The sequence below is a fragment of the Photobacterium sp. DNB22_13_2 genome (genome assembly GCF_052873915.1).
This window is the reverse complement of sequence record NZ_JBNNXU010000012.1, coordinates 113,835-169,535: the sequence shown is the minus strand read 5'-3', so window position 1 is coordinate 169,535 and position 55,701 is coordinate 113,835. Positions and strand designations below refer to the sequence as shown.

At 44.3% G+C, this 55,701-nt stretch carries 43 protein-coding genes; 24 read left to right on the top strand and 19 right to left on the bottom strand.

The window, feature by feature from the left end; all coding sequences use genetic code 11:
• Positions 1-78 precede the first annotated feature (78 nt).
• From ACVA58_RS17805 to ACVA58_RS17795, 3 genes are all read left to right on the top strand, one after another.
• Positions 79-519: an SPASM domain-containing protein gene (locus ACVA58_RS17805; RefSeq protein WP_446511721.1), complete on the top strand. Its 441-nt coding sequence runs from the start codon at positions 79-81 to the stop codon at positions 517-519.
• A 4-nt stretch (positions 520-523) separates the two neighbouring features.
• A complete protein-coding gene (locus ACVA58_RS17800) occupies positions 524-1,375 on the top strand; it encodes a LysR family transcriptional regulator (RefSeq protein WP_446511712.1) in 852 nt (283 codons plus the stop codon).
• A 232-nt stretch (positions 1,376-1,607) separates the two neighbouring features.
• Positions 1,608-3,959, top strand: a complete 2,352-nt coding sequence (locus ACVA58_RS17795) for an arylsulfatase (protein WP_446511711.1) — start codon at positions 1,608-1,610, stop codon at positions 3,957-3,959.
• Positions 3,960-4,221: 262 nt separating this feature from the next.
• Here ACVA58_RS17795 and ACVA58_RS17790 read toward each other — a convergent pair whose 3' ends face one another.
• From ACVA58_RS17790 to ACVA58_RS17775, 4 genes are all read right to left on the bottom strand, one after another.
• Entirely contained in the window at positions 4,222-4,839 is a 618-nt protein-coding gene (locus tag ACVA58_RS17790) for a DsbA family protein (RefSeq protein ID WP_446511710.1), read from the bottom strand.
• Between the two features lie 187 nt (positions 4,840-5,026).
• A complete protein-coding gene (gene gcvP / locus ACVA58_RS17785; RefSeq protein WP_446511709.1) occupies positions 5,027-7,906 on the bottom strand; it encodes an aminomethyl-transferring glycine dehydrogenase in 2,880 nt (959 codons plus the stop codon).
• Positions 7,907-8,032: 126 nt separating this feature from the next.
• On the bottom strand, positions 8,033-8,413 hold the full coding sequence (gene gcvH / locus ACVA58_RS17780) for a glycine cleavage system protein GcvH (protein WP_446511708.1): 381 nt from the start codon (positions 8,411-8,413) through the stop codon (positions 8,033-8,035).
• A 111-nt stretch (positions 8,414-8,524) separates the two neighbouring features.
• A complete protein-coding gene (locus ACVA58_RS17775; protein WP_446511707.1) occupies positions 8,525-9,820 on the bottom strand; it encodes a serine hydroxymethyltransferase in 1,296 nt (431 codons plus the stop codon).
• 572 nt (positions 9,821-10,392) lie between these two features.
• Here ACVA58_RS17775 and ACVA58_RS17770 point away from each other — a divergent pair.
• The 3 genes from ACVA58_RS17770 (at position 10,393) to ACVA58_RS17760 (ending at position 12,971) form a co-directional block, all read left to right on the top strand.
• The gene (locus ACVA58_RS17770) at positions 10,393-11,028 is read left to right on the top strand and encodes a helix-turn-helix domain-containing protein (protein ID WP_446511706.1); all 636 of its coding nucleotides are present in this window, start codon (positions 10,393-10,395) and stop codon (positions 11,026-11,028) included.
• 365 nt (positions 11,029-11,393) lie between these two features.
• Positions 11,394-12,512, top strand: a complete 1,119-nt coding sequence (gene gcvT, locus ACVA58_RS17765; RefSeq protein ID WP_446511705.1) for a glycine cleavage system aminomethyltransferase GcvT — start codon at positions 11,394-11,396, stop codon at positions 12,510-12,512.
• A 159-nt stretch (positions 12,513-12,671) separates the two neighbouring features.
• Entirely contained in the window at positions 12,672-12,971 is a 300-nt protein-coding gene (locus tag ACVA58_RS17760) for a hypothetical protein (RefSeq protein WP_446511704.1), read from the top strand.
• Positions 12,972-13,489: 518 nt separating this feature from the next.
• Here ACVA58_RS17760 and pdsS read toward each other — a convergent pair.
• Positions 13,490-15,730: a proteobacterial dedicated sortase system histidine kinase gene (gene pdsS, locus ACVA58_RS17755; protein ID WP_446511703.1), complete on the bottom strand. Its 2,241-nt coding sequence runs from the start codon at positions 15,728-15,730 to the stop codon at positions 13,490-13,492.
• Complete coding sequence (gene pdsR, locus ACVA58_RS17750) at positions 15,730-16,416, bottom strand: proteobacterial dedicated sortase system response regulator (protein WP_446511702.1); 687 nt, start codon at positions 16,414-16,416, stop codon at positions 15,730-15,732. The genes pdsS and pdsR overlap by 1 nt, the downstream gene beginning before the upstream one ends.
• A gap of 270 nt (positions 16,417-16,686) precedes the next feature.
• Here pdsR and pdsO point away from each other — a divergent pair, with 270 nt between their 5' ends.
• On the top strand, positions 16,687-17,454 hold the full coding sequence (pdsO, locus tag ACVA58_RS17745; protein ID WP_446511701.1) for a sortase-associated OmpA-like protein PdsO: 768 nt from the start codon (positions 16,687-16,689) through the stop codon (positions 17,452-17,454).
• Positions 17,455-17,465: 11 nt separating this feature from the next.
• Positions 17,466-17,711, top strand: coding sequence for a hypothetical protein (locus ACVA58_RS17740; protein ID WP_446511700.1), 246 nt, complete (start codon positions 17,466-17,468; stop codon positions 17,709-17,711).
• A 167-nt stretch (positions 17,712-17,878) separates the two neighbouring features.
• Here the strand turns inward: ACVA58_RS17740 and ACVA58_RS17735 are convergent, their stop codons facing one another.
• Positions 17,879-18,814, bottom strand: a complete 936-nt coding sequence (locus tag ACVA58_RS17735) for a chemotaxis protein CheV (RefSeq protein WP_446511699.1) — start codon at positions 18,812-18,814, stop codon at positions 17,879-17,881.
• Between the two features lie 350 nt (positions 18,815-19,164).
• Between ACVA58_RS17735 and fdhF the strand changes: the two genes are divergently transcribed.
• From fdhF to ACVA58_RS17715, 4 genes are all read left to right on the top strand, one after another.
• Entirely contained in the window at positions 19,165-23,319 is a 4,155-nt protein-coding gene (gene fdhF / locus ACVA58_RS17730; protein ID WP_446511698.1) for a formate dehydrogenase subunit alpha, read from the top strand.
• Between the two features lie 457 nt (positions 23,320-23,776).
• Positions 23,777-24,145, top strand: a complete 369-nt coding sequence (locus ACVA58_RS17725) for an NADH:ubiquinone oxidoreductase (protein ID WP_446511697.1) — start codon at positions 23,777-23,779, stop codon at positions 24,143-24,145.
• A 253-nt stretch (positions 24,146-24,398) separates the two neighbouring features.
• Positions 24,399-26,111, top strand: a complete 1,713-nt coding sequence (locus tag ACVA58_RS17720; protein WP_446511696.1) for an SgrR family transcriptional regulator — start codon at positions 24,399-24,401, stop codon at positions 26,109-26,111.
• A gap of 158 nt (positions 26,112-26,269) precedes the next feature.
• A complete protein-coding gene (locus tag ACVA58_RS17715) occupies positions 26,270-26,392 on the top strand; it encodes a hypothetical protein (protein WP_446511695.1) in 123 nt (40 codons plus the stop codon).
• 83 nt (positions 26,393-26,475) lie between these two features.
• On the opposite strand, the gene ACVA58_RS17710 is transcribed toward ACVA58_RS17715, so the two are convergent.
• Positions 26,476-27,690: a serine hydrolase gene (locus tag ACVA58_RS17710; protein ID WP_446511694.1), complete on the bottom strand. Its 1,215-nt coding sequence runs from the start codon at positions 27,688-27,690 to the stop codon at positions 26,476-26,478.
• 163 nt (positions 27,691-27,853) lie between these two features.
• Positions 27,854-28,327 (bottom strand): hypothetical protein, encoded by a 474-nt coding sequence (locus tag ACVA58_RS17705; protein WP_446511693.1) that lies wholly within the window; start codon positions 28,325-28,327, stop codon positions 27,854-27,856.
• 382 nt (positions 28,328-28,709) lie between these two features.
• Between ACVA58_RS17705 and nhaD the strand changes: the two genes are divergently transcribed.
• Complete coding sequence (gene nhaD, locus ACVA58_RS17700; protein WP_446511720.1) at positions 28,710-30,098, top strand: sodium:proton antiporter NhaD; 1,389 nt, start codon at positions 28,710-28,712, stop codon at positions 30,096-30,098.
• A gap of 250 nt (positions 30,099-30,348) precedes the next feature.
• Positions 30,349-31,002 carry a hypothetical protein gene (locus ACVA58_RS17695; RefSeq protein WP_446511692.1) on the top strand — a complete coding sequence of 218 codons (654 nt, stop codon included), beginning with the start codon at positions 30,349-30,351 and terminating at the stop codon, positions 31,000-31,002.
• Positions 31,003-31,077: 75 nt separating this feature from the next.
• Here the strand turns inward: ACVA58_RS17695 and ltaE are convergent, their stop codons facing one another.
• Positions 31,078-32,085 carry a low-specificity L-threonine aldolase gene (gene ltaE, locus ACVA58_RS17690; protein ID WP_446511719.1) on the bottom strand — a complete coding sequence of 336 codons (1,008 nt, stop codon included), beginning with the start codon at positions 32,083-32,085 and terminating at the stop codon, positions 31,078-31,080.
• 314 nt (positions 32,086-32,399) lie between these two features.
• Between ltaE and ACVA58_RS17685 the strand changes: the two genes are divergently transcribed.
• A complete protein-coding gene (locus ACVA58_RS17685; protein WP_446511691.1) occupies positions 32,400-32,702 on the top strand; it encodes a hypothetical protein in 303 nt (100 codons plus the stop codon).
• An 82-nt stretch (positions 32,703-32,784) separates the two neighbouring features.
• On the opposite strand, the gene ACVA58_RS17680 is transcribed toward ACVA58_RS17685, so the two are convergent.
• On the bottom strand, positions 32,785-33,666 hold the full coding sequence (locus tag ACVA58_RS17680) for a LysR family transcriptional regulator (RefSeq protein ID WP_446511690.1): 882 nt from the start codon (positions 33,664-33,666) through the stop codon (positions 32,785-32,787).
• A gap of 125 nt (positions 33,667-33,791) precedes the next feature.
• On the bottom strand, positions 33,792-34,916 hold the full coding sequence (gene nagA, locus ACVA58_RS17675) for an N-acetylglucosamine-6-phosphate deacetylase (protein ID WP_446511689.1): 1,125 nt from the start codon (positions 34,914-34,916) through the stop codon (positions 33,792-33,794).
• Between the two features lie 237 nt (positions 34,917-35,153).
• Between nagA and ACVA58_RS17670 the strand changes: the two genes are divergently transcribed.
• Together ACVA58_RS17670 and ACVA58_RS17665 are read left to right on the top strand one after the other, a co-directional pair.
• A complete protein-coding gene (locus tag ACVA58_RS17670) occupies positions 35,154-36,566 on the top strand; it encodes an MDR family MFS transporter (RefSeq protein ID WP_446511688.1) in 1,413 nt (470 codons plus the stop codon).
• Between the two features lie 140 nt (positions 36,567-36,706).
• On the top strand, positions 36,707-37,468 hold the full coding sequence (locus ACVA58_RS17665) for a DmsC/YnfH family molybdoenzyme membrane anchor subunit (protein ID WP_446511687.1): 762 nt from the start codon (positions 36,707-36,709) through the stop codon (positions 37,466-37,468).
• Positions 37,469-37,543: 75 nt separating this feature from the next.
• Here the strand turns inward: ACVA58_RS17665 and ACVA58_RS17660 are convergent, their stop codons facing one another.
• On the bottom strand, positions 37,544-38,083 hold the full coding sequence (locus ACVA58_RS17660; protein WP_446511686.1) for a hydrolase: 540 nt from the start codon (positions 38,081-38,083) through the stop codon (positions 37,544-37,546).
• A 78-nt stretch (positions 38,084-38,161) separates the two neighbouring features.
• Positions 38,162-39,706, bottom strand: a complete 1,545-nt coding sequence (locus ACVA58_RS17655; RefSeq protein ID WP_446511685.1) for a glutamate synthase-related protein — start codon at positions 39,704-39,706, stop codon at positions 38,162-38,164.
• 228 nt (positions 39,707-39,934) lie between these two features.
• Between ACVA58_RS17655 and ACVA58_RS17650 the strand changes: the two genes are divergently transcribed.
• Positions 39,935-40,624, top strand: coding sequence for a VC0807 family protein (locus ACVA58_RS17650; RefSeq protein ID WP_446511684.1), 690 nt, complete (start codon positions 39,935-39,937; stop codon positions 40,622-40,624).
• Positions 40,625-40,799: 175 nt separating this feature from the next.
• Positions 40,800-41,126 carry a peptidylprolyl isomerase gene (locus ACVA58_RS17645; protein WP_446511683.1) on the top strand — a complete coding sequence of 109 codons (327 nt, stop codon included), beginning with the start codon at positions 40,800-40,802 and terminating at the stop codon, positions 41,124-41,126.
• 568 nt (positions 41,127-41,694) lie between these two features.
• Here the strand turns inward: ACVA58_RS17645 and ACVA58_RS17640 are convergent.
• Positions 41,695-43,017 (bottom strand): winged helix-turn-helix domain-containing protein, encoded by a 1,323-nt coding sequence (locus ACVA58_RS17640; RefSeq protein ID WP_446511682.1) that lies wholly within the window; start codon positions 43,015-43,017, stop codon positions 41,695-41,697.
• A gap of 317 nt (positions 43,018-43,334) precedes the next feature.
• Here ACVA58_RS17640 and ACVA58_RS17635 point away from each other — a divergent pair, with 317 nt between their 5' ends.
• The 3 genes from ACVA58_RS17635 to ACVA58_RS17625 all read left to right on the top strand — a co-directional run bounded on the left by ACVA58_RS17635 (position 43,335) and on the right by ACVA58_RS17625 (position 48,644).
• On the top strand, positions 43,335-44,567 hold the full coding sequence (locus ACVA58_RS17635) for an autotransporter domain-containing protein (RefSeq protein WP_446511681.1): 1,233 nt from the start codon (positions 43,335-43,337) through the stop codon (positions 44,565-44,567).
• A 327-nt stretch (positions 44,568-44,894) separates the two neighbouring features.
• Positions 44,895-48,209: a pullulanase-type alpha-1,6-glucosidase gene (pulA, locus tag ACVA58_RS17630; protein ID WP_446511680.1), complete on the top strand. Its 3,315-nt coding sequence runs from the start codon at positions 44,895-44,897 to the stop codon at positions 48,207-48,209.
• A 165-nt stretch (positions 48,210-48,374) separates the two neighbouring features.
• Positions 48,375-48,644: a hypothetical protein gene (locus ACVA58_RS17625; RefSeq protein ID WP_446511679.1), complete on the top strand. Its 270-nt coding sequence runs from the start codon at positions 48,375-48,377 to the stop codon at positions 48,642-48,644.
• Positions 48,645-48,722: 78 nt separating this feature from the next.
• Here the strand turns inward: ACVA58_RS17625 and ACVA58_RS17620 are convergent, their stop codons facing one another.
• Positions 48,723-49,235: a hypothetical protein gene (locus tag ACVA58_RS17620; RefSeq protein WP_446511678.1), complete on the bottom strand. Its 513-nt coding sequence runs from the start codon at positions 49,233-49,235 to the stop codon at positions 48,723-48,725.
• Between the two features lie 100 nt (positions 49,236-49,335).
• Positions 49,336-50,313, bottom strand: coding sequence for a GlxA family transcriptional regulator (locus tag ACVA58_RS17615; protein WP_446511677.1), 978 nt, complete (start codon positions 50,311-50,313; stop codon positions 49,336-49,338).
• Between the two features lie 154 nt (positions 50,314-50,467).
• Here ACVA58_RS17615 and ACVA58_RS17610 point away from each other — a divergent pair, with 154 nt between their 5' ends.
• Both ACVA58_RS17610 and ACVA58_RS17605 read left to right on the top strand, forming a co-directional pair.
• On the top strand, positions 50,468-52,318 hold the full coding sequence (locus ACVA58_RS17610; RefSeq protein WP_446511676.1) for a beta-ketoacyl synthase: 1,851 nt from the start codon (positions 50,468-50,470) through the stop codon (positions 52,316-52,318).
• A 128-nt stretch (positions 52,319-52,446) separates the two neighbouring features.
• The gene (locus tag ACVA58_RS17605; protein ID WP_446511675.1) at positions 52,447-53,346 is read left to right on the top strand and encodes a PfkB family carbohydrate kinase; all 900 of its coding nucleotides are present in this window, start codon (positions 52,447-52,449) and stop codon (positions 53,344-53,346) included.
• A 99-nt stretch (positions 53,347-53,445) separates the two neighbouring features.
• Here the strand turns inward: ACVA58_RS17605 and ACVA58_RS17600 are convergent, their stop codons facing one another.
• Positions 53,446-54,741, bottom strand: coding sequence for a DEAD/DEAH box helicase (locus ACVA58_RS17600; protein WP_446511674.1), 1,296 nt, complete (start codon positions 54,739-54,741; stop codon positions 53,446-53,448).
• 201 nt (positions 54,742-54,942) lie between these two features.
• Positions 54,943-55,689, bottom strand: coding sequence for a DeoR/GlpR family DNA-binding transcription regulator (locus tag ACVA58_RS17595; RefSeq protein ID WP_446511673.1), 747 nt, complete (start codon positions 55,687-55,689; stop codon positions 54,943-54,945).
• Positions 55,690-55,701: the final 12 nt, after the last annotated feature.

Here is a 55,701-nt window from a genome sequence, read left to right as displayed (position 1 = left end):
AGCCTGACTCCTAATGAGTCAGAACGATTATATTGGGAAAGCTCTAAAGAGGTGGCCAATTATTCTTGACCACTACATATACATGAGAAGACAGTTTCTGAATATAATATAAGCCGAAAAGCTATTGAGTTTGGGTTACAGAAGCAGAGTACACTTTCTCCAGACTGTAAGCGCTGCCAGTATAAATTTGCATGTAACGGTGGGTGTCCGAAGCATCGCTTTGAGCGAAGCCCAAGCGGACACCCAAATCATAACTACTTTTGCCAAGGCTATAAATATTTCTTCCAGCACAGTGCTAAGTATATGAAAGAGATGCGCAGACTTCTGTCTGTTGGCCGCTTTGCTGATGAAATAATGTGGTCATTGGCGTATCAAGAAACCGGAAACACGATAAATGGGGTTTCTCAAATTCACAAACCACGAATGACAAAGAAGAGAGCACCGATTATTGGCCGTAATCAACCATGCCCTTGTAAGAGTGGGGTAAAATATAAGCATTGCTGTGGAGGAAAAAGGTGAGACGATGGATTTTGATTTAAATTTGCTAAAGGTTTTTTTAGAAGTTTATCAATATCATTCTTATACAAAAGCGTCTGAAACGATAGGTATAACACAACCTGCAGTTAGTGCTTCTATAAAGCGATTAGAGCAGGAAATAGGTGAAACCTTATTTTTTAGGGAAGGGCGAAAGATGAAGCCAACCGCAATGGCTATTCGCTTAGCGGGCAGGTTTCGTCTTGGGTTTGATGAAATACAGAATGCGCTGAATGAACGCTTTACTTATTCGGTTTACGTCAATGAAGCGCTAGCTTTGAATCTACCGGAACTGCCATCAATGATGATAGAGCACACCCCGTTGGATCAAGAGATGCTTCTGGCCCAACTCAAGTCTTTGTCTGTTGACTTAGCCGTTGGCATTATGATGGTAAAAGACCACTCAATCATTACTGAGCCGCTATTCAAAGAGTCAACCGTCATTGTATGTCGTCATGATCATCCGAGAGTCTGTGATCAAATCTCTACGGATCAGTTTTATGAGGAGAGCCATGTGGCTTTGGCAACACAGTGGAAAGGAATGGATGGCTTTGAACATATTCGTTTAGATCGCCCTAAAGGCCGGAATATTCAGTGCAAAACACATTCGATTTCCGCCATGCTTCTAGACGTCGCGACCAGTGATAGAGTTGCCGTTGTCCCTCAGCATCTTGCTATGAGCTGGAAAGAACGCCTTAACTTGCAAGTACTTGAAAACCCAATTGAACATAAGCCATTGGAATACAGCTTAGCTTACCATCGACGTTACCAAAAAACTGAAAACCACATGAAAGTAAGAGAAAATATTAGGTTGCATTTAAGCAATGTACACATACTATAAATACGTTTTATCGTTTATATAATAGTCACGCTCTACCTCCTAAACTCCACCTCAATTAACCTTGTCACTGAAAAGCCACATTAGTGTCAAGGTTATATTTCTTTAAGACAAACCACACTTTTCAGCTTTGCTCCTCTTTCTTATTGTTGTTCTTCCGGTGCATTGCCTTATAAAAGGTGTGTTAGGCGAGGAAAAACAATGAGAGTTTATTCATTGTTTCAAAGGTGTCCTCATGAAAAAGTTTAGCGCGATCATGATGTCTTGTTTTGCTGCGAGTTCCGTTGCGCAAGAGGTATTGCCATTTCCATCTCAACCATCGACATCGGTGGCGAACCATACTCTTGCCGAATCCATTCATAACAAGCGTCCTGTAACCAATCACCTGCCGGAAGATGCGCCCAACATCGTTATTGTCATGATTGATGATGTTGGACCAGGTCAAACGTCGACATATGGTGGTCCTATTAGCACCCCTACGCTTGATGAAATTTCAGGAGAAGGTATCTCCTATAATCGTTTTCATTCTACTGCGATGTGCTCACCAACACGTGCTTCATTGCTTACGGGTCGTAATCATCACCGTGTTGGTGCGGGTGTTATTGCAGAATATGCGAACGATTGGGATGGGTACGCTGGTGTTATTCCTAAGAGCAGCGCAACGTTCCCTGAAGTATTAAAAAACTATGGTTATGCAACTTCCGCTTTTGGTAAATGGCACAACACCCATCCATTAGATTCAACCGCAGCTGGACCTTTTGATAATTGGCCGACAGGTTATGGGTTTGAGTATTTTTACGGGTTTGTTGGAGCGGGTGCTTCACAGTATGAACCAACGATGGTCGAAAATACTACATTCGTTGACCCAGAAAAGATTCACCGTGAAGGTTATCATATGAGTGAAGACCTCGCGGACCAAGCGATCAAATGGATGAGACAGCACAAGTCTTTGCAGCCAGACAAACCTTTTTTGATGTATTGGTCTAGTGGCGCAGCGCACGGACCACATCATGTAACAAAAGAGTGGGCCGATAAATACAAAGGCAAATTTGATGCTGGCTGGGATGAGTATCGCAAAGAGGTGTACGAAAAAGCGAAGAAAATGGGGTGGATTCCAGAGAATGCTCAACTAACGCCTCGGCCAGAAAGTATGCCTGCATGGGATGATATTCCTGATGATGAGAAAGGCTTCCAAGCTCGTTTAATGGAAGTATATGCAGGGTTTATTGAACACACAGATGCTCAGGTCGGCCGTTTAGTTGATGAAATCGATGACCTTGGCTACAAAGATAATACTGTATTCTTCTATATTTGGGGCGACAATGGGGCGTCGTCAGAAGGGCAAAATGGCACACTTGCTGAATTACTTGCCCAAAATGCTATTCCAACCACTACTAAGCAACAGATTGAAGCTATGAATAAAGTCGGTTCAATCGATGATCTGGGTGGTCCAAAATTTGAAAACATGGCGCATGCAGCATGGGCTTGGGCGGGAAGTTCCCCGTATAAATCGACGAAACTCGTTGCCGCTCATTTTGGTGGCACTCGCCAACCATTGGCAGTTCGTTGGCCAGCTAAAATTGAACCCGATGCAACACCACGATCCCAGTTCCACCACGTTAATGATATTGCGCCAACTATTTACGACATCTTAGACATTACAGCGCCAAAAGTGGTGAATGGTCATACACAAGATCAAATCGACGGTACGAGTATGGCTTACTCGTTTAACGATGCTGACGCCAAAGGGAAAAAGAAAACGCAGTATTTTGAAATCTTAGGCAGTCGAGGTATTTATCATGATGGCTGGTTTGCAAGTGCATTTGGTCCTCGCGCCCCATGGGTTCAAGGTATGCCAAAAGGTTTCAAAGAGTGGAGTGCTGATAGCGATCAATGGGAACTTTATCATATCGATGAAGATTGGTCGCAAGCGGTAGACTTAGCGGATAAATATCCTGAGAAGCTTGAAGAAATGAAAGCAATCTTTAAGCAAGAAGCTAAAGACAACAAAGCGTTTCCTATTGGCGGGTCGCTATGGTCTACGGCCGCACATAGCCCACAGGATGCACCTGAAAGTAAATATACGCAGTGGACGTACCCTGATGAAATTACACGTATACCTGAAATTGCAGCGCCAAAAGTCGGGAACCGTTCAACTCTCGTAGAGTTCGATGCGACAGTGACGCCTGAAACTAATGGTGTACTTTATGCGGTAGGCGCGTTTTCTGGGGGGATGACTGTCTATGTGAAAGATGGAAAACTCAACTACGAGTACAATCTATTTTTGATGGAGCATACCCATATTCAGTCTGAGAAAGCCTTACCAGAAGGTGATGTGACGATTGAGATTGAATCCAAAGCGACAAAACCAGCGCCGTTTACACCTTTCGAGATCACCATTAAGGTGAATGGTGAAGAGTATGCAACGGGAGTAGTGCCTAAAACCGCGCCTTCTTTCTTCTCGTTTAATGATGGATTTGATATTGGGTCAGATTTAGGTTCACCAGTTTCTCAGGCTTACTATGAGCAAATGCCTTTTAAGTTTGACGGTAAGATAAAAGAAGTTCGTGTTAAGTACTTAAACTAACGTTTTCAAGCCACCTTTCACGCCTGATAGGTGGCTTTTTTGTCAACAGTATTTAATTTATAACGTCTACACCTTCAGGTAATAACATCTTATAACGGACGATACCAACGGCTTATTGCGCAATACGACTGGCAGTACCAAACTACCCAATCCAATGATGGGGGAGGGTAATGCTTGAGTTCGATTAGGTGATGTACAGTTAGAGCAAGACTGTCAAGGAGCCTCTGATAGATCAATCATTAATGTGCCAGCTACTTCTTTTTTAGGCAGTACTCCTGATCTGGACAATGGTTGTTTGTGCATCTTGATAATCAATTGGCAATTGGATAATTCTTCCTGCTCTTTCAATAAACAGAGATGGAAAACTATTGCCACCAATGGAGCGGGCAAAGGCTATTTCATCTAATAAACGTTGGTGGGTTTGTTCAGAAAGAAACTCATCTTTGAATTGTTCCATATCTAAGCCCATACCTTGTGCTAAGTTAAGCAGAACGTCGTTATCACTGGGGTTTTGGGCATTTAGGTAGTACGCCTTTTGAATTGCATTTAACATTGCTAGCTCAGCGCCTTGAGAGCGGGCTGCGATAATTGCTCTGCAGGCGGGATAAGTTGAGCGGCGAGGTGTATTGTTAACCCAGAAGTCATAATTGAAGTTGGTTCCAAGGTAGTCTTCGATTTTCTTCCAGTAAGCCATAATCTGTTGTTGCATGATATCGGGCATAGGTTCATCACAATCGGGGGCAAGGCCGCCAACGACATATGTGATTTCTACTTGATCAGGTATGGCTTGGGTAATTTGATCCCAGGTAGGTTTGTATCCCCAGCACCAAGAGCACATTGGGTCGTAAACGTAATATAGCTTTGCCTTTGATGAGGTCATGTTCCGTCATTCCTTTGTTGGATGTGTCCAGTGCTCCAATTCCACCACACGATGTATTTTAAGGTGGCGATTTCTTCAGAACGGTATCTTCAGCGAATAGCAAAAAAATGGACAAACCGAAGCTTGTCCATTTTTAATAGGTTAGTCCAAATCTATATTTGGTTACTATACACCTTTTGTCTTCACTCTAGTCTTCAATATAGCTCTCGATGCTTGGGCAAGAACAAACTAGATTACGGTCACCGAACACGTTATCAACGCGGTTTACTGTTGGCCAGTATTTCGCATCTTTAGCTTGTGCTGATGGGAAGCAAGCCAGTTCGCGGTCGTAGTTGCGATTCCACTCAGTGTCCATGATATCGGCTTGAGTGTGCGGTGCGTTAACCAATGGGTTGTCTTTTAGATCCCACTCGCCATCTTGTACACGAGCGATTTCATGACGGATTGCAATCATCGCATCACAGAAGCGGTCTAGCTCGGCAATGTCTTCAGATTCCGTTGGCTCAATCATTAGCGTGCCTGCAACAGGGAACGACATGGTTGGCGCGTGGAAACCGTAGTCCATTAGACGCTTGGCAACATCTTCTTCAGAAATACCAGATGCTTCTTTGATTGGACGAATATCGATAATACATTCGTGTGCAATACGGCCATGAGTACCACGGTATAGAACTGGGTAATGCGGACGAAGACGTTCCATCACGTAGTTAGCATTCAGGATAGCCAGCTTAGTCGATTCTGTCAGTCCTGCTTCACCCATCATCGCGATGTATGCGTATGAGATTGGCAAGATAGACGCTGAACCAAGATCTGCTGCAGATACAGCGTACTGAGGCTGATCTGCTTCTGTGTTTTCAACATGACCCGGTAGGAATGGGGCAAGGTGCGATTTAACACCGATAGGACCCATACCCGGACCGCCACCACCGTGTGGAATACAGAAGGTCTTGTGTAGGTTCAAGTGAGAAACGTCAGAGCCGATGAAACCTGGGCTTGTTAGACCAACCTGGGCGTTCATGTTTGCACCGTCTAGGTACACTTGACCGCCAGCCTCATGAACAAGCTCACACACTTCTTGTACGGCTTCTTCATAAACACCGTGGGTAGACGGGTAGGTGATCATGATACACGACAGGTTATCACGGTGTTTTTCGATCTTCGCTTTCAAATCGTCAACATCGATGTTGCCTTGCTCATCACAGCCAACAACCACAACCTTCATCGATACCATGGCAGCAGATGCTGGGTTAGTACCGTGGGCTGAGCTTGGGATCAAACAAACATTACGGTGTGCGTCGCCATTGGCTTCATGGTAACGCTGGATAGCGATAAGGCCAGCATATTCACCTTGAGCACCAGAGTTAGGCTGTAGCGAGAACGCATCGTAGCCGGTGATTTCACATAGCATCTTCGATAGGTTATCAGCCAGCTCCGCGTACCCTTTTGCTTGGTTAGCTGGTGCAAATGGGTGCAGCTGACCAAATTCAGGCCAAGTGACCGGGATCATCTCTGCTGCTGCGTTTAGTTTCATGGTACAGCTGCCCAACGGGATCATGCCGTGGGTCAGTGAATAATCTTTGTTTTCCAGCTTCTTCATGTAACGCATCATAAGCGTTTCACTGTGATACTGGTTAAATACTGGGTGAGACAGGTACTGGCTGCTACGACGGCAACTTTCTGGGATAGCCGCAAATTCGTCACTGGCGATGTCTGCAGTGAACATGGATGCTTTCAGGTTGTCACCGCTGAAGATTGCCAATAGGTCTTCGATGTCAGCCACTTTTGTGGTTTCGTCGATACTGATACCTAGCTGAGCATCATACTTACGTAGGTTGATGCCTGCATCTAGCGCTTTGATATAAAACTCAGTGGTTTTCTTGCCAGTATTAAGGGTTAGGGTATCGAAGAAGCTGTCGTTTGCTAGCTCAATCCCTGAATTGCGAAGACCAGCAGCAAGGATTGCCGTTAGGTGATGTACACGGCGGCCGATTTTACGTAAACCTTCTGGGCCATGGTATAGCGCATAGAATGCAGCCATGTTGGCAAGTAGTGCCTGAGCGGTACAAATGTTTGACGTCGCTTTTTCGCGGCGGATGTGCTGCTCACGGGTTTGCATCGCCATACGCAGTGCTTGGTTGTCACGGGAGTCTTTAGACACACCAATAACACGTCCTGGCATTGTACGCTTATGTTTGTCTTTCGTTGCCATGAAGCCAGCATGTGGGCCACCAAAGCCCATCGGTACGCCAAAGCGTTGTGCTGAACCAATCACGACATCTGCACCCATTTCACCCGGTGCTTTTAGCAGGGTAAGTGCTAGTAGATCAGAAGCCACAGCCACCAATGTCTTTTTAGCGTGTGCTGCTTCGATAATGTCAGTCAGATCTTGAATATTACCGGTTGTTCCTGGGTATTGAACCAAGGCACCGAATACGTCGTGCTTATCTAGATCTTGAATATCACCGCGGATGATCTCAATACCGATATAACCAGCACGAGTGAGGACAACATCAACGGTTTGTGAGTGCAAGTCGTTAGAAACGAAGAACGCCTTACTCTTGTTCTTGCTAGCGCGCTGACACAAAGTCATCGCTTCAGCTGCTGCGGTTGCTTCATCCAATAGGGAAGCGTTGGCTAGCTCCATACTGGTCAGGTCCATGATCATCTGCTGGTAGTTAAGCAGTGATTCAAGACGACCTTGGGAAATTTCCGGTTGGTAAGGCGTATAAGCGGTGTACCAACCTGGGTTTTCAAGTATGTTGCGTAGAATAACGTTCGGAGTAAAGGTGTTGTAGTAACCCTGACCGATATAGCTGCGGTTGATGATGTTCTTGCTGGCAATAGCTTTCAGAGAGGCCAGCATATCCGCTTCGCTTTGCGGCAGGTCGAGCTGCATAGGCTCTGGTAGGCGAATTGCTGCCGGAACCGTTTCATCGATTAGCTGATCAACGCTTGATACGCCGATAGTTTCCAGCATGATTTTTTGTTGTGCCGAATCCGGGCCATTGTGACGGCCAGCAAATTCCGTATCGTCACTTAATGCATTTAGAAGAGTCATGTCGGTCATGGTTCTTTCCTGAACAGTTACTACCTATTGCATTGAGCATATTGCAATAGTTTAAGGTCATCGAGTAGTTGAGCTATTACATGTCATGAGGGCTTTCAGGTTATTTCACCCGAAAGCCAGGCTCAATTAGTCTTCGTCGATGGTCGCTAGGTATTTTTCACCGTCGATCAGTTTAGAGAGTTCCTCTACATCCTGAACTTTGATTTTAGCAATCCAGCCGCCTTCATATGGCTCTTCGTTGACAAGCTCTGGGCTGTCTTCCAGCTCTTCGTTGATTTCAACGATTTCGCCTGTAACTGGAGCATAGATATCAGATGCGGCTTTGACTGACTCAACAAGAGAGAAAGATTCGCCAGCTTCTGTTGAATCGCCAACTTCTGGTAGGTCAACAAATACAACATCACCTAGAAGGCCCTGAGCGTGGTTAGAGATACCCATAGTGATAGTACCGTCACCATTGTCTCGTACCCACTCATGGCTTTCGGCGAACTTCAGTGTATTTTCCATTTAAAACTCCTTGCGCAATCTTTCCGCAGATTTTATTAGTTGTTTCAGTGGCCGGTCAGTGCCGGCCGCTATGTCAAAAAAACGAGAGTAAAAATATAGCTACTTGTTAACTTATTGGTAAAGAGGGAAGCGACTGCAAAGCTTCTGAACCTGTTGCTTCACTTTTTGCTCTACAGCGCTGTTGTCTTCAGGGTTTGCTGCCAAACCGTCAAGTACATCGCCAATCCATTGACCAATTTGTTTGAATTCGTCAGCACCAAAACCTCGGCTAGTGCCAGCTGGTGTACCAAGGCGAATACCTGATGTCACCATTGGTTTCTCAGGATCAAAAGGTATACCGTTTTTGTTACAGGTGATGCCGGCACGCTCAAGCGCTTCTTCTGCTTGGTTACCTTTCAAGCCTTTCGGGCGAAGGTCTACAAGCATCAGGTGGGTGTCGGTACCGTTAGTCACAATGTCACAACCGCGAGCTTGCAGGACTTCTGCCAAGACTTTCGCGTTGTTGATCACATTCTTGATATATAACTTAAATTCTGGCTCTAGGGCTTCACCCAGAGCAACAGCCTTACCCGCGATAACGTGCATTAGCGGGCCGCCTTGAAGGCCTGGGAATACGGCTGAATTTATCTTCTTATTGATGTCTTCGTGATTGGTCAAGATCATGCCGCCACGAGGGCCACGCAATGTTTTATGTGTCGTCGTTGTAATTACATGTGCATGAGGAATTGGGCTAGGGTGCTCGCCAGCAGCGATAAGGCCAGCAATATGGGCCATATCCACCATGAGGAATGCGCCAACTTCATCGGCAATGGCACGGAACTTAGCAAAATCAATCTTACGAGGAATGGCCGAGCCACCTGCAATGATCATTTTAGGCTGGCTTTCGATAGCAATCTGACGTACTTGCTCGTAATCAATTTCGCAAGTCTCTTTATCTACACCGTATTGAACAGCATCGAACCATTTGCCAGATAGAGCAGGGCGCGCCCCGTGTGTTAGGTGGCCACCAGCATCCAGAGACATCCCCAAGATAGTGTCACCTGGCTGAAGTAGGGCCAGCATCACGGCACCGTTGGCTTGTGCACCAGAGTGAGGCTGAACATTAACGTAATCACATTGGAAAAGCTGCTTGGCGCGGGCAATAGCGATGCGTTCTACTTCGTCGACATGCTCACAACCACCGTAGTAACGGCGGCCAGCATAACCTTCAGCATACTTGTTGGTTAGACAACTACCTTGGGCTTGCATGACCGCTTTAGACACAATGTTCTCAGAGGCAATCAACTCAATCTGCTGGTTCTGGCGAGTTAGTTCGGCAGCAATGCCAGCATTTACAGCACCATCAACCTCTGCAAGGTGGGTTGAGAAGAACACTTCTAAATCGTGGTTTTGGTATGAAGCTTTCATTTCACGTTATCCTCTAATCGCGCTCTTAAAGGTATCCCTTGTTCCGAGCCAAAGCGTATATCGTTGTTATGGATAGTCCTTGTTACACGTTGCTATTTATCAGTAATACGCGTTGAGCACCGTATTCCCCCTAACAACTGCATAACATGCCTTACTATAGATAGCCGATTAAACGAAAATTTCCAATAGTGGAATACCATGTACTTTAGTGACCATAATTTTACGCAAACGTTTGCCTTCTGCAAGCTAAATTTCTAATATAGTGTTAACTTTTTGCTAAAGAATGCCACAATCTCAACTGTGTCGGAAAGGTTAAATTTGTATCTCGAGCCTTGTTCTATATGGGGTTGTGACGTTCTACAGAACATTTACAAATGGATGCATAATCTGGCTGGTTGTGAGTTTATCGTTGCGAAATCGGGGAGTGTGACTGGTTGAAAAACGGCCTGTTTCCTTTAGGAAACTAAATTTCAAATATGATGCATTGGTCATATTTTTTTTACCGATGTGCTTTTATGTTTCTCGGTCGCTATGCCAGAATGAAATGAACGTCGTTACCAGGGAGGGAAGTAATGAGTGACGAACAGCAGGTCGATGTATATCCATCAATGACCGTCGTGAAAGAGTTCGAATCGGATAAGGCAGATAAAATTGAGCCAATGCAACTAGGAAAAAGGCTCAAGGAAATTCGAATGGCCCATGGCTTGACGCTTGAAGAAGCCAGTAAGCGGACCGGGTTGGCTCGTTCGACTTTATCTAAGATTGAAAATGAACAAATCTCACCGACTTTTCAGGCGATGCAAAAGCTAGCTGGTGGGTTAGAAATTGATCTTCCACAACTTTTTGCACCACCCAAGCAGTTGAAGGCTACAGGACGTAGGGATATAACTCGTAAAGAACAGGGTAAACCGCATCCAACGACGACATACGAACATGAGCTTTTGGCGACGCAATTAACGAATAAAAAAATGATGCCGTTTAAATCAAAAGTACGGGCACGGGCTTTTGAAGACTATAGCGACTGGATCCGGCATGACGGCGAAGAGTTTCTGTTGGTGTTAGAAGGTGATATCACATTCTATTCTGAGTTTTACGAGCCGGTCACATTAAGCCAAGGTGATTCAGTCTATTACGACGCCAACATGGGGCACATGCTGACTTCTCTTAGTGAGGACGATGCCTTGATATTGTGGGTGACAGCTTCTTAAGTGACGTTGTCACGAGCCAGGTGTGAACAGAATGTGTTTAGTTCATAAAACACGTATTGTTCTTAGTTTGTTTAGCAGTCAGTGTCTCGGTTTTTCAGGATCATATGTTGATGCGTTGATTGTTAATTCTATTGATGGTTTTAACAATTGGTGTGTTGCAAGTTAAAAGAGCGAACCTAGCAATAGGTTCCTCATATTTTGAAAAAGTGTTAATTCTAGAAACTTTTACCTGTGGTTCAAATGTGTGATGTAGCACGGTTGAATGATAGGAAACTTTGTTTACTATAAGAAACTATGTCTAACATGGTTGTAACAGCTGATATGGAGTATCGCCGCTTTGCTCGCGGTGTATGGAGTAAAATCATATGTCACAAGAATTACTGGTAACACCACTACACGCACTACACATTGAAATGGGCGCCAAGATGGTTCCTTTTGCTGGTTATGATATGCCAGTGCAATACGCGTTGGGTGTACGTAAAGAGCATATCCATTGCCGTGAGTCGGCTGGTCTATTCGACGTTTCCCACATGGGGCAATTGCGTCTTCATGGTGAAAATGCAGCAAAAGTCATCGAGTCGCTAGTTCCTGTCGATATTATTGATCTTCCGGCAGGAAAGCAGCGCTATGCCTTCTTCACCAATGAGCAGGGCGGAATCCTTGATGATTTGATGGTAACCAACTTTGGTGAACACCTGTTCGTTGTTGTTAACGCGGCATGTAAAGAACAAGATATCGCACATATCCAAGCCCATCTTCCTGAAGATGTCACCATGGAAATTATCGAAGACCGTGCACTTCTAGCATTGCAAGGTCCAAAATCCGCGCAAGTGCTGGCGCGCTTAAACCCTGCTGTTAGTGATATGGTCTTCATGGATGCGGCCAATGTTGAGCTATTAGGTGTAGAGTGCTTGGTAAGCCGTTCAGGTTATACCGGTGAAGATGGTTATGAGATCTCTGTGCCTGCCAATAAAGCTGAAGAACTGGCTCGTGAGTTATTGGGTCAGGAAGAAGTCGAATGGATTGGTCTTGGTGCTCGTGATTCACTACGTCTTGAGTGTGGTCTGTGCCTGTATGGTCACGACCTCGATACAACGACGACACCGGTAGAAGCAAGCCTGCTTTGGGGTATCAGCAAGCCACGTCGTGCCGATGGTGAACGTGCGGGTGGTTTTCCAGGCGCCGATATCATTCTTGAGCAGATTAAAACTAAAGATGTTATTCGCAAGCGTATTGGTCTAGTGGGCCAGTCTAAAGCACCTGTTCGTGAAGGCAGCAAGCTGTTTGATGCAGATGACAATGAGGTTGGTATTGTGACTTCTGGTACCTTTGGACCAACAAAAGGAGCACCAGTAGCTATGGGTTACGTTCAGACGGATCTCGCAGTGATTGGTACTGAAATTTTTGCTGAAGTTCGAGGCAAGAAACTGCCGATGACAGTAGAAAAAATGCCTTTTGTTCCGCAAAACTATTTCCGCGGTTGATTTACAATCATGTCAATAATCTATTGATGTAAAAAGAGTTTTTAAACTGTTATGAAAGGAGCCTCGTCGGCTCCTTTTTTTGTCTCAAAGTCTGGTTGGAAAAATGCCCACAAATCAACTTTGCTATAGATAGGCACTGCCAATAAAGCTGAGGTTGAAATGAAGAATTGTAACTTCCACGAAACTCACTCCCACAAGATCCCTGTCTTATTTGTTGCTTTGATGATGGTTACCTCATTCACTATCTCTGCGGAATCTCTCTTAATGGGGTTTGATGAGTACATGGATCGTTGTATGTCGTCTTATGGGACAGACAAGATCACGCGTTCAGTCTGTGAAAACCAATATAGGGCCATTGAGCAAAAAGAGCAGGAAATTTTTGCTAATACGAGTGATGAAAATGACGAAGTATGGCCGGACGAGAAAAATAACGCTGATGTATTGAGTGATAAAAATTAATAATTTAATAGTCTCTGTTAATAATTATTATTGATGGGGTTAATGAGTTAATGTTGTTCATGCATTTTTACAACGTTAGTGTGTGTTTATTTCTCTTATTTGCTGAATGAAAGCTGTCTCGATGTCTAATTCCTTTGTGTTTTTATCTCGCTTATTCAGATTATATTGCTTGGAAGATATTTAATTTCAATTAAAACAGAAGGTTACAGTGGGTGATCCCTGTTTCACTTAACCGCTTAATCAATTGCTCGTCACTCAACTGTTCAGCTTATATTTAGCCGATAGGCGTAGTATCTCTAAGGTGAATTAATCAACTAATGAAAGCAGGTTTATTCACCATTAAGTTGGTGATTTTATTCTGCTTTCATTAAATGTTATGAGTTATATGGTTATGCGGCAATATTTGACTAAGTTTCCATTGTTTGTTCGTGAGCAATTAAATATGCGAGAAATGTTATTCGAGATCGTGCTAGTGATCGTTGCAATAGCAGCGGCAATTGGTTTGTTTACCGCGGCTGTTATGGCCTAGTTTTTTGATGCTCTTCCTCTAGTGTCACAGCAGGAAGCGTGACGCAGACTTCAACACCTTGTTTATCTTTGCGATTTCTAAGTAAAATCTTTCCTTGATGATAGTCAGTAATCAAGCGTGCTATGAACAACCCAAGCCCTAAGTGAGGTTTGCTTTGTTGGCTTTGAGTGCGAACGGATATCATAGAGTTCAGTAGTTGATTGCCCATATCTTCCGGCAGTAGTGGACCTTTATTACTGACTATTAAGCAAGCCTCAGTATTTACTTGTGACAATGTCACCTCAATCGGCTGACCATCTAGGCTAAAATCAACAGAGTTTGAAATCAATTTGTCGAGCATCTGTGCCAAATAATCCGGCGCACCATCAACCCATACCGGTATGTTGCCTGTATTGACACTGAAGCTTTGGTTCTTATAGGCCATTTGATACCCCTGCAAACAGCCCTCAACCAGTTCATTGAGTGGGAAAACTTCCTTTTCGGCACCCTGTAAACTTTGTTCGATGCGGGTGGCTTCTGTCATACTCGATAAAATGGTATTGAGTCGTTGGATTCCTTCCTGCGCACGCTCTATGTAGCGTTTTGAATCTTCATCTTGTTCTTGCATGGATAGGTTTTCGATAGAAGAACGAACAACGGCCACCGGTGTACGTAACTCGTGGGATAAGCGCGAGGAGAGGTTTTCTAGATAATGATTATATTGCCCTAACCGGTTGACCATACCCGCCAAACTGCGGCTTAGGTCGCCAATTTCATCGCTTTCTGTCGATGCAGTAATGGTATGCTGAATTTTTCCCTGGCTATCAATGGCATGTTCAGCCTCATTACGTAGTTTTCTCACTCTTTGTGAGATGTTGGAGGCAAATAAAAACAGCGTTAGGGTACCAACCACAATAATGGCGATGAGGGCATTGAGTAACTTCTCTAGCGCACGATTACGTAACGTTTGAATACCTATGGTCGACTCTTCAGCAACCACTGCACCCATTACGTTGTCACCAAGCCAAATAGGGTAAGCTGCAGCTAATATCATTGCCTTGCCGTCATTCGACCTTCGCCAGAGCGAATATCCGCGGCCTTTGAGGGCTTGTGATATGTGTACTCCTTCCACCTTGGCTGCATCTTTAAGTGCATCATGAAATGCGGTTGGTTCATTTATTAGGTAACGGTAATACAACGGGTGAAGCCATTTTTCCTCTAGCTTTGCCCACCAAGAATCAGTTTCATCGCTATATTTGACGGATGACGACCACACACCGTTGGACTCCTGAATATCACCTGTTTGGGCCAAGACTCGCTGGTGTCGATCAATAACCCAAATACGTGAGCTGGTATGTCCCATTCCTTTGAGGATATTTTCAATCTCCGGAGAAGGGATAAGTACGGTGCCCAATTTGCTCATTTGATTGGTGTTTGATGTGCCAATAATGGTGTCGACTTCACGGTTGCTGGTGTTATTGACATCATAAAAGGCAAACCCCAACTTGCTGCCCAGCATGTCTAAAGGAAGGCGTAATTCAATGTTATAACCGTTGTCAGTCGTATGCCAGTACCCTTGGATTTGGCTTTCAAGGGCTAAATCGGCTGGGTTCGTAATATCCCCATTTATCTGCCAAGCATTGAACCATCCATCTTCATAGACGGAAATCACATAGCGTTGAAATTCACCACTGGGTGTGGTTATTGCGATGATCAGGTGATCGTTTCTATCGACTCGTGCTGAGCCTTTTCGGCGCATAATTGGTTTGTTATCTTTCACCTCAAACATGGCGTATAGATAACCATCGTATTTTCCGACCATATGGTTGAAGCGAAGGTTGCTGCGTTGATACGGCCAGCGACTGAACTGAACGTATTCTTTGCCATAATGCACAACTTGTTCGGAATAATCAGACCAGTCACTGAGTTGGCCGTCAAGTTTGATTGCCGAACCGAGTTCGTAGGCATATAGATCACGGCCTTTTTGCACTGATTGCAAAAAACTGGCTTGGTCGGTAAATAGGTTAGGGCGCTCATTTAGCGCAGTGGCGACGGCCCGTGTGGTACCAACCAATGTTTGCTCTTGACCTTGGCGCAAGAGTTTCTCCATCTCGAGGATGTAGTTATAGCCTATCCAAGGGAGTGTCAGCAATAAGCAGGCAATTAAGGTGATTTTTGTGCGTAGGCCAAAGGTTGGCTTTAGCCGTTTTAAGTTTATAGCTGATATCTTTTGCAATACGCTTTTTTGCATTAAGACCCCCAACGGTAGCCCATGCCGTATACCGTGTTGATACAGTCAAACTTGTTATCGAACTGCATGAATTTTTTACGGATCCGCTTGATATGGGAGGTAATAGTACTGTCATCAACAACCACCTGTGCTTCGTCCATGAGGTCATGTCGACTTTTAACGTGTCCCGGACGCTTGGCTAGTGCAAATACCATCCAAAACTCAGTGACCGTTAGTTCAACAAGGTTTTGCTGCCAGAATACCTGCATTTTGTTTTTATCGATGGAAAGATCCCCGTGCTGAACAAGCTCTACTTTCTCGGTAGGTTGCTGCATCAGATCGCTACGGCGAAACAGTGCGGCAATACGGGCGATCAAATGAGGCAGACTGACATCCTTGGTCAGGTAATCATCGGCGCCCATACGTAAACCACATACTGTGTCGAAGTCACTGTCTCTGGCGGTTAGGAAAATGATCGGCACGGTTGGTGACAGGGCGCGGAGTGATTGGCATAAGGTAAAGCCGCCATCTATCTCATCCTGTAAGCCGATATCGATAATGGCCAAATCTGGTAGTTCTAGTTCAAAAGCAGCCTGGGCATCAGGGCGATTGTCATAGCCTTGCACATCGTAACCATGCTTTTTTAGTACATCGATGTAGTTTTCACGGATGGCTTTTTCATCTTCGACAATGACAATTTTTTTCATGACCTAGTACCTCTATATTTCATAACCTAGTACCCATACTACGTGTTAATGATGCTGACTATACAACAATCTAGCCGATAGAAAAGGCTTGCTGCCGGAATCGGAGCAATTGCCATTTTTTTGCCACAATTGATCATGACATTGCCTTTTTTTGCGCTCAGATTTGCCAGATCGGCTTGCTTTAATAACCTCATCAAAACGAAACACCCAATACAAATCGCTAAGTAAAAGCGAATTAAGAAACCTAAGTAATTCGATGAGGACATCACAATGAAAAAGCAGCTTATCTCAACACTGATTGCAACAACACTTATGGCTTCTCTGGTTTCTCCTGTCGCCACAGCAAATGACATTGTGAACGATAGCAATATCAACGACAGCTACCATGTTGGTGAGCAAGAATCACTAATCGGCCTAGGCTCAGGTGCCGCGTTTGGTGCCATTGTTGGTGGCCCAATCGGTGCGGTTGTCGGTGCCATGGTTGGCGGTATTGTTGGTACCGCTGTAGGGCAAGATCAGCAAATTCAGGCACAAGATGAAGAGCTAGGTGAACTTGTCGCCCGTAATACTGAACTTGAGCGTATCAGCCAAAAATATAATCAGGCACAAATTGAAATTGCGCGTCTTGAGCAAGATAAATATGACCTGATGAATCACAAAGAGCGTCAGCTTGATTTGGCATTGGAAATGAATGTGCATTTCAGAACGGGCTCTGCGGATATTGAGCCGCTGTTTAAAGCCCAGTTAGATGAAATTGCAGAAATTATGAAGCAGGCACCAGATATTCGTTGGGAGCTCGCTGGATACTCGGACCGACGTGGTAGCACAGAACGTAACCTTAATTTGTCAGAGCAACGAGTGGAAGCGGTACGTTATTACCTGGAATCGCAGGGTGTAGAGAGTGTTCAGCTTTACGCTGCAGCATATGGCGATCAGGAGCCTCTTAAGAATGAGCAAAACTTTGAAGGTGACTTCTTCGACCGTCGAGTGACATTGCGCAGCGCTAGTGACCATGTCAGCACGGCCCAAAGCCATTAAGAGGGCGAGTAATGACTGAACAACAAAAGAATAAAGTTAAAGAGGAGGCACCTAGCTGGGTGCTTTCCTTCCTGATTACCTTGTTGCTTACCATGCAGCTCACCGTTAGGGCTGATGATATTTCGGCACAGAAGATAGATATCTTAGGCGGTGACACCATTTACGCCTGGGATGAAAGCTGGCAGCCCGTTGATACTGAGCAGCATATCCACACAAGGGCTCAGCTGCATGGGACAGAGCAACGAGGGGGGCAATAATGAACGACGTGTGTGGTATGAGTTATTAATGAAGGTATCACTTTTACATTTCAGCCTTATTTACTGCTAAAAGGAATACCTATAATCGGAGTTAGTCGTGTTGAAATTGAGGACTGCTCGCCCAAGGTTGGGCGAGTGATCAATACACACTACCGCTAAGATAGTGCTTAGAGGATGTCTTTAAGTCTTTCTTGAACGGCTTGAACCAGTAAATCTGGTTGGAATTTGGAAATAAATCGATCACAGCCTACCTTATTCACCATAGCTTCATTGAAGTTGCCACTGAGTGATGTGTTCAAAGCAATATGGAGATCTCGCATTCGAGGATCATTTCGAATTTCGTGAGTAAGTTTATAACCATCCATTTCTGGCATTTCGGCGTCGGTAAAAACCATCAACAACTCATCGTTTAGGTTAGTGCCTTTGTCGCACCAGTTTTTTAGCATACTCAGTGCATGTAATCCGTTATGGGCTTCAATGATCTCTAGCCCTAGCTGTGACAAGGTTTCACGGATTTGGCTGCGTGCCGTCGATGAATCATCGACAATGAGAACCTTGCGACCATGGAAGTGATTCAATAGCGATTGGTCGAGTACCTCTTGTGATATTTGTGTATCGTAATCAATAATTTCAGCCAGTACTTTTTCGACATCGATGATACTGACTAACCGGTCTACGTCGTCTTTTTTGATCTTCGTTATGGCCGTCAGGTAATTACCTTTCCCAACTTGCCTCGGTGGCGGTTGGATGTCTTGCCAAGTCATGTTCATAATATTCATCACTTCACCCACCAAAAATGCCTGCACCGAGCGGTTGTACTCGGTAATGATAATATTGCACTCTTGTGAATCGTTTGCCCGCATACCAATTGCTTTGCGTAGATCGATAACAGGGATAGAAATACCACGAATGCTAGCAATACCACTGATATTTGGATGAGAACCCGGAAGTTGGGTAAGCCGAGGCAGCTTAACGACCTCTTTGACTTTGAACACATTAATAGCAAACAACTGTGCGGTATGGAGCCGAAAAATAAGGAGTTCTAAGCGGTTTTCACCGACAAGGTTTGTTCGCTGGTCTACTGAGTCGAGGAGAGAGGTCATTAAGTGTGCAATGAATTTGTAATATTAAATTTATCAATATCTTACCTCACAACTATGGTCTTGTCTAAGTTAGTCAATAACCTAGCGGTAAAATGCTGCTACATATCGCTTTTCATCAAATTATTTTCAAAATAAATATCCAAAATGTTTCAAATCAAGGAATTTGATGCTGTAGCCAGATAATCTGATCTAATAACTAAAAAAGATGATCGACTAAACCTAAATCAACAATTCTACTGGTTATCATCCTGAGCGCTGTGCTGCTTCTCCCTATGAACAAGAAGTTAGCTATATATAGAGCCTTGAAACTCACAATAAAGGCACAGTGCCAGCAACAGAAAGAGGCAACTATGAGTAATGTCACGATAGACGGTCAGGTTCTGGCTACTGACGGTCAATTGTCAATTCTTGAGCTCGCTCAACAGTTCGAGATTGAAATCCCATCTTTGTGTGGGTTAAATAAAAATGGCGAGAAAGTACCATGTGATTTATGTGTGGTAGATATTGAAGGCCAAGGTATTCAGCGAGCATGTGAAGTCACAGCTGTACCTGAAATGGTCATCACCACACAAAGCGATGTGCTTTCTGAACGTCGCCGCGAATCGCTAAATCGCATTATGTCAGATCACTATGCAGACTGTGAGGCGCCTTGCCAAACCGCATGTCCTGCCGGTGTCGATATTCAGTCTTACCTGTATCACATTTCCCAAAACGACCATCAGAAGGCAGTCGAGGTGATTAAACGTACCTTGCCGATGCCGTTGTCTATTGGTCGTGTTTGTCCGGCTTTTTGTGAGACAGAGTGTCGTCGCGGTATTGTTGATGAGCCTATTGCTATCCGTCAGTTAAAGCGTCATGCGGCGGATATTGACCTTGAAGCTCAGGAACAATACGTTCCACCGCGTAAAGCTGACAAAGGCAAGAACGTGGCGGTTATTGGTAGTGGCCCCGGCGGGTTGAGTTGTGGGTATTATCTGAGCAACGAAGGTTACAGTGTCACTGTGTTCGAGTCGATGCCTCAGGCCGGTGGCTGGTTGCGTTACGGCATTCCAGAATACCGCTTGCCAAAAGCCATTCTTGATAAAGAGATAGAGCTTATTTGCCGCAACGGCATGAAGATAGAAACCAATACCACCTTGGGTAAAGACTTCCTGCTATCAGAGCTAACCAATCAGTATGATGCTGTTTGTTTGGCTGTTGGTGCATCCCAAGCGGTTGAAATGAATTATGAGGGTAGTGAGCAGGATGGTTGCTATCTCGGTGTCGATTACCTGAAAGACTACGTAACGACGCAAAATTACACCACCGGCAAGAAAGTGGCCGTGATTGGTGGTGGTAATACTGCTATTGACTGTGCACGTACTGCTGTACGCGATGGTGCAGATACCACACTTATCTATCGTCGTACTCGCGATGAAATGCCAGCGGAAGACTATGAAATTGTTGAAGCTGAGCATGAGGGTGTCAAATTCCACTTCTTGACCAACCCAGTCGAAAACATTGCCGACAGCAATGGCCGGGTAACGGATGTAAAGCTTGAGAGAATGGCACTTGGCGAACCAGATGCTTCAGGCCGTCGTCGCCCAGAAGCGACAGGTGAATACTTTGTCGAGCATTTCGACACGGTCATTTCAGCTGTATCGCAAAAACCAGATCTATCGTTCTTGGACAATGACAATATCGAGTTGCCTGTTACCCGCTGGCTAACACTTGAGTCAAGCGACGAGACTATGCACTCCGGTGTTGAAAATATCTTCAGTATCGGCGACTTCCGCCGTGGTCCAGCCACAGCGATTGAAGCGGTGGCTGATGGCCGCGTTGCGGCTGAAGCGATTGATCGTTTCTTCAATGGGGATATGGAACATATTCCTGTTAAGCCATATAACTCGCAAAAAGCCGCTAAGGTAAAGCAGGTTGATCCTAAGCAATTCGAAGGCATCCAGAAGGCCATGCGCTCTATCATGCCTGAGCTTACCAGCGAACAGCGTGAACTTAGCTTCGCTGAAGTAGAAACTGGCTTTGTTAATGAAGAAGCGATGCGTGAAGCCGCACGCTGTCTTGAGTGTGGCTGCCAGGCAAATACCGACTGTAAGTTACGTGACTTTGCTACTGAGTACAAAGTAGACAAAGATGAGTTGGATATGTCCGACTGTCAGAAGTTTGCTATTGATGACAGCTCAGAATTTATTGTGTTCGATGCTAACCGCTGTATCAGCTGTGGTCAGTGCGTTGATATCTGTAATGAAAAAGCCGTTCACGGTGCTCTTAGTTTCTTGAAAGACGCTGATGGCAATAGCGCTAAACGTCCAGAATGTCGACCTGGTTTTGATAAAGGCTACACCATGGGCGATTCAAATTGCGTACAGTGTGGTGCCTGTGTATCTGTTTGCCCAACAGGCGCGCTGTCTGATGCCCGTGATAAATCTCAGGGCCGAATTGAGATGCTCAAGCCGGTTGATACCATTTGTACGTATTGTGGTGTGGGCTGTAAGGTCACCATGTATGTGGACGAACTAACCGATAAGATCCGTTACGTACAAGGTGCGAAAAACTCGCCGGTAAACCAAGGCATGCTTTGTGTGAAAGGACGCTTTGGTTTCGACTTTGTACAAAGCGATGAGCGTTTGAGCCAGCCATTGATTCGTAAAGAGGGTGAACTTCAGCCTGCCAGCTGGGAAGAAGCCATTTCTCTTATTGCGGATAAGTTCTCATCAATCAAAAATGAGTCGGGTGGTAATGCACTGGCTGGTTTTTCGTCAGCGAAAACCACCAATGAAGATAACTTTGCTTTCCAGAAGTTTGTTCGTCGTGAGTTTGGTACTAACAACGTCGACCACTGTGCTCGTTTGTGCCACTCTACAACCGTAACAGGGCTAGAGGCTTCGCTGGGTAGTGGGGCAATGACCAACGATATCCCGAGTATTGCCCATTCTGATCTGATCTTTATTATTGGTTCGGATACGACATCTGCTCACCCAATCATTGCGTCACATATCAAGCAAGCTCTTCGCAAAGGGACTGCCCGTTTGGTGGTCGCCGATCCGAAGAAAGTGGATATTGCCGACCATTCTGAGCTTTATGTTGCACACCGTCCAGGGACTGACGTGATGTTGTTGAATGGCATCATGCAGCAAATCATCCTAAACGGCTGGCAAGATCAGAGCTACATTGAGCAGCGTGTTGAGGGTTATGAAACACTCAAAGCTGAGGTGATGAGTGACGCTTATTCTCCGGAGAAAGTTGAACTGGTTACTGGCGTTAAGCAAGCTGATTTGCTCAAGTTGGCAGAGACAATTGGTACAGCCAAACGTACGGCTATTTACTATTCAATGGGTATTACTCAGCATACGACGGGGCACGATAACGTACGTTCAATTGCGAACTTGCAGTTGCTGTGTGGCAACATTGGTATTGAAGGGGGCGGTATCAACCCGCTTCGTGGTCAATCGAATGTTCAAGGTGCTTGTGATATGGGTGCACTGCCTTGGGACTTCCCGGGGTATCAGAAGGTCACCAACAAAGATGCTCATGCCAAGTTTGCTCAAGCATGGGATCGTCCTGATTTATCTGCTGAGCTTGGCCTGACACTCACAGAGATTATCGATGCCGCTTGTAAGAAAGAAGTACGCGGCTTGTACGTAATGGGTGAGAACCCAGTTCTGAGTGATCCAGATCAGAAACACGTGCTGGAAGCCATTGAAAAGCTAGACTTCTTGGTTGTACAAGATATTTTCATGACTGAAACTGCTCAACTTGCCGATGTGGTTCTTCCTGCTTATTCATTTGCTGAGAAAACGGGCCACTTTACCAATACTGAACGTCGTGTTCAGCGCTTGAATCCTGCTGTTAAGGCACCGGGACAGGCGATGGAAGATTGGTTGATCATCCAGAATATTGCTAACGCGATGGGGAGTGACTGGGCTTATCAGTCAGTTGAAGACATTACCGCAGAGATAAATGCCCTAACACCTCAATATGCAGGTATTACTTGGGACCGTGTTGGTAAAGATGGCCTACAGTGGCCATGCCGTGATGAAAATCATCCTGGTACCCGTGTCATGCACCAAGAGAACTTTGTTCGGGGTAAAAAGGCTGAAATGGTAGCCGTTCCTTTCTTGTATGCCGCTGAGCTACCGGATGAGGAGTATCCAATGGTGCTCTCGACAGGCCGATTGTTGGAGCAGTTCCATACAGGAACGATGACGCGTAAGACTAAAGGGCTGGATAATCTTGCTGGGCCAAGAGTTATGATCTCTGTGTTTGATGCTGAGCGGTTAGGTGTGTCAAATGGTGAGATGCTGACTTTGTCAACTCGACGCGGCAGTATAGATGCGCCGGCGTTTGTGACTAAACGCATTCAGCCAAATGTTGTGTTTGTACCGTTCCACTTCGCTGAGTCAGCAGCGAATAAGCTTACGGTGACAGCTACCGATCCACATGCCAAGATCCCTGAGTTTAAAGTGGCAGCTGTTAGAGTAGAAAAAATGCTAGCGACAGTAGAGTAGTTTGTCTTTCTAGTCATATAGTATTTGTTCTGTATATATTACTAAACACCCAGTTTTACTGGGTGTTTTTTTATGTCTGTCACAAAACGGAATGCACCATAAGTGGAAGATAAAATTCCACATTTAATCTCGTTAAGAGCTTTAACCTCAATATTGAATTCTAACATTTCAAAATAGTTAAGCTAATTACTAGTCAAAATCCACAAAAAATACCCGAATGACACTATTTCTTACATTTTAATTAAATCTTAACAATTAATTTACAGTGCTATATTAATATCAAATAGGAGAGTGGTTTAGGGTGTTACAAATTGTAAAATAATGAAAGTTATGATGAAACCCAATGTGTGGCGAAGCACCAGGGTGTATGCAATCTAAGCGAAAAGTGGGAAAATATCCCTGTTAGTTTAAAGCACATCGAAAGGACGCATTTTTAACTTTCTCAAAAGAGGTGTTTATGAAGTTCGGTCTGATTTTTTTGTTGTCTGCCGTTGCTGGTGTACTTTCTGGTGAGCATTTTCACTCTTTCCTTGTTGGCTTCGGAATAGCTTCAGTTGCTGTTGGCGCTGGATATTGGCTAGCTTTTCGCTGCTCGACCCGCTATCCGCAACTTGCTTTTTTGATGTTGTTGATGGGGATGATGGCCAAAATTGGCGTTACGATCACTGGTGTAATGTGGGGACTAGAGTCGAATATTATTAACTCGCCATTCGTGTTCTCGCTGTCATATTTATTCTTCTCGATTGTTGTGACTTATATGTATTCCAAGTGGCGCGAATTCCAAATGTCACGTATGACAGCCACACTAACGACAGAAACTGTTTAAGCAGCATTGTACTCAATACTGAAAACGGGCTTTATGCCCGTTTTTTTGTGCCTGGAGTTTACCTGCTGTGTTAAAAGCGGATTAACTTATTAAGGGGGCGGCGGCATAGCTCACTCAGGCGCTATTCTTTGGGGGTCTACAAAGTAGAAAAATAACTTGTTCTATGCCGCCAGTACCGCTGGGTACGTCGCTATTTTTACGTTAAAATAGGAAGCCTAAAACAGAAGAAATAATAAAAACAGGTTCCCCTTTTATGAGCGGTCAACGGCTTAAAGTCCAATTTCAGCGATTGTATACCCACTTCTCTGGCCAAGATGCCGATACCAACCTTCAGGTTATCGCTGAAGTACTATTTTGTACCCGAAGAAATGTTCGGATGGTGATTAACAAAATGGTCGATAAAGGTTGGATTGATTGGGAGCCCGCGGTCGGGAGGGGCAAGCAATCAAGGTTAACCTTTTGTAGCACAGACAATGAATTGCAGTTGATGCATGCCAGAAAATTAGTTGCAGAAGGGAAGCTAGAACCTGCTCTTGAAGCCCTTGAGCACAATGCAGACAGGCTTGCCCAGATCATCCAAGAACAGCTTGGTCACACCACGGCACATGGTAAACAAATTGTTCGTTTACCCTATTATCGCGCCTTTAGTAACCTCAATCCGTTGCAACCTTTACGTCGTTCAGAGCAGCATCTGGTTCGGCAGGTGTTTAATGGGTTAACTCGTATAAACGAGGAAAAAGAGGAAGTCGAAGGGGATTTAGCACACCATTGGGAAGCGTTAAATCCACGTCACTGGCGTTTTTATATCAGGCCGTCAGTTCGATTTCATGATGGTCGCTTGCTCAGCAGTGACGATATTATAGCTACGTTCGACCAGGTTAAGCAGCATCGGCTATTCAGCCATATCCGTGAAATAAATGCACCATTTACCAATACGGTCGATTTTTATTTAACCAGCGATGACCAACGCTTCCCTGATTTGCTCACCAACCTTATTGCTATGATCCAGCCTGCTGATGCAGACATGGGCAACCCCAATGTTTTATTTCCGATAGGCACGGGCCCTTATAAAGTTATTCAGAATGACAGTAAGCGTTTTAAGCTTGAAGCTTCTGATCAGTACTTCGGCTTCAGGGCACTGATTGATGTTGTAGATATCTGGATGCTGTCAGAAGTGGCGTCGTGTTACTTGCAGCCAGCTACGGATGCTAGCCAACTGGGTGGCGTGAGTGTGTCGACTCGCCTGAAATTAGATGAAGGATGTAATTTCCTTTTGTTTAACCGAATCGGTGGCCTACCTGCTGACCCACAATGGTTACGATACCTACAAGGTCGCTTAACCGCCTTGCAGCTGTTGCAGCGGTTAAATAAAGATCAGATTGGGGATTTCCGTTTAACGAATGCTTATGGCATTTTACCGGGCTGGACCCATGTACCCTTGCATTCATCTCCCATTCAAACTCCACCAGCAAAACGTACAGTAACCATAGCCTTCGCTTGTCAGCACCCGGTTTACCCGCACGTTGCCAAAGTAATCCAAGAGATATTAGCTGAAGATGGTATTAAGCTGAAAATGCTTGAGTTAACCACGACTGAGATTGCGCTTGGTAAACATAGTCAGAAGATAGATCTGTGGTTAGGTGGAATGAGTTTGATGAACTACCGTGATGATGCCTTACTGTCATGGTTCTTCAATTTTGATCACATCGCTCGAGCGATGCCTGAAGAAGAGTTCAAGCAACTTGAGCTAGAGGTAATGCGATGGAGGGCGAATATTGAACAAACTTCGCCTTGCCAGCATATCGGTGCCAAGCTCGTTGAGTTTGGCCAAATCATGCCACTGTTTCACAACTGGCTGGGTGTTGATGACACTGGGGCTGTCCAAGGTATGCAATCTAACTCTATGGGTTGGTTTGATTTTAAGTCGGTATGGATGAAACCAGATCATGATGACAGTGCTCTCTAAATACTTGCATTTAAGCACAAGGGAAAGTTCATATTTCTAACACTTTACATTCATAGCAATGACATCTGTACTGATTAAAAAAGAGCCATGTGTTGCCATATCTATTAATAGCCTAATAGGTAGGCATGATATGTTCTTAATTAGCATGGAGAGTCACAATGTTTGAGTTTGATCCGAATGATATTGATCTAAACGAGCACGATGTATGGGACGAAAACCAGGACGATATTGAATTTGATGATTGGTTAGAATCTGTAGATCTTAATGACGACTATGAGTAGACATGTTTGATAACCCAGAACAGGCAATCTTGCCGGTTCTGGGTTCGAGTCATGTTTAGCTAGGGACTTAGCTTTGTAGGGACCTAGCTTTGATTAGCAGAGGCTTTAAGCGCTTCATTCTGATTGCTGAACCATTGGTTTATTGGCCGCCACACCACATCTACCATGGACTTATACCAAGGGGCTTCATCAACACCTTGGGTGGCTAATAGTGGCTGCTCTGTAATCACTTCATCATTGATGTACCAAACGACTTTACCTACTTCCTGGCCTTTGGTTATTGGTGCTTCTAAGTTGTCATAGTGAATAATGTATTCTACATTCTTTCTTTGTCGACGAGGGATCGTGACTTTTCCTCCAGAGCCCACAACGACTTCGACGGTTGATGGACTGCCGTACCAAACACGTAGTGGGAGTAATTCGTCTTTACTGAAATTAGGCTCGATGTCTTGGTAAAATCGAAATCCCCAAGTTAATAATTTTTTACTTTCATTACGTCGTATTGACGCACTTTTTGTACCCAGCACTACTGCAATCAGCCGCTGCCCATTTAATTCGGCGGAAGATACAAGGCTATATCCTGCATTTTTGGTGTAGCCCGTCTTCACACCATCCACCTTGATAGTCGTATCCCATAGCAATGCGTTACGATTGCCCTGCTTAATTTTACCAAACGTGAACGATTTTTCTTTAAACAACGAGTACATGTTGGGTAAATCAGTAATCAGCGCTTTTGTTAGCAATGCCATATCGTAGGCTGTTGTTTGCTGTTCTGCGGAATCTAACCCATGTGGGTTAGTGAAGAAGGTATCTTTCATCGAAATTTTTTCAGCATAACGGTTCATCATCTCGATAAAAGCTGGTTGATGGCCGGCTACATGTTCTGCAAGGGCTACAGTCGCATCATTTCCTGACGAGATAATGACACCTCGATTAAGATTATCGACTGAGACTTGGTCGCCAACATTAAGGAACATTTTTGATGAGCCCGGAAATTTTTTCCCCCAGGCGTTTTCGCTGATCACGACCATGTCGTCTGAGGCAATATGGCCTGACTTGATTTCTTGGCCAACGACATAGCTAGTCATAATTTTAACGAGGCTGGCAGGAGCGTGTGGGGCATGGATGTTTTCTCCCGCAATAACCTGACCGGTATCATAACTCATTAACACCCATGACTGAGCCGCGATCTCTGGAGGTGTAGGGTGGATTTCGGCATAACCCGGCGAGACTACAGCAAGGGAAATAACGCTAAAAATCAATTGTCGGCAATGTTTACTAAAGGCTGGAAGTGTCATCGGAATAAACCCCGTCAGTGCTGCACCGTTGCACTTTTCAGCATAGTAAATATTTTAAATGTAGAATTAATTTGATATCAGTCTTGTAACGTTTTTTACGAGTTTCTCAACATTGAAACAGTGGTTGATGTTGAAATTATCTCGTTAAATTAAATGGCTTAACCTAATGTGATTGTCTGATACTAGGCCCGAATGACAAGTTTTGGTGAGAGAGCTGCTGCATAAAAAAGATATGTGAATCGATAAGTTGTTTACTTTGTTTTTGCCTATTTGGGTGGGGGTGTTGTTGGCAAAGTTCCAACATATTGACAATCATGTGCTCGAGCTTTTTGACACACCAGCGCTGAGTGGCGGGATCTTGATCAGGTACTGTCGCTAGCATCTGAATTTTACTGTAATAAAACTGCTGGTATTGAAACGCAAGGTCAAAGTTGCCAGATTTTTGATGGAATAAGCTTAACCGGCGACAAACGTCCAACCAATAGGCGATGGCTTCACTGCGCTTAGGGTTAACAACCTCCCCAAATAACGTAGGCGGAGCTTCATTCAGTAATTGAGTAACTGCCGATTCGTCCCAGCTGGCATTGAGGGCTACATTTTTCTTGAGTTCTTCCAACCAATACTCGATTGTTTTCATGCTATAGCCCCCTAATACCAGTCTAAAGTAAATAATTCTCAGCTAATTTAAGCACGTCTTTTCTGATGATGCGCTTATAGATCTGATTATTTTCTATCGTCATAGAGCAGTTTGCTTCAAAATTGGTGGTGTTGGCAGTATTAAATAGAGAGCGAATAAATGCGGTGCGTCACAGAGTACTTGTGAAGGCAGGTGAATCCTTCTTCATATGTTCACATGGTGTTAATTGTGTGTTGTAATTGCTGTTAACATATTGGATTGCTTCACGTAAATATCTACAGGGAATGTGTACAATAATGCTAGTTTAATCACTCAGGGAGTTGAGTAGCGAATGAAACTGTTACGAGGAAGTATACTGTTCGGGGGTGTCGCTGCAGCCCTAATGGCAGGAGGCAGTGCTTTTGCCGCTGCACCAGGTGCCGATTTAACCCAGTCAACAGTAGGTTATGCATCACTTATTATTTTTGGTTTGGCTTACTGTCTGGTAATGGGAGAAGAATACCTGCAACTGAGAAAGTCTAAGCCCGTTTTGTTAGCCGCTGGTTTGATATGGTTAATGATTGGGTTTGTCTATCAGCAACAGGGGCAAATCGAACTGGCAAAAGCAGCCTTAGAGCATAACCTACTTGAGTACGCAGAGTTGTTGTTGTTCTTGTTAGTTGCGATGACGTATATCAGTGCAATGGAAGAGCGGCGTTTGTTTGATTCGCTTCAATCTTGGATGGTGGGCAAAGGGTTTAATTTCAGGAGTTTGTTTTGGCTTACGGGCTGTTTATCGTTTGTCATTTCACCGATCGCCGATAACTTGACTACCGCATTGTTGATGTGTGCTGTTGTTATGAAGGTGGGAGGTAGCAACCTGCGTTTTATCAATATCGCGTGTATCAATATCGTGGTGGCCGCCAATGCTGGTGGGGCATTCAGTCCATTTGGCGACATTACAACGTTAATGGTTTGGCAGACCGGACTGGTTAGTTTTACCCAATTCCTTGACCTATTTATACCCTCTCTGGTTAATTATCTAATCCCAGCGGCTATCATGTCATTCTTTGTACCGAAGACAAAGCCTAATACTACAACTGAATATGTTGAGTTGAAGCGAGGAGCGAGGCGAATTGTCTTTTTGTTTATTTTGACGATAGCCACAGCGGTTGGCTTCCATGCGTTAGTTCACTTCCCACCTGTTATTGGTATGATGATGGGTTTGGCGTATTTGCAGTTCTTTGGCTTCTACCTTCGCAAGACACTGCCTCGTTCGTTGGAAAAGAAAAAAGCGCTTGCCATTGCCAATAAAGATGATGAAGCGTTAAAGCGGATAGGTTCAGTGGTACCCTTTGATGTCTTCAAACGTGTTTCTCACGCCGAGTGGGATACGCTGTTGTTCTTCTATGGTGTTGTGATGTGTGTAGGGGGGCTTAGCTTATTGGGTTATCTTGGCATGGTCTCTGAGGTTATGTACTCCCAGTGGAATCCTGTATGGGCAAACGTTATGGTCGGTATATTGTCTGCAATAGTGGATAATATTCCTGTTATGTTTGCTGTACTGACGATGCAACCTGAACTCTCATTAGGTAACTGGTTATTAGTGACACTGACTGCGGGTGTTGGTGGTAGCTTGCTATCTATTGGTTCTGCCGCTGGTGTTGCATTGATGGGAGCAGCTCATGGAAAATACACATTCTTTGGACATTTGAAGTGGATGCCGGTAATTGCATTGGGGTATGTGGCAAGTATCGTTTGCCATTTATTATTGAACAATCATTTATTTTAAGCTGTCGTTCACACTTGGCCAAAAACTATAACGAAGGATGTTTACCAGAATAAATATTGTTTAAAAAATAGTCGATCAATGATGTGACAGTAAACTGAAAATGTGTAGAACATCACTAAAGAATGATGAAATGTAAGCCCAGCAAATGCTGGGCTTTTTTTTGGGCATTTGTCGTGCTTAACTAGATATAGCTAAGTGACTTCAAGGTGCTTGGCTATAATTAAAGTTGTTGTAGTCATAGGAATGGCGGATGAAAAAATATGGATATTTAATTGTAAGCGCTATTGTGCTTTCTTCGGGCTCTACAGCCCATGCATTGGATTTAGAAGCTCTGTTTAGGGTTCCAAGTGTAAAATTGGCTATTGCCAAGTCGACCGGCAATGTCGATATTACAAAAAAGGGGCAGTTCAACGATGTCCCATTTAATTCTTCAAGCTCTGTTACTCCTGTTATTTCCCTTATTCAGTCTCCATACTTTTTTTCAGAGTCGACCCGTTGGGGGTATCACACTGAGCTGTCTGCTAGCTATTTTGATCTAGATTATGATGACGATGATGATGATCAATTTGTTGATGGTAATTACAAGGGCTACTCAGTTGGGTTCACACCGGTACTGTTTTACCAGTGGGGAGATCGCAAACTGTGCTCGTCGTGTAAAAGTTGGCGAGTAGAGTTAGGGGCGGGTGTACACTATCTCAATGCTGACGGTAAATTGAAGAGTGCTGATAATAGCCAAGAGAAATTCGACTCTTCTGGTTTCGGCTTTAACTCCCACTTAGGTACTGTTGTTAATTATAAAAACTGGGAATTGGGCCTGAGGTTAGTGGTGCCAACCAGAATGGATGATGGTGATATTAAGGTTGAGCATGGGCTATCTTCTGTGAGTTTAGGTTACCGCTTCTAATCTGAGCGTAAAAAGCGCCTATTTGATGTGATAAATAGGCGCTTAGCTTAATTGTGTAGTCACCCGTAATTTGGATTATCGCAATGCGGCTTCTAGTTCAGATAGGAAAGTATCGATATCATCATTGCTAATATCGATATGGGTAACTAATCTCATCGGATTGCCCGGAGTGACTATGATATCTTTATCTTTCAGCGTTGTGGCTAACTGCTTTTGGTCAATGCTTGGATCGACTTTAGCAAAGACAATATTTGTTTGGACAACATCGGTATTAACCTTGAAACCAGGCATTCGGTTTAATCCTTCAGCCAGCTTTTTGGCATTCGCATGATCATCTGCTAATCGTGCGACATGATCGGTCAAAGCAATCTTTGCCGCTGCAGCTAGGATACCTGCCTGACGCATACCACCACCAAGTACTTTTCTCCAGCGTCGCACTTTAGCAATGAAGGCTTTATCACCCAGTACAAGTGAACCTATTGGTGCACCTAATCCTTTTGATAAGCAAATGGTCATGGAATCAAAGAACTGGCTGATTTCCTTTATATCAACTTCTAAAGCGGTGGCGGCATTGTATACGCGAGCACCGTCTAAATGCAGTTTAAGCTTGTGTTGGTTAACAAACTCTCGCGCTTCTGCCATATAGGAAAGAGGAAGCACCTTACCATTGATAGTGTTTTCAAGGCTTAGCAAGCGGGTTCGTGCGAAATGGGCATCGTCCGGTTTGATAGCGGCTGAAAGCTTGGTGAAAGGGATTGTACCGTCTTTTTCATTTTCAATCGGTTGAGGCTGAATAGAGCCCAGTACTGCAGCGCCGCCCCCTTCAAACATGTAATTGTGCGCTTGTTGCCCGCATAGATATTCATCACCACGTTCGCAATGCGCCATTAACGACAGTAAATTTGCTTGGGTGCCTGAGCTACAAAAGAGTGCACTTTCAAACCCATGTCGCTCTGCTGCCCATTGCTCTAGATCGTTGACGGTTGGATCATCACCATAGACATCATCGCCAACAGAGGCGTTGGCCATTGCTTCTCTCATGGCTTGTGTAGGGCGGGTTACTGTATCAGAACGAAAATCAATCATGGGTACTTCCTTGGTATTTACTGTTTAGCCAAGCATTTTATTTGCGGGGGTATATGACTGTGCCAGAAAGCGGGCTTGGAGGATAGAAAACCGTGCCATGATTTTACTCAAATCCTGAAAATTTGATACTGAGCAAAAAAATGAATGAATAATTGTTATCCTTTCGTGAATTTTGATTTGGCTGTTCTTGGTTTAACTAGACTTATTAATGAAAAGACTGGGGCGCTGCATGCAGCGTTGTACCGCGACTTAGATTAGTGAGTTCGCTGTCGCGGGAGAATCATGGCGTAAGTCAGATAGGAGGCTGTCGTATGTTGGCTGAGCATAGGCATTTCATTTTACCTGGAGATTCAAAACTTCATGCGGATGTGACAATAAGTCCTGTTGGAGAGGTTGAAGTTAATATTTTGGAGCAGAATAGTCGGTTGAGTGGTGAATTTGACCAACTGTATTTTTATTCTGAAGGAAAAGAAACGGAACTCATTTGCAAAAATCAGCTTGAAAGAGATGATGTGCAATGGCATTTATCTCTGTCGAGTGATGATGCCCGAGAGCTAGCCAAACTGATAGAGCTTGCTGAAGAAGAGTATGAAATTCTGATGCGAGATCTATAACACTCAGCCCTGGTAAAGGGGCTTTGGCATTGGGCGAAAAGTTGACCTATTTATCCTGCTTGTTAAGCAGGATTTTTTTATCTCATTCTAGCAGCTGAGTTATCGTATTAATGATATGAAAATAGCGCTTTGGCAAGGGCCTGTGTTGCTTCCAGATCAAGTACAGCTCTTGGCTTACGGTATTCGGCACCTCTAATTTTTTTATTTTGTCTGGATAACTAAAGTGATCAACGGCCTTTTCTGGTAACACTGTAAAGCCAAGGCCTTTAGAGACAGGGAGCAAAATTTGATTGAGCTGGTTTATATAGCCCGTTTTTTTGATTTTGTTGAAATCGAAATGGCTGTCACTGTAATTGGCTAAGTGTACCTGCTGTAAGTAATGCTTACCGTCTGGATGGTTGATAAAACCAAGTGAGTACAATGACTCTTTATCTAATTTCTTGTCCGGATAATTAGCTGGCACGACGACGCATAAGGCCTCTTGACCCATTTTCGTTTGGTCAAAGTATTGATCAGCCACGGCATGGGTAATGATGCCGATATCGAATTGACCGCTCTTGATCCCTTCCAGAATTCGATGGTTGGGCGCTGATTCCAAATGAATACTGATAGCTTGATGGTTTTTCTGGTGGTCAAGGAAATGAGGGTAGAGAAACATTGCTAATGAACCAGAGCAGGCTAAATAGCACTCTCCACTGAATGGGTCATCAACGAGCAATTGACCCAATAACTGTTTTTCTTCTTCTTGTCGTCTCAAGCCGTAATGGTATAGCTGTTGGCCAGCCGGTGTGAGCTCAAAACGCTTGCCTATACGTTTGATTAAGAGGGTGCCAGCTTGTTCTTCCAGCTTTTTTATATGTTGGCTGACGCCTGGTTGAGTCATGAAAAGCTTTTCTGCAGTTTGCGTGAAATGACCAACTTCAACCAAAGTGATAAAGGTGTGGAGCCATTGGGTGTTTAACATGGCTGATAAGCTACTGTTTTAGATATGCATGAGTGATTAGTACCACTCGAAGGTGAATCGCGTCAAGCGGATACCTATGAAGAGGATATCCGCTTGTAGCCAGAAGCGTTTATAACGAGGCTAAATTAACAGCGTTTAATACCCATTTGATACACAGAACAAACTTCATTGTGATCGTTCAGCAGCGTAATATTAGCCTTATAACCAGATACAAGACGACCATAGTGGTTATCGATACCGATGGCTTTTGCAGGGTAAAGACTAGCCATTCGTAGTGCTTCCTCTCTGCTTAGACCAACATGTTGGATGAGGTTTTTTACGCCTTCAATCATCGTAATGGCTGCACCTGCAATCGTACCATCTGCGTAATGGCATTTGCCGTCGGTGACATAGGCTGTTGTGCCAGCCATGTCATATTCAGTCATATCTGTCCCGGCTGGTGCGACAGCGTCGGTTACCATAAAAAGCTTTTCGCCAAGTTGTTGGTGAGCGATGCGCACCGATGCATATGATGAATGGATGCCATCTACGATAATGCCTGCATGCGGTTTTTTATCAAAAATATAACCAACAGCGCCGGATTCTCGTGAGCCAAGTGGTGTCATCGCATTGTATAAGTGGGTCGCCATCTTCAAATGACTTTTGCTCGTCAGCTGTTGGTAGTTGGCATTGGTATGGCCTAACGAAATAGTGATACCTGCGTTATTGAGAATATCAATAACCGCTTGTGATGTGTTTTCTGGTGCAAGGGTAATGACAGAGATGTGTTTGGCATTATCAGCAAGGTAGTGAGCGGTCAGTTCATCCAGAATGCGGATATGACTTTCATTGTGAGCTCCTTTTTTTTCTTTGCTAATAAATGGACCCTCAAGATGCAGCCCGATAATACCTTCATTTTGTGGCATTTCAATTTTAGCTACCAGTTCAACTGCTTGGCACATTGTTTCATGCTGACTTGTGATCAACGTCGGTAGATACTGGGTTGTGCCATTTTGGATGTTAGTGAAGTTCATGGTGTCGAGTGTTTGCTTAGAAATGTCTACATTTAGCATGACACCACCACAACCGTTGAGCTGAAGGTCAATGAATCCCGCAGTTGCTGTTAGGCCTTGGCCATCATAAACCGTCGCAGGCAGACTTGCTCCTTTCATTGGAACGATCGTTTCAATTGTATCGCCATTAACAATAACAGCTTGGTTTTCAAGGATATCTTGACCGTTAAAAACATTGATATTTGTGATAGCGTACATAAGCATCCCAACTATTGAATCTGTATAAAATAAGTGAAAACGTAACCCAGTAAATATGCAAATAGAAGTGAAATAACTTAACTTAATTTTGCTTAAAAAATAAGTTAGAGTAATCGTTGCCGTTTGTCAATGCTGTCTGAGTTATTGAAGAGCATTTATATGTGCAGTGCTTAACAATCTTCTGTTTTCGAAATCAATAGTTTGAATTATCCTTGTGACGCATTCATAGGAGGGCGTATGTCGCCAAAATCGATTTTTGCCAGCGTAGCATTGGTTATCGCACTGGGTTCATTAGAGAAAAGTATTGTCACTACGCCATTGCCAATCATAGGTGAAGAGCTGGGGGCTGGGCAGGCATTAACTTGGGTTGTTACGGCCTATTTGTTAGCTGCCACTGCTGTGTTACCGGTATATGGCAAGCTCAGTGACATTTTCGGTCGGGTAAAAATGCTGAATATCAGTGTTGTTTTGTTTTTACTTGGCTCGGTTGCGTGTGCCATTGCGCAAGATTTACCAACGCTTGTTTCGGCTCGAGTGCTGCAGGGGATCGGTGGAGGAGGTCTTATTGCATTGGCCTTTACTGTCATTGCCGACTGTATTCCGGCTAGAGAGGTCGGCAAGTATCAAGGTTATATCTCAGCGGTATATGCCGCCTCGAGTATCGCAGGCCCCCTACTGGGTGGCTACTTTGCCGAACATTTAAGTTGGCGCTGGGTGTTTTGGATTAACCTTCCTTTAGGCGCATTGGCGATTTGGATGATTAATACAAACCTTAAACACCTGAGTAAAGGACGTGACAGTCGCTTTGATTGGGCGGGGGCTGGACTATTAATGACAATCACCACCATATTGTTGCTGTTGATGTCCCCGGAGACCATGTTTAGCAAGCTTGGGTTGTCTAGTGCGTTGGTAGTCGCAACTCTATCGTTTGTGATTGTTGAAAAGCGAGTTTCAGACCCCATTTTACCTGCACGTTTGTTTCAGCTACCAGGTTATATGATCAGTGTGTTACTGATCATGTGTTCACAGTTATTAATGTTTGCCGTGCTTGTATATTTACCGCTACAGATGCAGTGGCAGCATGGTATTACAGCGTCTGCAAGTGGGCTTATCATGGTGGTCTTTATGATGAGTATCACCTGTGGGGCGTATCTTGGCGGTAAGCGAATTGCTAAAACGGGATTCTATAAGTCTTTAGTTGTGCTTGGTTTTGCTATGTCAGTTATTGCCGTTTATATGCTGTATCAAGGCGTAATGATGACCGTAGCATTGGCTTTTGCGGGCGCTGGACTAGGATTGACGTTACCTAGTTTGAATGTAGTGGTGCAAAATGTATTGCCTCCTCAAGATCGAGGGATCGGTCTGTCGATGTTTGGCTATGGCCGCGAATTTGGCGGTGCGATCGGCGTTGCATTTTGTGCAGCACTATTCCATGTCAAAGTGCCTGTGCTTGTTGGCGAGGGAAGTACTGATGGCTTGTCTCAGTTTGACCCCACCGCTTTGGCTGAAGGGTTTACCTTGACCTATGGAGGCTTAGTTGTGATTGCCTTGGTTTCTTTGCTGGTGGCAATTGTGTGTTTGAAGGCTCAGCCACTGTCTTCTGATGTTGCCAAGCCGAGACGCTCATATAAACCCGAGCAAGTCGAATAACAGATTGGCAATTCGTTAGTTAAAAATCAGCCCAGCGAATATGTTAGCTGGGCTTTTTTGTGGACAAATTATTGCTGTCAGGCAAAATACGCCGCCTTATGTTTTTAAATTCGTCAGACAGAATGACGACGAGGTGAGTTATGGCTTGGTTTGAATGGCCATTTATTCTTTCAAATGTGTTAACACAGATGTCGATTGGCGCATTTATGGTCCTTGGCATGGTGTTATTGAGTGGCAAGTTGTGTTTCGGTCAAGCAGATCGCTTGCACAAGACGATGCATGTTTTATGGTTAATGTTATTCAGTGCACTCTTGCTGAGAGAGTTGGACTTGATGTTGGCTCACGTCGATGAGGGATACCGTATTGGTGTTGAAGCACTACTCGCGATCACGTTTTTTGCCTCTGCGCTATTTTATTGGTTCGTTGAAAAAGCGCTGATAGGTTCGGATCTTTTCCGCAAGTTCTGTTTGGTTTTAGCTGTATTCATTGGAGGCAGCTATTTCATTCATGGCTTGGTGGTAAGAAGTGAGTATTGGTTGATTGCTTCTCACTTTCTGGCGACCACGCTTTGTGGTGGTACCTTACTTGCGCATGCTTGTTTAGTAAGGGCGAAGCACAAAGTCGAAGAGGTAAACACGCTATTGCCTCGTTTAGGGGCGATTATAGCACTTGCCTGTCTGCTTACAGGGATTCCACAGCTTGGAGAATTATCTCGTCAGATTCATACTACTGGTGCAATGATGCCATTTATCTCACAAGTGATCAGCTTGGGGCTACTGATGGCAGCTGTCGGTGTTTGGTTAATGCCGCTGGTGACGAAAAGCAAGCCAGTATTGGGAGTCATGACGTTTGCGTTGGCGCTTAGTACAGTTTCCTCATATTTTGCAGGTGTGGGGTATTAAGCGAACAGCATAGAGTAAAACCACACAGAAAGAATATAAACGCGGTGCATAGCACCGCGTTTTTGATTGTTTCGATTATTTAACGACGCCGAGGATATCTCTAAATCGTTCACCTTCAGCAACTTCTTGAAGCTCGAAAATCACCATTTCGGCTGTAGTTAATGAGGCGCCAAATTGCTGCATCTTTTCTAGCGCTACCTGCTTGTTGGTCGGGTTGCGTGACGATACTGCATCAGCAACCACTTCAACATGGTAGTCAGCTTCAAGTAGTTGTCGAACTGTTTGATAGACACAGATGTGCGCTTCAATGCCAACGACCACAACATTCTTGCAGCCTGATTCTGACAAAGCATCAACAAATTTTGGTTCGCGATAGCAGCTGAAACTATTTTTGGCGATAGGGGTATGATCGAGTAAATGATCAGAAATTTGTGGGATGGTCGGGCCTAACTTGTGCGGGATCTGCTCTACCCAGATAATCGGGATATCCAGAATTTTAGCGCCTTTGACAACGGTTTCTAAATTTTTAAAAAGCGTATCCTTGCTGTCCATAATTTGCGCAAGCTTGCCTTGGACATCAACAATTACTAGGGCAGTATCGTTTGTTGTAAGCATATGAATATCCGATCATTAGTTGAGATATAACCATATAGGAATTTACGCTTGATTGAAAATGCAGCGTTCGCAATTTTTCTACTCGCGCTGCTTGAAACCTGAATACTCAATCCCTGCTAGTTGCGCCATTTCATGGCTCCAAGTGGCTAAGTCATCTTGGTTAAACTGGTTTAGGTGATGGTGTCCGCAGGCTCGTGCCATTACTTGCATTAATTGGGTCGATGCCGTTAAGAAGTTTGCCAGTTTAGTGGCAGCAATATTTGGGTCGAGTTTTTTTCGCAGCTCGGGATCTTGTGTAGCAATGCCAGCAGGGCAGTTATTGGTATTGCAAATTCTTGCCCCCACACAGCCTATGGCCTGTATGGCGCTGTTGGCAAGGGCAACCCCGTCTGCCCCTAACGCCATGGCTTTGACGAAATCTGAAGGGGTACGTAATCCACCGGTAATTATCAGCGTCACCTGTCCAGTCATGCCTTGCTTGTCGAGAAAGTATCGTGCCCGCGCAAGGGCCGGAATGGTGGGAACACTGATGTGATCACGAAAAATTTCCGGAGCGGCGCCTGTGCCTCCTCCACGCCCATCGAGAATGATGTAATCGGCACCAGCTTCTAGAGCAAATCCCATATCTCTTTCGATATGATTAGCGCTAAGTTTGAAGCCGATAGGGATCCCGCCGGTGATCACTCTTATATTGTCGGCAAAAGCTGCAAAATCACGCGGTGTTTTGAGATCTTTAAATGTCGGGGGAGAAATTGCATCTGTACCTTCTTTAAGACATCGGGTTTTAGCTATTTTCCCTGTGTTTTTAATCGCGGGTAAGTGACCTCCTGTGCCGGTTTTGGCTCCTTGACCGCCTTTAAAATGGAAGGCTTGTATTTTTTTCAATAGACCTTCATGGTAGCCAAACATGGCACTGGCCAGTTCGTAAAAATACCGGCTGTTCGCTTGCTGTTCTTCGGCAAGCATTCCGCCTTCACCGGAGCAAATTCCAGTACCGACTAACTCCGCACCCATCGCAAGGGCGGTTTTGGCTTCTTCAGAGAGCGCACCGAAGCTCATGTCAGAGACAAAGAGAGGGGTATTGAGTACCAGCGGTTTCTTTGCCTTCGGACCTATTACTAATTCAGTGCTGACCTTTGCATCTTCCATCAAAGGCTTCTGGGCCATTTGAGCCACCATGATCTGGATATCATCCCAGTCGGGTAGTTGATATCTTGGCACCCCCATGGCCGTCATAGCACCGTGATGTCCGAGATTGTTGAGCCCCTCACGGGCTAGCTGATGGATAAACTCGACGTTGGGTTCTTCTTTGGTGGCTTTTGCTGTTGGTAGCTCACTTAAACTGGTAGTAATGCCCGGACCTTCTTTGCCAATATTTTCCTCGCTGAACTGTTTGTGGGAACCGTCACAGAATGGGGCATTACCAGTATGCTTACAGGCACAGAGAAAGGCATCACCATCTGTTTCAGCTTTAAAAGTCTTCGGTTTAAAGTCGGTCGTTTGATGGGAACCGTCGCAAAAAGGTTGCTTTGCTGAACGCCCGCACGTACAGAAGTAGTAAGTCTGTTCTTTTTCTAACTGGACTTTTACCGGTTTGGTATCGGTAACCACAGGTTTACTCATGTAAAAACTTCCACATCCAGAGAAATCATATTGTGGAAAGTATGGGAGAGGATAGGTGGGTTTGCATCATTTGGAATGAAGCTACGTTGGATTTTTCAAAAGAATGCTGATGAATTTTGCCTATTTCACCAAGGCGATTTAATCTTTTGTAACGGTCACCTACTTTACAGCAGGGCCATTTCACGGAACAATGCAGATGTTTACGTTTGAATAACTTTGTAAAATATTATGACGGAAAAGAAAGCTAGTCCTTTTAATGATTTGATTTTTAACGTTATCGTGCCTTCAGTCGTTTTGATGAAGCTAAGTGGTGACGAGTACCTTGGCTCTGTTGGCGCACTCGTTGTGGCCTTGGCTTTTCCGGTTGTACTGGGTAGTTATGAGCTGATTAAATACAAAAAGTTTAATTTTATCTCACTGTTGGGTTTTATCAGTGTATTGCTTACTGGCGGTATTGGGCTACTTCAGCTTGATCCCAAATGGTTAGCGGTCAAAGAAGCCTTAATCCCGGGCCTTATTGGCGTTGGTGTTTTTGCTTCTACGTTCACTAAGTACCCGGTTGTGAGCAAGATGCTTTTCAACGATACGGTATTGAATCTTCCGTTGATCAACGAAAAGCTTAACGAATTTGGTCGTAAGAATGACTTCGAACGTCGTTTGCTCACGTCAAATTACTTGTTTGCCGGTACCTTCGCTTTTTCATCTGCGATGAATTACGTATTGGCTAAAATGATCGTTACTAGCCCTTCAGGCACACAAGCCTTTAATGAAGAGTTAGGGCGTCTGACTTTGGTGAGTTACCCTGCTATCGCTATCCCATCTATGTTGATGATGATGGGGATTTTCTTTTACATGTGGCGTCAGATCCGTCAGATGACACAATTGGAAACAGCAGAGATCCTCAAAGCAGAGCAATAACGACGTGTTCAGATAGAGAAGCCAGCAGTAATGCTGGCTTTTTTTGTATCTAGAAAAGCCGGGAGTTGGTGGAAAAGCCATAGACGTGTATAGTTCTGTCCAAATGCTTTCTGGTGAAAGCTAATTGGATTGAATGATGCTGTTTTTTAACAGCATCGAAATAATGAGGTACTCCATGGCAAGCACAGCACATGCGCTTCACATTCTGGTTAAACACAAAGAACTCGCAGAAGATATTATTAAGCAGTTGAAGAAAGGCGCAAAATTCCAGACGCTGGCAAAGAAACACTCAACGTGTCCATCAGGCAAAAAGGGCGGTGATCTGGGCGAATTTCGTAAAGGTCAGATGGTGCCACAGTTTGATAAGGCGGTATTTTCGGATAAAGCGATTAGTACCAGCGAGGCACTTAAATTGAAAAATCCGGAATTGCGTGGTGTGATCCCTGAAGCTGTAAAGACTAAGTTCGGCTGGCACATCATTAAGGTACTTTACACCGTCTAGCTAAATAACTTCACGTCAGGAGGCTCCCTCTCCTGACGTACCTGATATGCCATTCTAGCTTTATCTCATTTTACGGCCTAAGCCCGGTATCAGGTATTGTGCAAAAAAGCGCTAATTGCGATTTACGTTACACAGCGATCATTGTGGTATCCGATACTAAGTATTAATTTAGGTGTTTACTCGGAAAATCAATGACTGAATTTTCTTTTTTGCGTGTATCAGACCAATTTAAAATTGCCGAATAATAGTAGCGGACAAGTGTGATCCACAGAGCGGTTACGATACAGCCAGTGAAGATCAAGGTCCCGGCTAGTTGAGTTTGGGCTGATAGCAGTAATAGAAGCGAAATGACTACACCTATAGCAATCAGCCCGAGTAATGGCTTGAAAGTTAAGTTGAAGAAAACTCTCAAGTTATAGAAAAAGTGATAAACAGCTTGTCTTAGTATCATCAGTTTGCCTTTCATCCTTGGAGTCTCCAGATGTCAGCTTAACACTCTATTAACATTTCAGCTTGAACGCAATCCTTTCTCTGGAAATTATGGCTAGTCTCAATCACTTTGTTGCCCTTAAGGGCAGCTAGATGCGTTATCGAACTTAATGGGCAGCGTAGAGCACTTACCTTTAACTAGCTCGTTAAATACATTGCTATCGCTTTCGCTTTTGATAAACCAATGAAAGCCATAGCCTTCAGAGAGCCAAAGTTGTAATTGATCTTGTCGATACAGTAAGTAACTGGCGTATTCGTCAACTTCGACGTTGAAGTCATTCGTTCGGCTTTCATGGTCGCCAAGAGGTTTGATACCTAGTTGCTTTTTGTCATCGGGGCTTAGGACCCAGTAGAAATATTCTGGATAGTTATTCATCGTAATTAAAAATGGCATTGGGCTTGAGTCGGCCATAATAGATCGTCCCCCGCGAAATGAAGCGGCGATAAACTCACTTTGATCCGCGTTTGGCCGGTAGTTGATTGTTGTGAATAACCACGTTGCTTCGTCGACCAAATTGACGAAGTGATGTGAAAGATGAGTTGTAAAATCACCATCTTCAAGAAAAATATTGTAGGATTTTACTCCAGATTGAACCAAAGTATTGTCTATGAGCACATTCATTGCAGCCAATGGTGGAACTTTTGGCAGGTAATTAGCAAGCAGATTCCATATCGTGCTTAATTGTGAATGGTTAAAGCTAATAGCTTGCGCTGTGTTGACATCACAGCCGTTAGGGGTCTTATCGCAAATAGCGATAGAAAACTCATCGTCTAATTTATGGATAAACATGAGCTTATTAGTCAGGTTCCCTGGAGTGATAAAGGTATCAGTGGCCTGCAGCAGGTAATCGAAGTCATCTTGCATCATGGCCAGGAAAATAATGGTGTTGTTTTGCTTATCATTGATGAGTTTATATTTATATTCACTCGACCATTGACCGGGTAAAATCAGCATCAAGGATATACTGACGGTGACAAGTATTGCACTGATAACGTACATCCAGGACTTAGTTTTGGCTCTCTTCCCAAGGTTTGGTGTGTCCGAGATACTATGGTATTCATCACTGGTGAGGAAGCATTGTATTTTGATTTGGTAGCCCAAACGGGGCACAAGCTCAATGAACTGACCGACGTCTTCTTCTTTCAGTTTGATCCTTAGGGTACGGATTGTTTGAAATAGGGAGGTTTCTGCGATCTCTTTTCTTGCCCAGCCTGCTGATAACAGCGCCTCTTTGCTAACCATATTTGGTGCTTGGCTAATCAGCTGAAACAGGACTTCTTTCTCAGCCCTGTTAAGAGAAATAACACCTAATACTGTGAATAGTGTTTTTTTTTGGCAGTCGAAGAAATAGTTATCCGAAATCTGTGCTATGTGAGCCGAAGCTTTAACTTTGTTGGACATTAAGTGCGCTCAGTCTCATATGTTCTGGTGTGTGTAGACTAGTAAATGTTTAAGTTATAGATATAAGTATTTCTATAGCTTGATAATTTTGCCACATATCGAATATTACAACCATATGGTTAGCATTAATTTACTTCCCCTTACGAGTAAAAATGTTCGAAATAGGAAAGATTTAATATCAAAAAAAAGAGGTTTGTATAGTTTTTGCGACGACAGGGGTTTTTGTACTTTTTGCCTTCCGCTGCTAACTACACTCATAACTATAAGCCACATCGCAGTTACTAGATAATTAAGTGGCGTGAAAGTTTGGGGGCAATATGATTGCGTCAGTTGTAAAGGTATCTTCCTATCTGCCTGTAGTTTGTATCGTATTTTCTGTCACGTCGAATAATGCTTTGTGTTCGGATTTATTTGATGGGTCATTTACCAAAAAGTTGTCATCAGAAGTTGATACAGCGATGTCTGAAATCAAAGGCATGGCAAGTCACGTCCGGGGTGATAAAGTTGATAGGAAATACCGCTCATTAAATAACCATTCAACGTCGTCTGGTGTACGGCACGCTAACAATGCTAGCCGCTCTTCATATGGCTATGTACCTTTGTACAGTAATGACCCTTTATCAATATACACCCCTCCGGGGTTACCTGAAAGAGAGTTGTCAGATACTGGAGCGTTCGGTGACGGTTCCCACTCACAAGTGGCTGGCTATATTCGGGTTGATAACACAGCCCTTGTAGATAATGCCTCTCTAAGCAAATCGGTTGAGCAGGACCATAGCGGTTATTCATTAACTCTAGGTGGTGATTACTTATTCCAAAATCAATATCTATTTGGTTTGACACTCGGTTTGCCATTTTACCAGCCATTATCGGAAGGCAGTGATACTGAAATCGATGGTTTGATGGCGTCGGGGTATTTTACCTACTTTCAAGATTCTTGGTTTATCGACTTTAATGCAAGCTACGCGGTAATGGATACAGATATAGAGCGGCAAGTCACGTTATATACCGATCCTGTCGTGAGTAATACGAGTGAGGCCGATTCTGATATTTGGGTATTCTCATTGGGTACAGGCTACATTTTTGACTACAACTATCTGAATGTGGCATTTGAGAGTAGCTTGCAATATACCCTATCAGATACCGATCGCTATGAAGAGCGGTTGTCTCTTAGTAATTCAAGTTACTTGTTTTCAAAGATCGAAGATGTTGATGCACTAGAGTCAACCATGCTAATCACAGGCATGAGTATCTCTCATCCTTTCAGGACGCCGTTTGGTGTATTCCAACCTTATGCGAGAGGTTATGTCCATTACGATATTGCCAGTGGTAAAGAGCGAATCATCTCTCAGCTTAAATCCAATTACTCAGGCAGTATTCTACCCATTGTGATTGAGTCTGATGATGATGTGTATGGACGTGTGCATTTAGGGATATCAGGTGCATTGAGCAACGATTGGTATGGTTATGCGGAAGCAAGCCAGTTGATTTGGCATGATGATTTATCAGCCTATACCATTTCTGTTGGACTGAGTATGGCACTTGATTGAAAAATGTAGTTAACGCGTGCTGAAAATATATCCGCCCGGACTATGCCGGGTTTTGTTTTTTTGATTCCTGAAAACGTATTTTATGAGTAAAGTCTGTGTGTTACATTTGGTAACCACGTTGATCAAAATAGCATCAGGTGCATAATGTTCACTCTGCACAAACAGTGATACCTAGCCCAAAAGGATATGAACTGTTGTTAATAAACTACATTTTAGTGCTTTCGATCACAGTATGTTGAGCCATAGATTCAGTATTGTTCCCGCCATAATTAAAACTCAAATTTTATACTTCCCCCCATAAAATTCTGAGTATAAAGGGAAAACCTCGTGAACTTTAAACTATCAACGGTTGCAAAAGCCGTGATCCCACTGTGTTCTGCGTTTGTTATTGTTGGTTGCAATAGCTCGTCATCTGCCGATGGTAAGTTTGATACAACCAATCCACCAGCGATTGATATTGAGCTGCCAGAAACGGATGGCCCAACAGCTTACCTGCCACAAAGTGGATCGGTTGAAGAGCCAATTAAAGCAGGAGCCAGTGAAGCTGTGGTTTATATGGTGGCGAAAAATGATACTGCGAAATCATTGTCATCTTACAAAAATTACAGCCTCCACGTTTGGAACAATGAGACCTGTGATAGAGCCGCAAAAGAAAGTTCAGGTTGGGATGACAAGTCTATAGCACCTGTAGATGTCGATGAGTTTGGCCCTTACTGGAAACTACCACTAAAAAGCGGTAGCACTGATTGTATTAACTTCATCATTCGCGATGATAATCTAAGCAACTTATCTGGTAGTGATGCAAAGCTTGATTTCAATGAAATTAAAGATAGGACAGCTTCCTACGTTGCAGGTAGCAATCAGGCTTACGATGCACGTGGTGACGCGTACGTATTACTGTTTGGTGTGGCTAATGCAGAAGCACATTTAGTTGAAGGTCACACATTCATTTGGGACGGGGCAGAATCGGCGGATGAAGTACGTCTTTATGTCCAGCTTGAGGGCGGTTTTGGTCCGAACAGCGAAAATAAATATGACGCTGAATATATTGTATTGGAACCAACAGTACTAAGCGCAGATGTGAAAGCCAAATTCCCTCATTTGGCAAATAAGCGTGCGTATTCGATCGACAGCGCCATTGATATGCGCCCGGTGATGAAAGCTGAGTTGGCTGCAATCGCTGTTGATGAAAAGGGGTTAGTACTTAATGGTACCAAAGTGCAACCTGCTGGTGCTTTCGATCAGCTGTTTGCCAGCGCTGCAGCGAACATCGAGTTAGGGGCCGTAATTGAGGGCAATTCAACCCAGTTCAAGGTATGGGCACCATCGGCACAAAATGTTGTTACTGTCCTATTTGGTGATAACAAAGAAGAGCTTGGTCGCCTTCAGATGGATTATGATGAAACCTCTGGGGTGTGGTCATTGGAAACGGATAAAGCGCCGAGTGGTACTTACTTCCGCTACTTGGTAGATGTTTTCCATCCGGTTTCAGGTAAAGTTGAAAGCTATCAGGTGACTGACCCATACTCGTTGAGCCTATCGTTGAATTCTGAGTACAGTCAGGTGATTGATCTTGATGATCCAGATCTAAAACCACAAGGTTGGGATGATCTTAAAAGACCAATTGATCAATCTAACCCTGCACAGTTTGTGATTTATGAATCACATGTTCGAGATTTTTCTGCACAAGATGAATCAACAGCGGCTAATGCCCGCGGCAAGTTTATTGCGTTTACCCAGCAAGATACAGTTCCCGTTAATCACTTAAAATCGTTGAGTGAAAGTGGGGTAACGCACCTTCATTTGTTACCTATTTTTGATATTGCCACTATCAATGAAAACCCAAATGAAGCGGCAAATATTGAAGAACCGTTCAGTAAGCTTTGTGAAGTTAATACTGCGGTGAAATCTTCCCAGTTTTCAAAGTACTGTTCATCAGGCATGACGATTGCTGAAGCGCTCGAAGAAGTAAAACAGGACGATTCTAAAGAAGCCCCTGTAGTGCAGGAATTGAACCGGTTTGTTTCTGATGTTGATGGTTTCAACTGGGGTTATGACCCATTCCATTACACGGTACCAGAAGGCTCTTACTCCACAAATCCAGATGGTCCGCAGCGTATCAAAGAGTTGCGTGAAGCGGTAATGGCTATCAAACATGATATCGGTATGAATGTGGTGATGGATGTGGTGTATAACCACACCAACTCAGCAGGTCCTGAAGCCCGTACTTCAGTGCTTGATAAGTTGGTACCATGGTATTACCAGCGCTTGAACCCAACCACAGGTAATGTAGAGAACACAACTTGTTGTTCGAACACTGCACCAGAGCGCGCGATGTTTGAGAAAATGATCAGTGACTCGCTGGTGGTATGGTCGCGAGATTACAAAATTGATTCATTCCGATTTGATTTGATGGGCCACCATCCACTGGATCAAATGCAGCGCTCATTGCTAGAAGTACAGAAAGTTGACCCGAATACCTACTTCTATGGTGAAGGTTGGAACTTCGGTGAAGTAGAAAATGACGCATTGTTTGTTCAGGCCACTCAGCCAAACCTTGGTGGTACAGGAATTGGTAGCTTCTCTGATCGCTTACGTGATGCAGTACGTGGTGGAAGTCCATTTGATAGCAAAGAAGGGATCCGTAAAACACAAGGGTTTGGTAACGGTGCTTTTGTTCAGCCTAACGAGTATAAAGATGTAACCAAGGAAACGGCTTTACACCTTGCTGATCTCACACGCTTAGGCATGGCTGGTAACCTGCAAGACTTTAAGTTTGTTGACTCAACGGGCGAGACGATTCGTGGGGATGAGCTGGATTACAATGGTCAACCTGCAGGCTATGCGGTCGATCCTTCCGAGATCCAAAATTACGTATCGAAGCACGATAATCAAACTCTGTGGGATAACAACCAATACAAGATCGGTTACGACGTAACTGTTGGTGAGCGTGTAAGAATGCAGGCGGTTTCCATCGCAACAGCTATGCTGGGCCAAGGTATGCCATTCACCCACATGGGCTCTGAACTGCTGCGCTCTAAATCAATGCAACGCGACTCTTACGATTCTGGTGACTGGTATAACTTGGTTGATTTCACTCTGAATGACAACAACTGGGATAAAGGTTTACCGCGTAAGGACAAAGACGGTGACAACTACGCGTTGATTGAAGAAGTGATTTCTTCGGCGGGTGCCAATGCTAAACCAACTCAAGCGGATATGACCGCAATGGTTGAATATTTCAAAGAATTGGCCTTGCTTCGTAAGTCTTACCCATTGATTACTCTGGGAACGGGTGAAGAGGTTAACAAGCGTGTTGATTTCCACAATACCGGTAGTACTCAAACACCTGGCTTGATTGTGATGTCCATAGATAACGGTACGGCCTCCGGGACAGATCGTGATAGTAACCTTGATGGCTTGGTGATTGTTATTAACGCGACCAACCAGTCACAAGATGTTACTTGGACGACTGATTTAACGCTAAGCCCTTATCACACATCAGCTTTAGCATCACAGGCAAGTGTTGTTGATGCGAAGGAAGGTGTTGTGGCGAAGGTGCCAGCCTGGACTCCGGCTGTATTCGAAATCCCTCGTAAAGATGGGATTCGCGGACAAGGTATCCCAGTATCTAAGAAATAACTGAAATTATTTACAGACCTAAAGCCCTCAAAGATGAGGGCTTTTTTCTTTTTACCGTGATCAGGAAAGGTGAATAGTAAAGATAAACACACTGTTCATCATTGGTTCATTTTTAATGCGATAAACTGCAAAGCATGAAAAGACGATAGATTAAGAAGGTTAGCGATGAAAAATACACTTACCAGCATCTTTGCTCTAGTACTGGGTTTTATCACGGTGACATTCGCGGCTGTCATTGGGCTATTCATTGGTTTAGGCGCACTAATTGCACGCCCATTTATCAAAAAGAAAATCAATGCTGCCTATAAAGAGGCGCTAAAACAGCAAGGTTATAGCCAAACTCAGCAACAAGAACAGCATGGCTCAACGATTGATGGTGAATACGAAGACATTACTCAGTCAGCACCTCATGGCTCAAAACAGTCGTTAGCATGAAATAAAGACGAATAACACAACGCCAGCTTTTAAGAGCTGGCGTTTTTTATTTGTGGGTAATAGTTTGGTCGGCAATGGTTAAGGGCGGTAGTGCTTTTTGACGCAAGTAAGAAAGTCTGTCACGTCCTGCTCATTAGCATTGAAGCGATATTTCTGCTTGTTACCACGTAACTCAAAGTGACCTTTATCTTCTTTAATAAGCGTGGCAAAAATGTCAAATGCCTGTTTGTCGCTGGTGCCTCCCAGCATGACAAAGCGACCAACGGTATGCTTGTTACCATTATTACGCCAGTTGGTGGTAAATACTTCTACAGGACTGCCAGATCGGTAGTAGTGAATATTTTCAAACCCGATCGGATGGTCAATGCCTGTTTTAAGATCGACATAACGGTGTCGCATGGTGTTATTGGTAATAACAGCGATTTGTAGATCGGGAATAAAAGTATTTTGCTGGCTTTTTGTGAGGTGGTAAATGTCGAGGCGACACATTCCTTCATTGTTCAATGTTCCGCTGGTGGGTTGGATCTTGGCGGTAACATTGGTACTAGCAAGATTTAAGATAAGCAAAAAAGCGAAAGTAAGATGCTTCATACAACAGCCCTTGAAAACGTCTTTTCAAAGCATAGTGATTCATACTGTCTGATCCCTGTCTTAAATTAGCTACAAACATCAAATTCTACCCAGTGTGCGATTACGGGTTATAGATCTTGGTTTTCACCATTCGTCGGTATTGACTAGGGCTCATATTGAAGTTTTGCTGAAATCGGGTTGAGAAGTGATGGGCGTCTTTGTATCCCACCTGTTCAGCGACATCTTGGACTGACATGCCAAAATCGCGCAACAGTTGCTGTGCGGCATCCATTCTTAAGCGCTGAAGGTGCTGGTGGGGTGTTTCACCAACTTGATCTTTAAACTTTCGATTAAAGGAACGCAGGGGGACATCGCAATGATCCGCAACACTTTGCGCTGTTATTGGCTTCGCTAGGTTCCGTTTCATCCAGTCTTGAGCGAGAGCGATGGACTCATCAAATTGCAACTGGCCGCCAATTTGATAGAAGGGCTGTTGGGTTGATTTTGTTATTTCATGACCAAAATGGGTTTCAATCGTTTGGGCCGTCTTTTGACCAAAATATTCTGTGATTAAGTACAAGATCATTTCTGATTGTGAATTGATACTGGTTGTACAATACATACCATCTGCTGCGGTGATAGAAGCTTGTCGGTTTAAGATAACTTTCGGATAACGATTAGAAAAAGTATCAAAAAAATACCAATGGGTGGTAGCTACTTGGCCATTGAGTAAACCTGTTTCGGCTAACCAGGCAACTCCGGTTCCCGTGGCAACAAGCTTGGCACCTTTTTGATACTGATTCTTTAGCCAAGGAATAATATCGGGTGAGTGACGAATTGATTGTTGTGGATTTCCCCACATAGGCGGGAGGATCAAAATATCGAAGGTTTGTGGGTCATCGTAAGTGATATCGGGTTGCAGTTTTAGTCCTGCAGTTACCTTGGTTGGTGCTAATTTAGGTGCGATCAGTTTTATAGAAAACGGCTCGTTTCGTTGTTGTGTACGTGGCCTGAGGCTGGCTGCTGTACTTAGCATTTCGGCAGCAAGAGATATCCCAGTGATTAATGCTCTTTCGTAGAGAAGGAAACCTATTTTCATGATTATTGGTGTTTTTTCTTAATTGAAAACTGTTGTATTGAATGATTTGAAATCAACTTGGCCTATATGTCACATATTTTGGCATAAATATCTGATGAATGAACAGTGTAAATTGGTAATCTATGCTGACTAAAATTTTGAGAGCAGGTTTAGGATGTCTAAGTTACCGCTAATTGTAGGCTTCGGTGGTATTAATGCCGCAGGTCGTAGTTCAGGTTTTCATAGCTATAAGCGTATGGTTGCAGATGTGCTTAGTGACAAGGACATGGCATTAACTTGGCAAGACCTCGCACGTCGCATGGGCCTCTCAAACGACTCTGTACTCGATCCTGAAGTAATTGAAGCTATCAAGTCGGGAACATTAGTTCGACGCATTGAATCTTTCGATCCTGATAGCCTGCACTATCAATATAAAGCCGCTTTGAATGGTGGACATGAAACCATTAGCTTTACGCTACGCAAGTCAAAAATGCCTACACGTATTCCTGACAATTGGCAGGTAGAAGAGCAGGGCAGCAAAGTGACGATTACTGTCACTGGTGAGCTGAATGCATTACTTGAAGATCGAGTTTCCTTCCCTGTTACCAGTGGCGGTAATATACCAACTGGCTTTGATCCCGCTAAGCTATATAACTCACGTTTTCATCCACGTGGCCTGACGTTAACTGTCTATGGGGCATCTGATGCTCTTAACTCTCTGGGCATGGATTGGGATGAAGTGCTGAAGCATATCAAACCTGATCAGGTCTCAGTATATGCGGGGAGTGCGCTTGCTCAGGTCGATGATAACTCGTTGTCGGGTTTGTTAGCGGCCCCGCTGACTGGTGGTCGTGTCAGTTCGAAAATGATGGCGCTTTCGTTGGCTGAAATGCCTGCTGACTTTATAAATGGCTATATCATTAATAGCATTGGTACCACAGGTACCAGCATGGGGGCTTGTGCCACGTTCTTGTATAACCTGCGCCAAGGCTTACAGGATATACAACAGGGCAATTCCCGAGTCGCTATTGTAGGAAATGCTGAGGCTCCCGTCGTGGCCGAAATCATGGAAGGCTTCCGAGTCATGGGGGCGTTGGCTGAAGATAGCCAGCTTAAGGGGTTAGATAGCAGTGATGCTGTTGATAACCGCCGTGCTTGCCGACCATTTTCATCCAATGTTGGTTTCACAATGGCCGAATCAGCACAGTTTGTTGTGCTGATGGATGATGAATTAGCGTTAGAGCTAGGTGCAACAGTGTATGGTGCAGTTGCTGATGTATTTATTAATGCCGATGCTAACAAGAAATCGATTTCTGCTCCAGGGGTGGGTAACTACGTCACGGTTGCGAAAGCGACAGCTTTGGCCAAAGCGATCCTAGGCCCTGAGGGTGTAAAGCAGACATATGTTCAGGCACATGGTACCGGCACGCCTCAGAATCGTGTAACTGAGAGCCATATCCTTAACGAAGTAGCAAAAACCTTCAGTATTGATAACTGGCCAGTAACGGCAATTAAGTCTTATGTTGGGCATTCAATGAGTGCTGCTCCGGGTGATCAGTTAATAGCATCGTTGGGCGTATGGCAATACGGCTGGATCCCTGGGATCAAAACGATCGATCATATCGCCGATGATGTGCATCAGTCGAATTTGAACATTTTAACTGATCATTATTTCGCGGGAGATAATGGTAAGGACTATAAAGCGGTGATCCTAAATGCTAAAGGCTTTGGTGGTAATAATGCATCAGGCTTGGTTTTATCTCCGCAACAGACAATGGCAATGCTGTCGAAAAAGTACAGCGATGATGTGATGTCTGCTTATAGCAACAAGAATCAGATTGTCTGTCAGCAAGCCGTTGCCAATGACAAGGCGGCATGTGTGGGTGAGGAGGCTATTCGTTATCACTTTGGTGATAATGTGATGGATGAAACCTCGATTGAAATGACGCCAGAGTCTATCAAGTTGTCTGAGTTTGCTTCGTCTATACCTTTGGCGATAGATAACCCTTACGCTGATTACAGTTAAGGATTGGTTACATTCAGTTTAAGGCTCTGAACTCAGCAATTTGAAGTCACTTGGGTATATAGGCCGCAGTTATTACACTGCGGCTTTTTTGTGGTATTTATATATCTAAAAAGTATGGAGTCAGACAATTGGCAAACGTTATGTTGGTTGCGAACCTTAACTGTGATCGGGTTTTACAGTTAAAAGAGTCATTACAAACTGGAGGCCGACACCACTATCAAGATCTTGGTCGTCGTTTAGGAGGAGGTGGTGCGAATACTGGATTAGCCTTGGTTTACGCAGGGCATCAAGTCGCTCTGGTAAGCCAAGTTGGCCGTGACGAAACCGCTGACTGGTTATTGGCTGAGGCCAGTTTGAAGGGCTTGAACTGCTCTTTGTTACAACGTAATGATATCGTTACCCCTGAACTGATGCTATTGATGACACCAGATGGTGAACGTACCATTATCCGGCCAGAGCGGCCTGCATTTTCATTAGGGCAGGCACCTGATTTTTCTCGTTGGGACGGCATTTACATTAATTCCAGTGCAGAAGGTGTTGATGAATGGTCGACAGCAGCCCTTGAGCAAAATGACGGATCTGGTGGTGAAAGTAACGCTACTTTAGTCGTTGCCCAACTCCCCAAAAGCCATAACCATCGACCATGCCAGGTACTCATTACGTCACAGTCAGATTTAGACGCTCATATTCTATCTTCAGGCTGTGTGGAATCGGCCAGTGATATTGCTCCATTTAAGTATGCCAAATCGGTTGCTGGAGCATCATTAGAGTACTTTATCGTCACGGATGGCGAGAATGGTGCCACTGTCTATAGCGAGTCAGGGCAAGACTATGTGCCAGCTATCGTCGCTGATGTTGTAGATACTACGGGAGCTGGCGATGCTTATGCTGCAGGGGTGATTCATGGTCTCTTAGCCAAATTATCGATTACCGAGTCAATGGCTGTTGGTTCTCAGTGGGCCGCCATCGCTGTAGCAACGCCAAGCTCGGTTCCCGGTGATGAGTTCCAGGCATTCCTTGCTCAGTAAATAGCGATAAAAATCGATGGTCTTGAACGATAGATAAAGACAGAACAAAAAAGGGTTAGCTTATTGCTAACCCTTTTGATATTTGGACATAAACCCAAATTATTTTTTCAGTTTAGTCACTTTAGATTTGTTCAAGACGGCACGGCGCAGGCGAGCGCGGCGCTCAGCATCAGACTGATCAGCTGCAGGGTTATTGGTACGGCCTTGGCGGTCACGGTATGCGGCTTTATTGTGGATTTTGTTCAATAGCGCATCACGGCTCTTTGGCTCGTAACCTGTAAGCTGGACACGCTGGATACGCTGCTTAATCAGGTTTTCTACCTGCTGAAGCGTCAATTCTTCATCGCGGCTAACAAAAGAAACAGCGTGACCTTGAAGACCAGCACGGCCAGTACGGCCAATACGGTGAACATAGTCTTCAGCAAGGAATGGCATGTCGAAGTTCACAACGTGCGGTAGACCTTGAATATCCAGACCACGTGCAGCGACTTCGGTCGCAACCATCACTCGCGCTTTGCCTTCTTTAAATTCATCAAGGGCACGGCGACGAGCACTCTGTGCTTTGTCACCATGGCATAGTACGGCTTTGATACCATCGAGTTTAAGCTCTTTTACGAGTTCGTTAGCCGTTTCTTTGTAGTTAACGAATACCAGTACTTGCTTCCAGTTCTTCTTGCCAATCAGTTCTGATAGCAGCTCACGCTTACGTTCTTGGTCGACTGGGTATACCACGTGAGCAACAGTATCGGCTGTTGCATTTTCTGGGCTAACAGAAATACGTTTTGGTTTACGTGTGATCTCGCCAGCCAGTTTGTTCATCTGAGCAGAAAAAGTCGCAGAGAACAGCATGGTTTGTGGCTGGTTGCGGATATCACCCATGATACGGCGGATATCAGTGATGAAGCCCATATCCAACATACGGTCAGCTTCATCGAACACTAAGAACTCAAGGTTTGCTAGTGTCACATTGTTCAGTTCCATGTGTTCTAGCAAACGGCCTGGGGTTGCAACCAGGATATCGACACCGGGTTCAAGCTTCTTCTCTTGAGAAGACATCTTGGTACCGCCATATACAGCAGCAACTGAGATATCGGTATATTTGGTGTAGTCTTCGATGTTTTTAGCGATCTGAGCCACTAGCTCACGGGTAGGTGCCAAGATCAGTGCGCGCGAATTGAAGCGGCTGCGAGATTTTGGCTTATCCAAGATCTGCTGAATGATAGGTAGAGAAAAAGCGGCTGTTTTACCGGTACCTGTTTGGGCATTGGCAAGAATATCGGATCCGCGACGAGCGTGTGGGATCGCTTGTTGCTGGATTGGGGTTAATTTCTCATAGCCGCACTCGGTAAGTGCACGGACAATATCCTGAGAAAAATTCTGTGATGCAAATGACATTCTTTTTTCCTAAAGCAGACGGCTGAGCCTGACAAAAATATGGTCGCTGATTATAGAGCAATAATAGTCAGAAGTGGGGACTAATTTGGAATAAATGGTGCTAAATTGGGCATTTGGTGTCGGTTAGGCAGGCTCAGGGCTAAGGGACGAGGTCTCTTTTTTAGCCCTGGTAGCATAATTGTCCCATTGTCAGTGGGGTATTTAGTTACTGGTGGCTGTTAGGTAGACCGGAAATTCAGCCGGTAACTGAGTATTATTGGTGAATATTTTATCAAATTGAACCATGGGCGAGACCTTCATTGCAGCGGATCGGCCCCATTTGCTAGTGTCTGCAACCAACCATTGTTGACGGCTGTTTCTGATAATGGCTTTGGAAATATCAGCTTCGATATCTTCATGTTCCATCACGTGGTGACTGTCGGTGACACTAGCACAACCACAGATACCAATATCAGCCTCGAAGCTATTGAAAAAATCGACCGCACTGCTACCCATGATATCTTGGTGCTCGCGCCGGAATTGGCCGCCAGCAAGATAGATTTCAATATTTTCATTGGCTTCGAGAATTTGAGCAACCTGCAAGTTATTGGTAATCACTCGTAACGACTTTTTAGATAGCAGGTGCTGGGCAAGATGGGCGAGTGTCGTTCCTATACCTATCATCACCGTCGCTCCATCCGGTATACAAGCGGCAATATTGGCCGTTAGATCGCCTTTAGTTTTTGATTCCACTTCAGAGCGGTAGCGGTAACTGGTATTGGTCATTGTCGCAGGCAAGCTAACACCACCATGGACTCGGCGTGCTAATCCTTGTTCGCAAAGATGATTAACATCCCGGCGGATAGTTTGCGTGGTGACAGCAAACTTTTCGGCAAGGTGGTCAATTTGTACTTCACTCTCAGTCCTGATAGTGGCGAGGATCTGTTGCTGGCGGTGGTTTAGTTCCATTGTCTTTCCTGC

What these genes read in the sequence shown, in the direction of transcription:
- ACVA58_RS17800 (WP_446511712.1), top strand. Translation starts at nt 524, where the DNA reads ATGGATTTTGATTTAAATTTGCTAAAGGTTTTTTTAGAAGTTTATCAA.
- ACVA58_RS17795 (WP_446511711.1), top strand. Translation starts at nt 1,608, where the DNA reads ATGAAAAAGTTTAGCGCGATCATGATGTCTTGTTTTGCTGCGAGTTCC.
- ACVA58_RS17790 (WP_446511710.1), bottom strand. Translation starts at nt 4,839, where the DNA reads ATGACCTCATCAAAGGCAAAGCTATATTACGTTTACGACCCAATGTGC.
- gcvP (WP_446511709.1), bottom strand. Translation starts at nt 7,906, where the DNA reads ATGACCGACATGACTCTTCTAAATGCATTAAGTGACGATACGGAATTT.
- gcvH (WP_446511708.1), bottom strand. Translation starts at nt 8,413, where the DNA reads ATGGAAAATACACTGAAGTTCGCCGAAAGCCATGAGTGGGTACGAGAC.
- ACVA58_RS17775 (WP_446511707.1), bottom strand. Translation starts at nt 9,820, where the DNA reads ATGAAAGCTTCATACCAAAACCACGATTTAGAAGTGTTCTTCTCAACC.
- ACVA58_RS17770 (WP_446511706.1), top strand. Translation starts at nt 10,393, where the DNA reads ATGAGTGACGAACAGCAGGTCGATGTATATCCATCAATGACCGTCGTG.
- gcvT (WP_446511705.1), top strand. Translation starts at nt 11,394, where the DNA reads ATGTCACAAGAATTACTGGTAACACCACTACACGCACTACACATTGAA.
- ACVA58_RS17760 (WP_446511704.1), top strand. Translation starts at nt 12,672, where the DNA reads ATGAAGAATTGTAACTTCCACGAAACTCACTCCCACAAGATCCCTGTC.
- pdsS (WP_446511703.1), bottom strand. Translation starts at nt 15,730, where the DNA reads ATGCAAAAAAGCGTATTGCAAAAGATATCAGCTATAAACTTAAAACGG.
- pdsR (WP_446511702.1), bottom strand. Translation starts at nt 16,416, where the DNA reads ATGAAAAAAATTGTCATTGTCGAAGATGAAAAAGCCATCCGTGAAAAC.
- pdsO (WP_446511701.1), top strand. Translation starts at nt 16,687, where the DNA reads ATGAAAAAGCAGCTTATCTCAACACTGATTGCAACAACACTTATGGCT.
- ACVA58_RS17740 (WP_446511700.1), top strand. Translation starts at nt 17,466, where the DNA reads ATGACTGAACAACAAAAGAATAAAGTTAAAGAGGAGGCACCTAGCTGG.
- ACVA58_RS17735 (WP_446511699.1), bottom strand. Translation starts at nt 18,814, where the DNA reads ATGACCTCTCTCCTCGACTCAGTAGACCAGCGAACAAACCTTGTCGGT.
- fdhF (WP_446511698.1), top strand. Translation starts at nt 19,165, where the DNA reads ATGAGTAATGTCACGATAGACGGTCAGGTTCTGGCTACTGACGGTCAA.
- ACVA58_RS17725 (WP_446511697.1), top strand. Translation starts at nt 23,777, where the DNA reads ATGAAGTTCGGTCTGATTTTTTTGTTGTCTGCCGTTGCTGGTGTACTT.
- ACVA58_RS17720 (WP_446511696.1), top strand. Translation starts at nt 24,399, where the DNA reads ATGAGCGGTCAACGGCTTAAAGTCCAATTTCAGCGATTGTATACCCAC.
- ACVA58_RS17715 (WP_446511695.1), top strand. Translation starts at nt 26,270, where the DNA reads ATGTTTGAGTTTGATCCGAATGATATTGATCTAAACGAGCACGATGTA.
- ACVA58_RS17710 (WP_446511694.1), bottom strand. Translation starts at nt 27,690, where the DNA reads ATGACACTTCCAGCCTTTAGTAAACATTGCCGACAATTGATTTTTAGC.
- ACVA58_RS17705 (WP_446511693.1), bottom strand. Translation starts at nt 28,327, where the DNA reads ATGAAAACAATCGAGTATTGGTTGGAAGAACTCAAGAAAAATGTAGCC.
- nhaD (WP_446511720.1), top strand. Translation starts at nt 28,710, where the DNA reads ATGGCAGGAGGCAGTGCTTTTGCCGCTGCACCAGGTGCCGATTTAACC.
- ACVA58_RS17695 (WP_446511692.1), top strand. Translation starts at nt 30,349, where the DNA reads ATGAAAAAATATGGATATTTAATTGTAAGCGCTATTGTGCTTTCTTCG.
- ACVA58_RS17685 (WP_446511691.1), top strand. Translation starts at nt 32,400, where the DNA reads ATGTTGGCTGAGCATAGGCATTTCATTTTACCTGGAGATTCAAAACTT.
- ACVA58_RS17680 (WP_446511690.1), bottom strand. Translation starts at nt 33,666, where the DNA reads ATGTTAAACACCCAATGGCTCCACACCTTTATCACTTTGGTTGAAGTT.
- nagA (WP_446511689.1), bottom strand. Translation starts at nt 34,916, where the DNA reads ATGTACGCTATCACAAATATCAATGTTTTTAACGGTCAAGATATCCTT.
- ACVA58_RS17670 (WP_446511688.1), top strand. Translation starts at nt 35,154, where the DNA reads ATGTCGCCAAAATCGATTTTTGCCAGCGTAGCATTGGTTATCGCACTG.
- ACVA58_RS17665 (WP_446511687.1), top strand. Translation starts at nt 36,707, where the DNA reads ATGGCTTGGTTTGAATGGCCATTTATTCTTTCAAATGTGTTAACACAG.
- ACVA58_RS17660 (WP_446511686.1), bottom strand. Translation starts at nt 38,083, where the DNA reads ATGCTTACAACAAACGATACTGCCCTAGTAATTGTTGATGTCCAAGGC.
- ACVA58_RS17655 (WP_446511685.1), bottom strand. Translation starts at nt 39,706, where the DNA reads ATGAGTAAACCTGTGGTTACCGATACCAAACCGGTAAAAGTCCAGTTA.
- ACVA58_RS17650 (WP_446511684.1), top strand. Translation starts at nt 39,935, where the DNA reads ATGACGGAAAAGAAAGCTAGTCCTTTTAATGATTTGATTTTTAACGTT.
- ACVA58_RS17645 (WP_446511683.1), top strand. Translation starts at nt 40,800, where the DNA reads ATGGCAAGCACAGCACATGCGCTTCACATTCTGGTTAAACACAAAGAA.
- ACVA58_RS17640 (WP_446511682.1), bottom strand. Translation starts at nt 43,017, where the DNA reads ATGTCCAACAAAGTTAAAGCTTCGGCTCACATAGCACAGATTTCGGAT.
- ACVA58_RS17635 (WP_446511681.1), top strand. Translation starts at nt 43,335, where the DNA reads ATGATTGCGTCAGTTGTAAAGGTATCTTCCTATCTGCCTGTAGTTTGT.
- ACVA58_RS17625 (WP_446511679.1), top strand. Translation starts at nt 48,375, where the DNA reads ATGAAAAATACACTTACCAGCATCTTTGCTCTAGTACTGGGTTTTATC.
- ACVA58_RS17620 (WP_446511678.1), bottom strand. Translation starts at nt 49,235, where the DNA reads ATGAAGCATCTTACTTTCGCTTTTTTGCTTATCTTAAATCTTGCTAGT.
- ACVA58_RS17615 (WP_446511677.1), bottom strand. Translation starts at nt 50,313, where the DNA reads ATGAAAATAGGTTTCCTTCTCTACGAAAGAGCATTAATCACTGGGATA.
- ACVA58_RS17610 (WP_446511676.1), top strand. Translation starts at nt 50,468, where the DNA reads ATGTCTAAGTTACCGCTAATTGTAGGCTTCGGTGGTATTAATGCCGCA.
- ACVA58_RS17600 (WP_446511674.1), bottom strand. Translation starts at nt 54,741, where the DNA reads ATGTCATTTGCATCACAGAATTTTTCTCAGGATATTGTCCGTGCACTT.
- ACVA58_RS17595 (WP_446511673.1), bottom strand. Translation starts at nt 55,689, where the DNA reads ATGGAACTAAACCACCGCCAGCAACAGATCCTCGCCACTATCAGGACT.